This is a genomic window from Streptomyces aurantiaciflavus (genome assembly GCF_049808595.1).
Lineage (GTDB): Bacteria > Actinomycetota > Actinomycetes > Streptomycetales > Streptomycetaceae > Streptomyces.
Map to the genome: position 1 here is coordinate 1 of NZ_JBNCAQ010000046.1, position 43,779 is coordinate 43,779.

Consider the following 43,779-nt stretch of genomic DNA (forward strand, 5'->3'; position numbering starts at 1 on the left):
CCGACTGGGTCAGCGCCAGGGTCATGAGGGCGACGGGCACGGCCGCGAAACGGCACACGCGGCGCGCACGACCGGTGGCGGCGGTGGTGACCAGGGTGTGCGTGGTGCGCTCGGTGCGCGATGTCGTCGATGTCTTCGCCATGGTCAGCACTTCGATTCCGAGTCGGCGAGCTTGTGTGAGCTGATGTACGACCGGAAGAGCCTCGGAAGGGTGGTCTCCTCGCCGGGCAGCACGACGTAGGCCCGGAAGGCCGAGCCGCCGCTCCCGAAGGTCCCGGTGTAACCGGGATCGGGGTAGAAGCAGGCGACCTTGTCCGATCGGTTCGAGACGGAGACGACCAGGTTGTCCCAGGTGCTGGAGTAGTCCTTGTTGCCCAGCACGCCGTTGCCGAGGTCGTCGGTCTGCACGGTCACGCCGGCGGCCCCGCGCCCGCTGGGGCCCTTGAAGATACATACGCGCGTGGCCGTGCAGCGCTCGAAGCCGGTGCGACAACCCGACTTCGACTTGGCGAACTTGTGCGAGGCCGGGGTCACCGTCGAGAAGTCCGCCCCGGGCGTGGCGTCGTCGGGCTGTTCGGGCTTGACGGCCTGTATCCCGGCACCGCCGTAGTTGGGATCGTCGTACAGGCAGCCCCAGAGGCCGGTGCGATTACGGACGGACACGAAGGTCTTGCCCTGCAGATCGGGATCGGCGGCGTAGTCGAGCTCGGTGCCGGGCGAGAACGCGACCATGTCGCCGTTCCCGCCGGCCTGGGTGTACAGGCAGAACTTGTTCTCCGGACAGTCCGCGTACGCCGCCTGGGCCGACCCGGTCTGAAGCCACACGAGAGATGCGGCAAGGATCGCCACCGCCAGCCCCACCAGGGACAGGCGACCGAAACTTTGTTTGACCATGCTCATGATCGGGACTTTATAGGGCTCCCGAGGTGCTGATCAGCCGAAGCCGCCGTCAGCCCAGGGGGGTGGGCCGTCTGACGGTCCGGCGCCAACTCATAGGCCGGTCATAGGGGTTCGAGACAGATCAAAGACTCCTCGGCGCACCCCGATGTCCCGATGTGCGTGAGCCCGAGGACGCTTCTACGGTTGAAGGGCAAGCCGCCGACACGTGAGGTACTCCCGTGCTCCGCGGGTGGGGCGTGTCGGCTCCACGCAGCACAGCGAGGCGGTTCGGACATGCCCACCACGTCAGACGCTCCCGTTCTCGACACGCTCGCCGCCATGACAGTCGACTCGCTCGAGCGCTGCGGACTGGACGAGCGCACGCTCATCCTCACCCGTATCGCCGCGCTCGTGGCCATGGACGCACCGGCGATCTCCTACCTCGCCCACGTCGATCCCGCCCTCAAGGCCAGCCTGACGACGGAGCAGGTGCAGGACGTTCTCGTCGCGATCGCCCCCGTCGTCGGCACGGCACGCGTCATGGCTGCCGCCGGTCACATAGCCCAGGCACTCGGCTTCGCCGTCGCGCTGGCCGAGACCGAGGCCGAGGCCATCTCGAGGGCGGAAGCCCGCAGCCGGGACAAGTCCTGAGCGACGCACCGGAAGCCCGCAGCCGGGACAAGTCCTGAGCGACGCGCCGGGAGTCCGAAGGCGGCGGCCGGTCATCGCGGACCGGAGGCAGGCCGGCCCGCCGTTTCAGCTCGCCTTCCTCCGCGCTCCGTCGAGCCGCCGTACCTCTTCGTCCGTGAGGTGCAGCCCACCCGCAGCCACGTTCTCCACGAGGTGGTCGGGGTTGCCGGTGCCGGGGATGGCCAGGACGTGTGGGCCCTGGGACAGGGTCCAGGCGAGTCTGACCTGGGCGGGGCTCGCGTTGTGGGCGTGGGCCACGGCGAGGAGTTCGTCGTCGTGGGCGGTCGTCGCGCCGTGTGCGCCCGCCTCGCCGGCGATGGCGAAGAACGGCACGAAGGCGATGCCCTGTTCGCCGCACAGGCGCAGGAGTTCCTCGGTCGCGGGCGGGCGGTCGCCGAGGCCGTAGCGGTTCTGGACACTCACCACGGGGGCGACGTCCTGGGCCTCGGCCAGGTGGCGGGGCTCGACGTCGGAGAGGCCGAGGTGGCGGATCAGGCCGGCCTCGCGGAGGTCGGCGAGGGCGCCGAAGTGCTCGGCGATCGAGTCCTGGCGCATGCGGCGCAGGTAGACGAGGTCGAGGTGGTCGCGGCCGAGCTGGCGCAGGTTCTCCTCGACGTGGCCGCGCAGGTCCTCCGGCCGGGCCGAGGTGCCCCACTCCCCCGCGTAGTCGCGGAACGGGCCGACCTTGGTGGCGATGAGGAGGTCGTCCGGGTAGGGGGACAGCGCGCTGTTGATGAGTTCGTTGGCGGAGCGGAGGGAGGAGAAGTAGAAGGCGGCCGTGTCGATGTGGTTCACGCCGAGGTCGATCGCCTTGCGCAGGACGGTGATCGAGCGATCGCGGTCGCTCGGTGTCCCGAAGTGGAAGGCGGCGCTGCCCGTCAGCCGCATCGCGCCGAAGCCGATGCGGTGGACGGGCAGGTCTCCGACGGTCCAGGTGCCCGCGGCGTCCGCGGAGATCGTTTCGGAGGTCATCGACGGAGTCTCGCACACCGACGCGGCGTCAGCAGTAAAGACTTCCTCCGGGCGCCACACCGAGGATCTGCGTGAACTGCTGGTACTTGGTGACGCGGCTCTGCACCTGCGCGGGGTTCTTGCCGTCGCACTCCAGGGAGCCGTTGACGGAGCGGATCGTCTGACCGAAGCCCGCGCCGCTCACCATGGCGTGGTGCGGGGTCATGGTGCCGGGACCGGACTGGGTGTTCCAGTACCACAGGGCGGTCTTCCAGGCCACGGCGGCGTCGTTCTGCACCAGCCACGGATTGTTGAGCAGGTCGATGCCGAGCGCGTCGCCCGCGGCCTTGTAGTTGAAGTTCCAGCTGAGCTGGATGGGGCCGCGTCCGTAGTAGGCCGCCTGACCGGCCGGGCAGCCGTAGGGCCGGCTCCCGTCGCAGTAGTGCGGGTAGTTGGCGGTGTTCTGCTCGACGACGTGCACCAGTCCGCCGGTCTCGTGGCTGACGTTGGCGAGGAAGGCGGCCGCCTCCTGCTTCCTGGTCGTGTCACCGCCAGTGGTGGTGAAGCCGGGGTAGGCACTCAGCGCGGCGGTGAGGCCGCGGTAGGTGTAGAAGCCGTTCCGGTTCGGGAACATCTGGTTGAACTGGGCCTCGGTGACCACGAAGTCGCCGGCGGGCGTCCCGGGGCCGCTGTCGCACGCGTACGGCTCCCAGTACCAGGTGCTGATGGTCGGGTCGTAACCGGGGTTGTCGTGCTCGGCGATGTACGCCTTGCCGTCCGTGTAGCGGACGATGTCACCGGCGCGGTACGCCTTGCCGGCCACCCAGTTCGGGTAGCTCGAGCACGCGGCGGCGGACGCGTGCGTGGCCGGCAGCAGGACCGGCGCCGCGCCGGCGAGCACGAGGGCGGTCAGGACAGCGGAGATGCGGCGTCTCGACACGGGATCAACTCCTTCGCGGAGCACGGCCGCTCGCCGACGAGGGCAGGGCGGAGCAGAGCCCTGTGCGCACATGCCGCGAGCCGGTGGGACCGGCCACGGCGTGGAGGGCGGCCGTGGTGGGGGGTGTGGAGCACACTCAACCGCTTTGGTCTGTACCAGTCAAGGGTGTAGACCAGTCAACGGTCCGTGTCCGCAGTCGGCCTGATGGTGCGTCAGTCGGAGTTGGGGCCCCCGCGACGACTCGTCCGGCGGCTCGGCGAGCGAAGCGGTCGGTGCGGGAGGCGCTGAGTGGTCGGTCCCGGGGGGGCCGAGTGGTCGGTCCGGGAGGCGCTGAGTGGTCAGTCCGGGAGGCGCTGAGCGTGTGACCTGTCGAGGCTTCCTCGGCGTGTGGGGTCGCGTCCGCCGGGGTGCCGATCCGTGAGAATCATGCGCATGACCGCACCGGACCATCCGCTCGTCGCCCGCGCCCGCCTCCTGGCGGACGACCTTCTCGCTCCCCATGCCGAACAGGTCGACCAGGGAGAGGTCCCCGCGAGCCATCTCACCGAGATCAGACGCTCGGGGCTGCTGGGGCTGAACGCGCCGAAGGAGTACGGCGGGTCGGCGGCCCCTGCCTCGGTGGTGCGCGAGACGGCGGAGATCCTGGCCGGGGCCTGCTGCTCGACCTGGTTCGTGCAGACCCAGCACCACACGCCGGTGCTGACGCTGGCGAAGAACGAGAGCGCCGCACGCGACCGTCTGCTGGGCCCGCTGGCACGGGGTGAGCTGCTCTCCGGGGTGGCCTACGCCCACTTGCGGGCACACCCCCGCACCCCCGTCCGGGTCACCCCGGAACGGGGCGGCTGGCGCTTTCACGGAACGGTCCCCTGGTACACGGGGTGGGGCCTGAACGACGTCATGCTCCTCGCCGGGGTGACCGACACGGACGAGGCCCTCTTCGCCTTCACCGAGGCCCGGGAGCAGCCGGGCCTGCGCGCGTCGGAGCCGATGCGCCTGGCGGCCCTGACCGCGGCCCGCACGGTCACCCTGGAGCTGGACGGCCTGTGGCTCCCCGAGGAGGCGGTGGCCCTGCGGACACCGTACGAGCGGTGGGCGGCGACGGACCGCCCGAAGACGGTGGCCGCCGGTCCGGCGGTGTTCGGTGTCGCGGCGGCGGCGCTGGCCCTGCTGGACGACGAGACGGCGGCACCCCTGCGCACCCGACTGACCGAGGTCCGGCGCGCGGCCTATGCCCTGGCCGACCACCCGAAGCCGCACGAGCACCTGGAACAGAGACTGGCCCTCAGGACACAGGCGTACGAACTCCTCCGGGCGGCGACCACGGCGGCGGTGGTGGCGGGCGGCGGCCGCTCGATGCTGCTGACGAGCACGGCCCAACGCCTGGCGAGAGAGGCCCTTTTCCTCCTGGTCCAGGGCCAGACGCAGGAGTCACGCACGGCGCATCTCACAGCGCTGGCCGGGTGGACGTGAGCCCACCTTCTCAGCTCGCGAACGGCACCCGCACGGACGTCGGCCGGTCCCCCGCCGGATGCTTCCACAGCCCTGCTTCGGCCAGCCGCGGCAGCACTCCCTCTCCGAACCAGTACGCCTCCTCCAGATGGGGGTATCCGGACAGCACGAACTCCTCTATGCCCAGCGCCGCGTACTCCTTGATCCGTTCGGCCACCTCCTCATGGCTGCCCACCAGCGCCGTTCCCGCGCCTCCGCGCACGAGCCCGATTCCGGCCCAGAGGTTGGGATGTATCTCCAGCGCGTCCCGGCTTCCCCCGTGCAGGGCGAGCATCCGCTGCTGTCCCTCGGACTCACTGCGCGACAGACCGGCCTGCACGAACCTGACGGTCTGCGGGTCGAAGCCGTCCAGCAGCCGGTTCGCCTCCGCCCACGCTGCTGCGGAGGTGTCCCGGGCGATGACGTGCAGCCGGATGCCGAACCGCAGTGTCCGCCCCTTCTTCGCGGCGAGCCCTCTGATCCAGTCGATCTTCTCGGCGACCTGGGCGGGCGGCTCGCCCCAGGTGAGGTAGACGTCGACGTGCCGGGCGGCGACCTCGCCGGCAATCGGCGAGGACCCCCCGAAGTAGACCTCGGGGACGGGGTCCGGCACCCGCGCCAGCTGCGCGTCCTCGACCCGGAGGTGCTCGCCGGCGAGGTCGACGGTCCTGCCCTCCCACAGTCCCCGCACGATCTCCAGGAATTCACCGGTCCGGCGGTACCGGTCGTCCTTGTCGAGGAAGTCGCCGTACGCCCGCTGCTCGTGGCTCTCGCCGCCGGTGACGACGTTCAGCAGGAGCCGTCCCCCGGTCTGCCGCTGGAAGGTGGCGGCCATCTGCGCGGCGAGCGTCGGCGAGACGAAGCCGGGGCGGAAGGCGACCAGGAACTTCAGGCGCTCGGTGTTCTGGCTGACCATCGCGGTCGTCAGCCACGCGTCCTCGCACCAGGCGCCGGTCGGGGTGAGCGCGCCCACGAAGCCGAGATCCTCAGCGGCGCGGGCGATCTGGCTCAGGTACGCCACCGTGGGGGGCCGGTCCCGTCCCGAGGCGGTGGCGGGGGTGCCGTGGCCGCCGCCGACGACATGGCGGCTGTCGCCGTTGGTGGGCAGGAACCAGTGGAAGACGAGGGACACGTGCGGTCTCCGATCAGGAATGTCCGTCTGTCGGCGGGGTGTTCGGCTGCGGCGGGCCGGGGCGAGGAGGCCGGATGTCGTCGGCGCTCCACTGCGCGGTCACCGCCGCCTCAGCTCGCCGCGGCCAGGTACGGCGTACGCCCCAGGGCCGTGGAGAACTGGTCGAGGACCTGGGCGAGGGCCTCGGTGGCGGCCGGGGCGACCGTGATCGAGCCGTCCTCGTGGGAGGTGATGTCCTGGTCGAGGGTGAACCAGCCCTGCACGATGTGGGCCGCCCCCATGGAGGTGAGGACCGGCCGCAGCGCGTAGTCGATGGCGAGGACGTGGGCGACGGAACCGCCGGTGGCGAGCGGCAGCACGGTCTTCCCGGTGAGCGCGTACTGCGGCAGCAGGTCGAGGAGCGCCTTCAGGACACCGGAGTACGACGCCTTGTAGACGGGGGTGCCCACGACGACACCGTCGGCGCGCGCGAACAGTTCGGTGGCCTCGACGATCGCGGGGTGGCGGAAGTCCGCGCCGAGCAGGGCCTCGGCCGGGACGGTGCGCACGTCGAGCGGGATCACCTCGTGGCCCTGGGCGATCAGCCGCTGGTCGAGGTGGCGCAGCAGCCGGCCGGTGCGGGAGGAGGCGGAGGGGCTGCCGGATACGGACAGGACGGTGGCCATGGGTCCTCTTTGTTTCGGAAGGGGGACGCGGTGTGGTGAGGGGCGAATTCCACGGGCGCTGCCGGCATGCGGAACTCCGGGTGCGGAATTTCTTTCGGGCATGCCGAATTCAGGGCGTGTTAATGCGCGGCGCATTCAGGCGTGTGAGAGGGAAACAGAGCGCACGACCGCCCGGGCACGGGAGCGGTTGAGGTGCGGGAGAGAGAGTGCGGCGGATCGGGAAGGGATCAGGCCGCGGCGCAACAGGAGGCGCTGGAGACGCGCGCGAGGTCGACGTGGCGTCGCCGCGTGAGATCCAGTCGCGTGTTCATGCCGTCGATCGTGGCAGCCGCCGGTCGGGACAGTCAAGGAAAAACCGACCGGTCTCGTATCGCGGACCATTGGATTTCACGTAGGTGTGGCAGGTAAACGCTTGAACCGGCGGGGAATGCGGCCGCATTTTTCCGGCGCGCCGAGAGCGGAACGGCCGGAATGCAGCGCGGCGGTGACTGGTCGTGGAGGGACCCGGGGCGACGGTTCTGCCGGACATCGGCGTGGTAGGGGAACTCCTTGGAGCGGCGCGGCGCGCTCGCCTGCCGGTTGATCAGCGGGGCGACGACGCGGTGCTTCTGATGCCGCGTCGGCGCCGGGCGCGCTCCGTCCCGCGGGCCGCGCGGGATCCGCACGAGGTGTCCGTACGGACGGTGCGGGCGCCGGGCGGGGTCGGCCGCTGAGCGGGGACCGTCGGCCCCGGTGTGTCACTCGTCGTCGCCCGTCGGCACCACTACGAGGAACGCGTCGGACTTCAGATCCATGACCACGGTCGCGGGCTGGCCCTCGGCCCGCCGCCGCGCCGCGTACTCCTCCGCCGGCCACGATCCGCGCGGAGCTCCCGCAGGAAAGCGCTCCAACACCTTCGCGCCCATAGCCGCAGACACCTCCTGTTCGAGACGGACAGTTCCTTCCTTCGCTGTGCGTTTTCCCGGGATCCGCGCGAGCATGTTCACGTCCACCCGAGCGGTCCCACTCGGTGGTCGCCGCCGATCACGTCACCGGGAGTGGGCGTCATGAGCGTCTCGGTCGTCCTGTTCACGTCGGACCTGCGTCTGCACGACCATCCGCCGCTGCGGGCGGCACTCGACAGCGCTCACGAGGTGGTCCCGCTGTTCGTGCGTGACCGGGCGGTGGAGAGCGCCGGGTTCGCCGTCCCCAACCGGCTGGCGTTCCTCGCGGACTGTCTGCGGGACCTCGACGCCGGGCTGCGTGAGCGGGGCGGGCGGCTCGTCGTGCGCTCGGGTGACGTGGTCGAGGAGGTGGGCCGGGTGGCCCGCGAGGCGGATGCCGGCGAGGTGCACCTGGCGGCCGACGTGAGCGGATACGCGCAGCGCCGTGCGGAAGGGCTGCTGCGGGCCCTGGCGGCACAGGGCGTGCGCCTGCACGTCCACGAGGCGGTGACCGCCGCCGTCGCGCCGGGCACGGTGCGCCCGGCCGCCTCGGACCACTTCGCCGTCTTCACGCCGTACTTCCGCCACTGGTCGCGCCGGCGGCTGCGGGACGCCCTCGGCGCACCCCGCAGTGTGCGGGTCCCGGGCGGCGTCGCCTCGGCCGGACTCCCCTCGCACCGGGGCGTGTCGCCGGGGCTGGCGCCGGGCGGCGAGACGGAGGGCCGCAGACGGCTGACCGCCTGGCTGCGCGGTGGGATCGCCGGCTACGCGGACCGGCACGACGATCTGGCCGGCGACGCGACCTCCCGGCTCTCGCCGCACCTGCACTTCGGCACGCTCTCCCCCGTCGAACTCGTGAACCGGGCGCGCGCTGCGGGCGGCCCGGGCGCCGAGGCCTTCGTACGGCAGCTCGCCTGGCGCGACTTCCACCGCCAGGTGCTGGCGGCCCGCCCGGACGCCGCCGACGCCGACTACCGCACCCGGCACGACCGTTGGCGTACGGAGGACACGGCACGGGAGGAGGTGGAGGCGTGGCGGGAGGGCCGTACGGGCTACCCGGTGGTGGACGCGGCGATGCGGCAACTGCGCCACGAGGGCTGGATGCACAACCGGGGCCGGCTGCTGACCGCGAGCTTCCTCGCCAAGACGCTGTACGTCGACTGGCGGGTCGGCGCCCGGTACTTCCTGGAGCTGCTGGTCGATGGGGACGTGGCCAACAACCAGCTCAACTGGCAGTGGGTGGCGGGAACGGGCACCGACACCCGGCCGAACCGGGTCCTCAACCCGGTCGCCCAGGCGAAGCGGTACGACCCGGACGGCGCGTATGTGCGGCGCTGGGTGCCCGAACTGGCCGGGATCGAGGGCCCGTTGGTGCACGAGCCGTGGAAGTGGGAGGGCAGGGGCCGGGCGGCGATCGACTATCCGGAGCCGGTCGTCGACCTGTCGGAGGGGCTCGCCCGGTTCCGGCGGGCGCGCGGGCGCGTCTGATCGCCCCCGTCGTACACGGGCTGCAGCGTCGGCCGTTTCGCCGTCCGGCCGTCCCCCGAGGAGCGTCCGCGCAGGCGTCTGCCGAGCCAGGGTCCCAGGAAGGCGGCGGCCCAGCGGAGTTCGCCGAGGCCGGCACGCCATCCGGTCGCGGTGGGGTGGTCCGGGGCGGGCAGCGGACGGGTCCAGGAGTCGTCGCTGCCGGGCAGGTCGAGGGCGTGCGCGACGGCGGCGGCGATGCGTGCGTGGCCGAGCGGCGAGGCGTGCAGCCGGTCGGGGCTCCACAGGCGCGGGTCGGTGACCACGGCGTGCCCGGCGGTCTCGGCGACGACGACGCCGTGCCGGTCGGCCGCCGCACGGATGCGGGCGTTCAGGGCGACGACGCGGGGGGCGAGGGGCCGGGCGAGGGGGGTGAGGCGGCCGACGTCCGGAAAGGTCAGGGTGGCGACGCGGGCGCCCTGCGCGCTGAGCGCGGCGAACGCGGCCTCCAGGTGGCCGGCGACCTCGTCCGCGTCGAAGCGGGGACGCAGCAGGTCGTTGACCCCGGCGACCACGGTGGCCAGGTCGGGACGGAGCGCGAGCGCGGGCGCCAGTTGCTCGGCGCGCACCTGCCCGGCCAGCCGCCCGCGGACGGCCAGGTTGGCGTACCGCAGGCCGGAGTCGTGGCGGGCGAGGTGCTCGGCGAGGCGATCGGCCCAGCCGCGCAGGCCGATGGCGTCGTCGCCGTCCCCGAGCCCCTCGGTCTGGCTGTCGCCGAGGGCCACGTAGCGCTCGTAGCGGGTCTCCGTGCCGGGCATGAACAGCCCCCTCCTCCATCGGCTGCCGTCACCCTACTCGCTTTGTTGACTATTCAGATAGGCGCATAGCCGAAGAAGGTCTCCCCACGGCCGGAGGACGTCTCTCACCAGGTGCGGCCCGCGCTCAGCAGGAGGTCGCGGACCCGGGTGACGTCCGGATGGGTGACGACGCCGGGGCGTTGGACGAGGAAGCCCGTGTTGAGGGGCGGGTCGTCCGGTTCATGGAGGGGGACGAGGGCTCCCGAGGCGAGTTCGCCGAGGCAGAGGTAGCGGGGCAGCACGGTGAAGCCCGCGCCCGCGACCACCGCCGCAAGGACACCGCGCAGGTCGGGCACGGTCACCGCGGCGGGAGTCGACAGCCGCCGCCCGAAGACGTGCCGCCAGTAGCGACGGGCGATCGGCAGGTCCTCCGCGTACGTGATCAGCGGCACGGAGTGGAGCATCGCGGGCAGGTCGGCGGCCGCCCGGTCGCCGAGCCGTTCGGCCCACACCGGGGCGGCGACCAGGACGAACTCCTCGTCCGTCAGGGGCGTCGAGGTCAGGGCGCGGCCGCGCGGGCGGGTCGTGGCGATGACCAGGTCGTGCCGTCCGGCGCGCAGCTCCTCGAGCAGAGGTTCGGTCAGGCCGGTGGCCACCCGGAGCCGGACGCCCTCGGCCACCAGGGGCGCCAGGGCGGGCAGCACGCGGGTGCAGAGCAGCTCGGCGGGCCCGGCGAGGTGTACGGGGTCGGCGCGGCCGGACGCCGCCGGGTCCGGGCCGGCCACCGTGGCGAGCTCGTCGAGGGGTGCGGCGATGCGGGCGGCCAGTTCGTCGGCGACGGGGGTGGGGGCGACGCCGCGCGGGAGGCGCTCGAACAGCTCCCGTCCGGCCTGCCGCTCCAGCGTGCGCATCTGCGTCGTCACCGTCGGCTGCGACAGCCCGAGCAGTTGCGCCGCGCCGGTGAAGGAGCCCGAGCGGTACACCGCGAGGAACGTCCTCAGCAGGTTCAGGTCCAGGTGATGGGTGTGCTCCACCGGCATCAGTATTCCCGGCGTCCCATCAACATTCCAATGCCCGGCATTGGATTCCCCATTGGATACCTATGGCTGGGCACCCTAAGTTCGAGGGAGCAACACCGACACGCCGACGCCCGGCATGCGGAACGTCGGGCACGACACCTCAGGAGACCCACACCATGGCCAAGATCCTCTTTGTGATGACCGGCGCCGACCACTGGACGCTCAAGGACGGCACCCGCCACGCCACCGGCTTCTGGGCCGAGGAGGCCGTCGCCCCGTACGAGGCCTTCCGGGCGGCCGGTCACGAGATCGTCGTCGCGACACCGGGCGGTGTCGTCCCGCCGGTGGACAAGGGCAGCCTCGCCCCCGAGGCCAACGGCGGGCAGGAGGGCGCTGACCGGGTCGCCGCCGGGCTCGCGGCGATGACGGAGCTGGAGCGCCCGATCCGCCTGGAGGACGTGGACCTCGGCGACTACGCGGCCGTCTTCTACCCGGGCGGACACGGCCCGATGGAGGACCTGGCCGTCGACGCCGCCTCCGGCCGGCTCCTGACCGAGGCGCTCGGCTCCGGCAAGCCGCTCGGTGTCGTCTGCCACGGCCCCGCCGCCCTGCTCGCCGCGGTGCGGGAGGACGGCTCCAACGCCTTCGCGGGCTACCGGGTCGCCGCCTTCACCAACGCCGAGGAGCTCCAGGCCGGTCTCGGCGAGAAGGCCAGGTGGCTGCTGCAGGACCGGCTGACCGAGGCGGGGGTCGACGTCCGGGTCGGCGAACCCTGGGCTCCGCACGTGGTCGCGGACCGCAACCTGGTCACCGGCCAGAACCCGGCCTCATCCGCGCCGCTCGCCGCCGAACTGCTGAAGAAGCTCGGCTGACCCGGGGGCCGTCCACCCGGCGCTCCGTACTCGCAGGTATCCCGCCATCCCCTCTGACCTCTACACATAAAGGCCAAATAAGCGCAGAATGAACCTGCGCGGCGCTTACCGCACACCGCACCAGACGCGGTCGGCCAGCAAGTCAAAGGAGACGAGTCATGGCCAACGTCTCGCCCACCAGAGGCGACATGTCGACTCACCCCGATGTTTCCGAGATGGGGGCACGGTACGCCCGCATGCTCGGGGGTCGTGATGTGGCGCTCGTCGACGGACCGGTGTTCCTCCTCGGTCTGTACTGCGCCGTATCCCCGTGGATCCTCCACTACACCGCCAGCCAGCCCGCGCTCGTGACCCACAACCTGATCGTCGGTACAGCGATCGGCCTGCTGGCACTCGGGTTCACGGCGGCTCCGGCGCGCATGTACGGCCTCAGCTGGGCCATGTGCGCGCTGGGCATCTGGATGATCATCGCCCCGTGGGTCGTCGGTGACAACCCGGACGCCGGTGTCGTCGTGAACAACATCGTCATCGGCGCCCTGGCCTTGATCCTGGGGCTGATGTGCGCCGGTACGGCCGCGAGGAGCGTCCCGAAGTCCTGACCCTTTCAAGATCGGGAAGACGGCCCGGCCGGCCCGCACCACAGCGGACCGGCCGGGCCGCGTCGCGCCTCGGCCGTCGGCGTCGCCGCGGACGACCGCCCGCTCCCCCGCCGCGGACCGCCGCCCACTCCCCCGCCGTGGGCGAACTCGTCCTCGTGCCGCGCCGTCACCTGCCCTGATCCGCCCGGCCGTCGGCAGGGTCAGCGCCGACGAAAAGCGCTGGCTCGGCGCAGCCGTCGTCTGCCAGCCTGACCGCATGACTCACTCCGAGGCCCTGCTCATCGGCGGGCGCGCCGGCGTCGGCAAGACCACGGTGGGCTGGGAGGTCTCGGCCGTGCTGCGGGCGGCCGCCGTGCCGCACGCCGTCATCGACGGCGACTTCATGGGGCAGGTCCACCCCGCGCCGCAGGGCGACCCCAGCCGGGCCACGGTCGCGGAGCGCAACCTCACGGCCGTGTGGGGCAACTACGCCGACCTCGGCTACCGGCGTCTTGTCTACACCAACACCGTCTGCGTGCTCGACGAGTTGGGTGACTCCTTCCGCCGCGCTCTCGGCAACGACGTACGTCTCGTGCGGGTGTTGCTCACGGCCACCGACGCGACGGCGGAACGGCGGCTCACCGGGCGGGAGTTGGGGTCGGAGTTCGACAGCGAGCTGGCCAACGGCGTCCGCAAGGCGCGGATGCTCGACGAGCGGGCGCCCATGGACGCGGTACGCGTCGCGACCGACGGGCGTACGGTGCCCGACATCGCCGCTGAGGTGCTGGCCGCCACCGGATGGATCACCTCTCGGAACGCACCCGTCCCGCCCGGTCCGGGCTGACGGCACGGCATCAACCGGAACGGACTGTCCCGGCGTCCGGCGGGCAGATGCAGAGCATCGGGGGTCCCGGCGAAGAGGGGCGGAAGATGGAGATCGACGGCATCATCAGTGCCATTTTCATCGGCATCGTCATCGGTGTGCTCGGCCGGCTCGTCGTCCCCGGGCGCCAGCGCATCGGCGTCCTGTGGACGATCGCCGTAGGCATCGTGGCCGCACTGATCGGTTCGGCGCTCGCCGCGGGGATCGGCGTGGCCGACACCAAGGGCGTGGACTGGGTCGAGTGGCTGATCCAGATCGGCCTGGCCGCACTCGGTGTGGCCGCCCTGGACCGGGCCAAGGCGCGACGCTGACGTAACCGGGCAGCGGCCCTTACGGCACGTACACGTACGGCGTCGTCGTGCTCAGGGCCGCGAAGCCGAGCCGTTCCAGGATGGGGCGGCTCTGGTCGGAGGCGTCGACCTGGAGGTAGCGGTAGCCGCGGTCGGCGGCGGCACGGGCGCGGTGGGCGACCAGGGCGCGGTAGATGCCGCGGCCGCGCCAGCCCTCGACGGTGCCGCCGCCCCACAGCCCGGCGAACCGTGTCCCGGGCACCAGCTCCATCCGCGCCGAGCTCACCGGTTTGTCCCCGGCGAGCGCGACGACGGCGACGACCGTGTCCGGGTCGGCGGTGAGGCGGGCGAGCATGTGGTGACGCAGCCGGGCGGCGTCGGCGCCGAAGGCCTTCTCGTGCACGTCGGCCACCAGGTCGACGCCGGCCCGGTCGGTGACGGGGACGATACGCACACCGCCGGGGAGGTCGACGTCGAACAGCAGCTCACGGGTCTCGCCGATCATCAGCGTCTCCTCCGGCTCGGGCGTGAACCCGGCCGCCAGGAGCCGCTTGCCGAGATCGGCCGGACGGTCGTGCCCGTACAGTTTCCACTCGAACTCCCGGCCCAGCCCGGTGAAGTACGCGACCTGCTCGGCGATCTCCGTGTCGGCGTCCCCCGCGTCGAGCGAGGACCAGACGATGCCGTTCCAGCCTTGCGCGGAGGCGACCTGCCGGACCACGCTCCCGGTGCGTTCGACGCGGGCGTCGGGGCCGTCGGGGCGTGCGCCCTCGCGCATGTCCCGGTCGTACAGGGCGAGTACCGTGGCGTGATCCATGCGCCCACTCCAACATCCCGGCGGGCGCGTCTCAACGGAATTACGGACCAGGCGCTGCCTCGGACCGCCCGCTGATCGCCTCGTCCTGAGGCGGTCGCCCTCCCCCGGCGCCCCTCCCTGTCGTCCGGGGGACGGCACGGGGCCGACGAGGACCGCGGCCGGGTGACGTCGGGCGACCACACCCCCGCCGTCCCGGGCGGGAGTCGATCCGCCGACCGACGGACCGACTCCCGCCCGCGGAGCGGGCCGCGGCCACGGTGTGCGCGTCCGGCGAGCACTGCCCGAGGTGGGCGCCCGCCCATGCCCAGGGGCGCGGGCCGCCTCATGTACGTCGCCCCTACGCCGCCCGACTCCTCAGTGGCCGGGCGAGTCGGGCGTACCGGCTGCACCGGTGCACACGTCGCCCGTCCAGGAGATCGCGCCCGGGGTGACCGACGGAGGGGCGGGTCCCCGAACCGGCGGACGGGCTGCGGGGGCTCCATCGGCGGTTCCACCGCGCCCGGGGGCGGGCACGTCGAGTCGCCTGCGGCGCGGGCCGAAGGACGCCCCCTGCCGAAGGGACGGATCAGCGCCCCGCGACCGCCCGGAAGCGGCGGTAGAGAACCGCTCCGCCCAGGATCAGCGCCGCGCTGCCCGCGAGACCCGGCACGGTGGCGTCCGCTCCGGTGCGGGCCAGGGTGGAGTGGGCCTGGGGCGCCGGGACCGGGGCCTGAGGCGCCCGGGTGTGGGGCGCCGGCGCCTGCGGTGCGGGCACCTGGGGCGACGGGGCCGCAGGCTTCGGGTCCGGGTCCGGGTGGGACGCGGCGGGCGGGTCCTCCCTCGGCGGCTCGGGCCGGGGCTCGGCCGGGGGCGGGGGCTCCTCCTCGGGCATGTCCTCGTAACCGTTGTCGTACTCCGGGTCCGGGATGCCGACGATGTTGACGCTGTTGCCGGCGACGTTCACAGGGGCGTCGACCGGCGCCTCGACGAGGTTGCCGGTGATGTCTCCCGGCGAGTACCCCGTGATGCTGGACGCGTCCGCGTCACCGCCGGACACCTCGCTCTCGGGGTTCCAGCCGTATTCGCCGCAGGCGGCGCCCGCGGCGGGGCCCAGCGCACCCATCGCGTTCACGGTGTTCCCGCACACTTCCACCGGGAGATGAACCGGCGACTGGGCGCCGTTGCCGGAGATCATCCCGGGCGGGCCGGCCGCAGAGGCGCTCACCGCGGAGTCGGCGAACGCCGGCATCGTCACGGCCATCGCGCCCGAGGCGGCGGCGACGGCGATCACACCGTTTCGGGTAACCCGTCTCATGGGTCCCTGCCTTCCAGACATGGTCGCGGGCGCTCGCCCGCACCCCATAGAACGCGGACGAACCGTCCGAGTTATGCCTATTCGGCCTTTCACCCGATTGGGCGCCTCTCTGGTCGAACAGCTGGCGAAACGATCCATCGCTTCCGGGGCGGGCGCCCAGCGGGAGCTCCGGCCGTCGCCCCGGCCGCCCGGAGGCGGGCCCCGCGCGGCCCGCCTATCGTGGGCGGGGGCGCCGGATCCCGGTCCGCTCAGGGCGCCTCTGGAGGCACTGATGCTGGCCAAGCTGTCGAGGCGGCCCGCGTCGAGGCGCTGCGCGCTCGCCGCGGCCGCCGCGCTGACCCTGCTGGGCGCGGGACTGCCGACGGCCACCGCGGACACGGACGGTGACCGTGACCCCGGCCTGGCCCGGTTCTACGAGCAGAAGATCTCATGGAAGAAGTGCGAGGTCGACGGGTTCCCCGCCGACCTGGAGTGCGGCAAGGTGACCGTCCCCGTCGACTACGCCCGTCCCACGGCCGGCACCCTCGACCTGGCGCTCGCCCGCTACCGGGCCACGGGTGACAAACGCGGCTCGGTGCTGCTGAACTTCGGCGGTCCCGGCGGCCCGGGCGTCCCCGAGCTCGCCTACGGCGGCAAGGACTTCATGGAGCTGACCGACGGCTATGACGTGGTCACCTTCGACCCGCGGGGCGTCGGCCGGTCCTCGCCGGTCAGCTGCGGGGACAACGAGGACGGCTTCGCCGCCCTCGGCGACGACCCGGCCGACCTCGGGGACCCACGGGCCCTGCTGGACAAGCTGAAGAAGGCGGCCGCCGCGTGCGCCGAGCACTCCGGGCCCGTCCTGCCGCACATAGGCACGGTCGACGCGGCGCGCGACATGGATGTGATGCGCGAGGCGCTGGGCGACAAGAAGCTGAACTACCTGGGCTTCTCCTACGGCACGCGGCTCGGCGCTGTGTACGCCGCCCAGTTCCCCGACCGGGTGGGACGGCTGGCCCTGGACGGCGTCGACACGCTGACAGAGCCGCTCGCCGAGCAGGGCATCGCGGGCGCCCGGGGGCAGCAGGTGGCGCTGGACGACTTCGTGGACTGGTGTGCGCGGGACATCGCCTGTCCGTTCGGCCAGGATCCGCGCAGCGCCCGGGAGGGGGTCGTACGGCTCGTCCGTTCGCTGGACGAGGACCCCGTGCCGACGGATTTCGGCGACACGTTCACCGGGCAGGACCTGGTCGGCGCCATCGGACAGGGGCTGTACAGCAGGAAGCTGTGGCCTGCCCTGGAGCGGGCGCTCGCCCAGCTCGTCGAGGACGGGGACACCAACGGTGTCGTGGCGTTCGCGACCGGAGGCCTGGCGCCGCCGGTCCGCGGCCCGGGCGGGGACGAGCCCACCGCGGGTCTCGTGGACGAGGAGGACATCCCCCTCGACAACCTGCCGGCGGCACTGATGGCGATCAACTGCGCGGACGACCCCGACCGGCCCGGCGCCGAGCAGATCACGGCCGACCTGAAGCGGCTGCGCGCCGCCTACGACCGGGCCTCCCCGGTCTTCGGCGAGTACCGGCTCATCCAGGTCCTGCTGTGCTACGGCCGCCCCAAGGGCACCGACTACATCCGCGAGGAGGTGAAGGACCTCGACACGCCGAAGATGCTGCTGGTCGGCACCCGTGGCGACCCGGCGACGCCGTACCGCTGGACGCTGGAGACGGCGGAGCGGCTCGGGCCGTCGGCGGTGGTGCTCGACAACCGGAGCACGGGACACACCGGGTACGGCTCGTCGAAGTGCGTGCACCGCAAGGTCGACGACTTCCTGCTGTACGGCTCCCTGCCGCCGAGCGGCAGCTCCTGCGGGGCGGACGAGGACGACTGAGTGCGCCGGTGTCCGCCGTGGCCCGGCGGACCCGGGCGGCCTTCAGCCGGAGCTGGGACTCACGAAGGCGTCGATCGCGGCTGTCAGCTCGGCCGGCTTCTCCACGGGCAGTTCGTGGCCGGCGTCGAGGATGCGGACGGTGGCGTCCGGATAGGCCTTGGCCATGCGCAGCATCTGCTTCAGCGGCAGCTGGATGTCGTGGTAGCCGTGGATCATCAGAGTCGGGGTGTGGATCTCCCCCACCCGGTCCAGCACGTCGAAGGCGCGCATGGCGCCGTACAGCGTCATGACGACCTCGCGCGGGGTGTCCGCGGAGGACTTGACGTACGCGCGGATCTCGTCGCGCGGGTAGCCGGGGGCGAAGGCGCGCTGGATGTTGGTGGCGACGAACAGCTTGAACGGAACGAGTGTGGAGACGGCCATCAGCAGGCCTCTGCCGCGGTTGTAGGTCATGCGGCCGATGGAGTTCACCAGCACCATGCGCTCGACGCGCTCGGGGTGCGCGAGGGCGATGGTCTGGGAGATCATCCCGCCCATCGAGTGGCCGACCAGCACACAGCGCTCGATCTTGAGGTGGTCGAGGAGCGCGAGGACGTCCTTCGCCAGCTCGTCGATCGTCTTCACGCCCGCCCCGCCGCTCTCGCCGTGCCCGCGCAGGTCGAGCCGGACCACCCGCCGCCGCTCGGCGAAGTGCGCGACCTGGTGGTCCCAGCGGTGCCGGTTGGCGGTCCACCCGTGCACGAACACCAGGGGCACCCCGCCGCCGTCGCGCGGACCCTCGTCGTCGTACGTCAGTGCTGCGCCGTCGACTTCGAGCTGCGGCATGGGTGCCTCCTGCGAACACGTCCCGGTTACTGACGCGTACGGTAACCGGCGGGCGGGGTCCCCGTCACCGTCGTTCGCCGAGGAAATCGAGGATGTGCCCGAAGACGTCGAGGGCGGCGCCACGGCCCAGGAAGGTGTCGAGGTGGCCGTAGCCCGGGATCTCGGTGTACCGGACGTCGAGCTGGGGCTGCCGGTGGGCGAGGACCTCGTGGCAGAGCCTCTGCGAGTCGAGCCACAGGCCGTTCTCGCTGCCGGCGAGCAGCAGGACGGGCGTGTCGATGCGGGCGGCCGCGTCCAGGGCGTTGGCCGGCAGGGCCCGGTAGCGGTGGTCGGTGTCGTGCCAGCGGACGACGCTGCGCGCGAGCTCGATGCGGCGCAGGTGGGGCAGGATCCACAGCGGCGCCGGGCCGAGCAGCTCCGCGAGCCGGTCGTGGGTGGTCTCGGACAGGTTCTCGTGCACGAAGAGGGAGGCGCCCGTCCCCCAGGCCGAGTTGTGCAGGATCTGGCAGGTCGGGTCCGGGCAGCTCGCCCCGCGGGAGGCGAGGGCGAACAGGGGCGTGTACCTGGACCGGAGGCCGACCTTGCGGAAGTCGACCGGGATGTGGTCGATGCGGGTCTTGAGCAGCTCCGCCGCGACGGACATGCGCAGGGAGGTGCGGCCGGCCAGCTTCGGTGTGAGGAAGACGCCCTGGGAGACCACTCCGGCGAGACCGGGGACGAGTCCGGCGGCCATGCTGAGGGAGAGGGTGAGGGAGCCGATGCAGTGGGCGACCACGAACAGCGGGCGGTCACCGACGCGTTCGCGGATGTGGGTGACGGCCGCCGGGATGTCGTACAGGGCCACGTCGTCGTACGTGTACCGCGCGCCGGTCTCGTTGTACGGCAGCCGGCAGCTGCCCCGCCAGTCCAGCAGCCAGGGCTCGTAGCCGTCGTCGAGGAGGGCGTCGACGAGGTTGCGGGTCTCGGGGAGCAGGAACATGTCGGCGGACGCGGTGTGGCCGTGCAGCAGGAGGACGGCGGGGCGGCCGGTGTCGCCGGTGTCGACACGGGTGAGGCCGAGGCGGACGCCGTCGGCCGCGCGGAACGGGATCTCCTCCACGCGGGCCGGGTCGAGGCGGTGGCGCAGGGGGCGCAGGGCGGTGGTGGTCCTGACCTTGCGCAGCGGCCGCCGGGGAGCTGGGGTCGTCCTGAAGATCATCGGTGGTGCTCCGTGGGGTTCGGGGTGCGGCGCAGGTCGAGCAGGTCCGCGGCGGCGCGGGCGAAGGGGCCGAGGAGGCCGCGGCCCATCTCCAGGCCGAACCAGGCGAGCCAGGTCAGCTTGGCGGCGCGCTTCTCCTGGGCGGTGAGGTGCGGGGCGACCCGGATGCCGTCGATCTGGTCGCGGACGTAGGAGTCGGCGGGGACGACGACCTCCCCGGTCAGCGTCGCCGACTCGCCCTCGCGGCCGAGTTCGATCGAGAGCGCGCGGGTCTGACGCCACAGGTCGCGGCGGGCGCGGGCGTACTTGTGGCCCTCCAGCCACCAGAGTCCGCCGTCGGCGTCACGCAACCGGAGCCTGTACCGCAGGAGTTGGTGCTTGAGGCCGTGCTGCTGCGGGATGCCCTCCTCGGGGCGGACCCAGACGTCTCCGTGGACGACGGTGAGGGGTTCGGCGTGGAGCGCGGGGCAGGTGACCTCGCCGGTGACGTCCACCCGGCGTTCCTTCACCAGCTGGTACATGCTCGCGATGGAGAGGGTGAGGGCCGTCGAGCAGGGGCTGACGGTGCCGTCGCCGACCGTGCGCACACTGCCCTCGGTGGTCTCGGCGAACCACAGGTACGGCTGGTCCTCCTTCTGCGGCAGCCGGGCGAGTCCGTCGCCGGCGAGCCTCTCGAACGTCTTCAGCTGGGCCCGGGCGTCGTAGCGGGCCGCGGGTGGCAGGCCGAGGGCCTCGACGAGGGCGTCGGTGCGTTCGCCGCCGGCGGCCGGGCCCTTGAGGGTGGCCTCGCACAGCTTGAGGGCCGTGGGGCTCTGCAACACGCGGCTGAGGAAGGTGAGTTCGGGGACCGGCTCGGCCTCCAGGCGGGCCAGGGTGCCGATGCGCCACTCGTCCCAGTCCTGGACCCGCACGTGCATGCCGCCGAAGGCCATGTCGCGGACGACGTCGTCGAGGGTGTTCGGGACGCCGGTGAGGTTGTAGTCGAAGCCCCAGGCGTCGGGTTCGCAGACGACGGCCACGGCGACCCGGCTCACCCAGTCGACCGGGGCCGCGTTGAGGTAGCGGAACGCCGGGACGGTGCGGAAGCGGCCGAAGGCCGAGATCAGGCCGCTGCTGAGGTCCTGCGGGTTGTAGGCGCCGGTCCTGCTGTGGCCGCTGATGCCGCCGGGGCGCAGGGCGGAGACGATCAGGCCGTGGTCGCGGGCGCGGCGCAGAGCGACCTCGGCGGCCCACTTGGACTGGTCGTAGCCCGCGATCAGGCGGTCGACGTGGGCGAGCGGGTCGTCCTCGCCCATGGAGGTGATGCCGACCTCGTTGAAGACGGCGATCGAGGAGATGTGGTGCAGCGGCTTCGGCCGTCCGGTGGCGGCGAGTTCGGCGAGGGTGAGGGTGCCGAGGACGTTACTGGCCCGCAGCGACCGGTAGCCGCGCAGGAAGTCCACGGCCGCGGCCACGCCGACGATGCTGTCCACCTCGTGGGCGAGGGTGTGCCACACCTCCTCGGACAGACCCAGGCGGGGCCTGCGGACGTCGCCGGGATGGACGGTGACCCGGCGGCGGACCTCGGCGTTCCAGGGCAGCCGGTAGCTGCGCAACCGCTCGGCGAGCCGGGCGGTCGCGGTCTCCTCGTCGGCGCCGCGGACCAGGCAGTGGACATGGGCGTCGCTGTGCCTCAGCAGGTCGAGCAGCATGTGACTGCCGAGGAAGCCGGTCGCGCCCGTCAGCAGGATCCGGCGGGGCGGCAGCGGCTCGGGCGAGCGGACGAAGGGGAGACGGTCGGCGAGGGCGAGGTCGGCCAGGATCTGGTCGAGGTCCTCGCGGCGGGCGGTGGTGTGCGGGGAGTCCTCCGGGGCGGGGAGGGGGAGCGTCGCGCTCGGTCGGGGGGAGCGAGGGGCCGGGGACGTGAGGCCGGCCGGGGGCGTCGGTGCAGCGGACGCCGTGGTGCCTGTCGGGGCCGTGGTGACGGCGGTGACCGCGGTGACCGTGCTGGTGCCGACGCCCTTGGCGGCCCTGAGGTCCGCCTCGTGGCCGGCGGCCTCCAGCCAGCGCCGGGCCAGGCTGACCGGACGTGCGTCGGCGAACACGTCGTCGAGGTCCAGCTCCACGCCGAGGTCGCGCTCCAGCTCCGCCGCGAGTTCCACGGCGTGCACGGAGCTGCCGCCCGCGTCGAAGAAGTCGGCGCCCGGGTCGAGAGCCCCCTGGGGGAGGTAGCGGCCGGCCGCGGCGGCGATGGCGGCGGCCAAGCCGTCCACGTCCGGCACGACAGCCTCATGGGCGGGCTCCGAGGCCGGAACTCCGTAAGCGGCCTCCGAGGCGGGAACCGCGCGTGCGGGCTCCGAGGCCGGAACCGTGAGTGCGGCATTCGAGGCGGGAACAGCGCGCGCGGCTTCCGGGGCCGGAACTGCCTGCCCGGCCTCGGGGGCCGCAACTGCACGCGCGGCATCCGAGACCGGAACTGCCTGCGCGGCATCCGGGCCCGGAACTGCACGCGCGGGCTCCGAGGCCGGAACCGCGTGCGCGGGGTTCGGGTCCGGGCCCGCCGTCGGTGCCTCAGCCGGGCTCGTCGCCGTCGTGACCATGGCCAGCAGCTCGGTCACGCTGAGCCCGCTTCCGCCCCGCTCGATCGACTCGGCGGTCGCTCGCTGCCCGGCGTTCGCCGCCGCGTCCTCGTTCATGTCACGCATCAGAGCCCTTCACAGTGTGCACGGTCCTTTCCTTCACTGCGGCACGGCCGCCCGACGCCCTCACTGCGCCCAGGACCGGAACGCCCGCAGGTGCTCCGGTGTCGCCACGGTCTCCAGCCGTTCGTCGTCGGGGTCGCCCCCGCCGAGGGCGGCCACGATCCGGCGGGCCGGCGCGTTGCGCGGGGTGCGCTCGGCCGTCAGCCGCACCTTGGTGCAGCCCAGTTCGTCGGCCCGGTCGGCGAGGCGGCCCAACAGCCGTTCCTCGACGCCCCGGCCGAGGGCGCGGCAGCTCATCAGCCAGGCCAGGACGTCGAGTCGGTCGCCCTCGGCGCGGACGGCGAGCAGGCCGATCTGGCCGTAGTCGCCGAAGCGGTCCCGGGCGGCGGCGGTCCACACCTCGCCGCGCTGCCGCCACCGGTCGAGGTCACCGCCGTCGGCCGAGCGGGCGCGGAGGGTGAACTGGTTGGTGCGGCGGACGAGTTGCTCGGCCCGCTGGACGTCGTCCTCCCCCAGGGGCCGGATGTCGACCTCGAGTTCCAGCTGGGCGAGGAACTCCTCGAACCCGGCCTGATCGCGGACGGCGTCCCGCTCCCGCTCCTGGTCGTAGAAGCGGGCCCGCAGCGCGTCCTCGGCGGTCGCGGCGGCCGGGACCAGGGGCCACAACCGGTGCAGGAACTCCTCCAGTCCGGCCTCCGGCGGGCAGGTCACCGACAGGACCTGGGGCAGCGCGGAGCGCATCCTGCCGATCTCGGCCGGGTTGTCGTCCAGGAACAGGAAGCTGTCCACACCGAGGTCGAGGGTGCGGGCCGCCTCCGTCAGGCGGGTCGGCTTCGGCGCCCACGCGGCGGAGAGCACGCTGAAGTGCTCCGGCTTGAGCAGGCTGTCGGGCCGGTCGAGGACGGCACGGACGGTCTCCTCGTCGTTGTTGCTGACGAGCGCCAGCAGCACCCCGGCCGCGCGCCACTGCAACAACCGCCGTGCGAGCAGCGCGCGTGGCCCGGACAGGTCCACGGCCTCGGGACCGATCTCCCCCGCCACGCCGCTCCACAGCGTCTCGTCGCCGTCGACGGCGATCACCTTGGGCGCGGGCCGCAGCACCGCGCGGACGACGTCGGCGAGGGTCAGGGCCACCGCCGCCTGGAAGGGCGGTGTGAAGGGCAGGTGGGCCAGCCGTTCGGTGCGCTCGTCGAAGCGCTCCCCGACGGGGTGGTGGCGGGTCCAGTCGTCGGGGCCGAGCACCGCGACGCCCGGCAGGCCGGTCAGCTCCTCGGCGATCTCCCGCTCCCATCGGGTGAGGCGTTCATCGGTGTGGGCGGCGGGCAGGAAGCCGACGATCAGCGGCTTGCGGGTCCGTTCGGCCACGGCGCGCAGCGCGGCCGGGTACTGCGTGCGCAGCTCGGCGAGGAGTGCGTCGTCCACCGGGCCGAACCGCTCCAGGTCCCGCGCCCTCAGGAGCACGGCGCCGACCGCCGTCGCCGGGTCGGCGAAGACGCCGGCCGGGTCGCGCAGGGCGGCGAGCACCTGGTGGTACGGGGCCTCGGCGACCGTGGGGCCGCCGGCGTCCTTGAGGGCCGTCTCGCACATCAGTGGGAGGTGCCCGAGAGCGAAGGTGGCGGCGAGGGCTATGGAGCCCGGCGACGTGGCGGGCACCGGCGCCGTACGCACGGGAGCGGCGGCGTCCTCGGCCACCTCCCCCAGCAGCCGCACGAACTCCTCCCCGAGCCCGGCCGTGGCCGCCGCGTCCAGGATGTCCAGGTTGTGGTCGAGCCGGACGCGGCCCGCGTCCGGGGTCATGGTGATCATCAGGTCGAGGTCGGAGTACCCGGTGCCGGCCGGCAGGACGTCGAGCCGTTCGAGGCGGCCTCCGTAGCGGACGTAGTTGAAGTAGACCTCCACCAGCGGGGCGTTCGCCCGGTGCAGCCCCTGCCGGGCCAGTGTGGCCAGGACGTCGGAGAACATCGCGCCCTTCGCCAGCAGCCGTTCCATACGGCCGTCCGTGCGGCGCAGCACCTCCGCCACCGGTTCCGCCGCCCGCGCCTCGGCCGGGAAGGGCACCGGTACGCCGAAGAAGCCGACCGCGTCGAAGGCGTCGGCGTGGATGCGGGTGTCCACCGGCACGGCGAGCACGAAGCGTTCCTTCTCCCGCTTCCGCGCCAGCAGCACGGTCAGGGTGCCCAGGCAGAAGGCGGCGGGGGTGACGGCGAGCCTGCTCGCGGCCTCCGCCACACGGTCCATGAGCCCGTCGGGCAGGGAGACGGTGACGCTCCCGGCCCGGTACGACCGCTCGGCCGGGCGGGGACTCGACAGCGTCAGGTCGAGCCGCTCACTGCCCTCGAAGGCCGCACGCCACGCGTCGGTCGCCGTGCCCTCGCCGGTCTGCTGGGCCTCGATCAGGAGGTGGACGTCCCGGTTGCTGACGTCGCCGTCGAGCGGGGTGCCGGACAGTTCGGCGTCGATCTCACCGGCCACGAGCAGCAGGGACTGCAGGTCGCTGACCGCATGGTGGGCGCCGAAGACCAGGATCTGGCCCCACGGGTCCGGGGCGTCCAGCAGCTCGAACCGCCACAGGGGCGCGGTCCCGAGATCGAACGGCGGTTCCAGCAGCTCCCGGAGCCGCTCGGCCGCGTCCGGCTCCGCCGTCACGGGCGTCCAGCGCAGCAAGGGCTCCGGGAGCTCCCGGACCACCTTCAGCTCGCGCCCCTCCGCGCCGGTCACGACGGCCGTCCGCAGGGCGGCGTGGCGTGCGGCGAGCCGGGCCACGACACCGGTGAGCGTCTCACGATCCGTCGCAGTGGTGAGACGCACGGCGAGGCCGACGGCGTGGGCGGCCTGCGGCATGTCCGGGCGGGCACTGCGCAGCAGGCGCACGACGTCACGGGTGGCCGGGTGCGTCTCGGTCTCCGGCACGTCCGCGACCGGGTCGGCGGCGGGACCGGCGGGCGGCTGGTCCACCGCCCGCTCGGGCAGGGCGGCGGCCAGGGTCCGTGCCAGGCCGCGGATGTCGGCGGCGGCGAACATCTCGGCGGTGGGCAGTTCGACGCCCAGTTCTCGGGCGAAGGAGTTGCGCAGCCGCACCAGCATGAGGGAGTCCAGGCCCAGCTCCTTCAGCGCGGTGCTCGCGGTGGCGTCGACGATGCCGCCGGAGACCTCGCCGACACGGGCGCGGACGTAGGCGTCGAGCCAGGTGGCGCGGTCCTCGTCGGTGGTGGCGGCGAACACCTTCCGCACCAGTTCGTCCGCGTCACCGGTGCCGGTGGGCGCGGTGACGAGGTCGGCGAGGAGGGGGCGGGTGCGGACCGCGTCCGGGGCGAGGGCGAGCAGCTCCCGGTCCAGGGCCATCGGGGCGAGCTGGCGGCGGGAGCTGGCGAGGACCTGGTCGAACAGCTCGCCGCCCTCCTGCGGGGAGAAGGCGACCAGTCCGGAGCGGCCCGTCTCGGCGGTCCGGGTGCCGGACTCGGCGACCATGCCGACGCCGGACCAGGCGCCCCAGTCGAGGCTGAGCGCCCGTCGCCCGGTGCGGGAGAGGTGGTGGGCCCAGGCGTCGAGGAAGGCGTTGGCCGCCGAGTAGGGGCTCTGTCCGGGCGAGCCGAGCAGACCGGCCGCCGAGGCGAACAGGACCAGGTTCCCCGCTTCCGGGGCGAGTTCGGTGAGCAGGGCCGTGCCGAGCACCTTGGGCGCGAGGACCCGCAGGACACGCTCGTCGGTCAGGTTCGCCACGGTCGCGTCGTCGAGGACACCGGCCGCGTGCACGATCCCGGCGATGGGCCCGGTTTCCTGTCGTACGGCGTCCAGGGCGGCCGTGAGGCCGACGCGGTCGGCCACGTCGGCGCGGGCGAGGTGCACGGTGACCCCGCGCTCCTCCAGCCCCCGGATCCAGCGCTGGGCGTCCGGGGCCGGTGTGCCCCGGCTCAGCAGGGCCAGGCGGCGGGCGCCGCGCCGGACGAGCCGCTCGGCGACGACGCGGCCGAGACCGCCGAGTCCACCCGTGATCAGGTGGACGCCCTCGGGGGAGATGCCGTGGTCGCCGTCGGCGTCCGGGTGGGTGCGGGCCAGCCGCGGCACGAGACGGCCGGAGTCGCGCAGGGCGACGAGGCGTTCGTCGTCGGCGTGCCGCAGCTGCGTCCACAGGGCGTCGGCGCCGTCGCCGGGCGGCAGGTCGACGAGGGTGGTGGACAGCTCGGGGTACTCCTGGGCGACCGCGAGTCCGAAGCCCCAGGCGAGCGCCTGCTGTGGGTGCACGACCTGTTCGCTGTCCCCGGCGGCCTGGCTGCCGCGGGCGACGACGAACAGGCGCGGGGCACGGCCACGGGGGCGGTCGGCGAGGGCACGCACCAGGTGCAGGGTGCTGAGGCAGCAGAGCCGGGCCGCCTCCTCGGCCGTGCGCTCGTCGGCGACGGGCGGGGCGTCGAGCGCGGTGAGCTGGACGACCCGGGCGGGCAGGGCGTCCGGATACGCCTCGTCGAGCAGCCGGGCCAGGTGGCCGGGGTCGGCGGGGTCGAGGGCGTACCGCCCGGGGCCCTCGACGGCGAACTCCGCCGCGCTGCGCGCGACGACGTGCGGCACCTCCGAGGAGCGGAGGCGGGCGACGAGGTCGTCGGCGGTCCCGGTCCCGTCGGCGAGGATCAGCCAGCTTCCCTCGGCGGGCGGTTCCTGGGCGGCCGGGCGGGGCTGCCAGCGGGTCTCGAAGAGGGCGCCGTCCAGCGGGGAGAGCGCGGCGAGGCGGAACTCCTCGGCCTCCAGGACGAGTTGTTCGTCCTCGTCCCACAGCCGCAGGTCGAGGGTGGCGGTGTCCCCGGCGAGCGACCGCAGCTCACAGCTCGCCCAGACGGGCGCGGTGCGGCGTCCGGTGAAGCGGACGCGGCCGAACCCGGCGGGCACGAACGCCCGGCCCTCGGGCGCGGCGGCGGGCAGGGCGGCCGTGTGGAAGGCGGAGTCGAGGACAGCGGGGTGGAACAGGTGTCCGGCGGCGGGCCGCCGGGCGAGCCGGCCGAGGGCGGTGGTGTCGCCGCGGTGACCCGCCTCCAGATTGCGGAAGGCGGGGCCGTAGTCGATACCGAGCGCGCCCAACCGGGCGTAGACAGCCGCCAGTTCGACGGCCTCCGGGCAGTTCTCGCGTATGTCGTCCAGGTGGGGCTCGGAGACCGGGGGGCCGTCGACGGGGGCGCCGTCGGCGACGACTCGACCGCTGACGTGACGTTCCCAGCGCCGGCCGCCGGCGGTCGCCGAGGACACGGCGAACTCGCGGGAGCCGTCCTCCCCCGCGGGCCGCAGGACGAGCTGCAGCCGTACGGGCTCGTCCTCCTGGAGGCGCAGCGGCTGGACGAACCGCACGTCCTCCAGCCTCACTTCGCCGCCCTCACCCACAGTGGAGGCGGCTTCCAGAGCCATGCCGAGGAAGGCGGCACCGGGCAGCCAGACCTCTCCGGCGACCCGGTGGTCGGCGAGGTGGGCGAGACGGCTGTCGCGCAGGTCGAGGTCGCTCTGGAAGAGGTGGCGGTCGGGTTCGTCGCTGGCCTCGATGTGCGTGCCGAGCAGGGGAGAAACACCGGGCGCGGTGGCCGGGGCGGGAGCGAGCCAGTGGCGTTCGCGGGCGAAGGCGTAGGTGGGCAGGTCGAGGCGGCGGCCCTGCGGGAACAGTGCCGTCCAGTCGGGGGCGTGCCCCGCCGTGTACAGCTCGCCGACCCGGTGCAGCAGGATGGCCCGGCCGTCCTGCTGGCGACGCAGCGAGCCGACGCCGACGGCGTCGATGCCGGCCTCGGCGGCCACGGCCTCGATGGCGGCGGTGAGCGACGGGTGCGGGCTCAGCTCGACGAAGTAGCGGTAGCCGTCGTCCAGCATTCGGGTGACGGTGTCCGCGAAGCGGACGGGCTGCCGGAGGTTGGCGTACCAGTACGCGGCGTCCAGGCGGCCGCCGTCCACCGGCTCGGCCGCCACCGCCGAGTACAGGGGGATGTCCGTCCGCGTGCCCCGGACGCCGGAGAAGCGGTCGAGCAACTCGTCGCGCAGCGGTTCCATGAGCGGGCTGTGCGAGGCGAACGGCGTCGACAGCCGGCGGACGGTGACACCCCGCTCCTCCAGCCGGCGGCCCAGCTCCGCCAGGGCGCCGGCTTCGCCGGAGACGGCGGTGGAGCGGGCGCTGTTCACGGCTCCGACGAACAGCCGTCCCGCGTACGGGGCGAGCAGCTCCTCGACCTCGGTGTGCGGGAGGTCGACGGCGACCATGCCGCCGCGTCCGACGAGCGGGACGACCGCGTGGGCGCGCCCGGTCACCACGGTCACGGCGTCGTCGAGGGTGAGGGCGCCCGCGTGGTACGCGGCGGCGATCTCACCCAGGCTGTGTCCGGTCACGGCGTCCGGGGTGACGCCGAGTGCGCGCCAGGCGGCGGCCAGCGCCGCGTTGACCGCGAACAGCACCGGCTGGAGATACTCGGTGCGCTCCAGCGGAGAGAACTCCTCGGGAGCGCGCAGGACATTGAGCACGGACCAGCCGACGTGCCGCTGCACGGCCTCGTCGATCCGGGTCAGCTCCTCACGGAACGCCTCGGAGTCGGCGTACGACTGCAGCCCCATGCCGGGCCACTGGCCTCCGTGCCCGGCGAACACGAAGGCGACCTTCCCGCCCTGCTCCTCGCGGGGCGCGGTCAGCGGCGCCCGGCCGGACGCCAACGCGTCAAGAACGGCGCGCAGTTCGCCGTGGTCGCCGGCCACGACAGCGGCACGCCGCTCGAAGTGGCTGCGGTGGTGGGCAAGGGTGTACGCGACGTCCGGCAGGACGGTGTCCTCGGTGAGGTGTGCCAGGAGCCGCGCGGCCTGTCCGCGGACGGCGGCCTCACCGCGCCCGGACAGGACGAACAGCCGCTTGCCGTCGCCGTCCGGCCCTTCGGCCTCCGGCAGGGGCTCGCCGGCAGGCGCCTCCTCCACGATCACATGGGCGTTGGTGCCGCTGATCCCGAAGGCGCTCACCCCGGCGCGCCGGACTCGCTCCCGCGTCGCCGGCCAGGGCCGCGCCTCCTGGAGCAGCCGCAGCCCGCTGTCGTCCCAGTCGACATGCCGGCTGGGCGTGTCCGCGTGCAGGGTGGCCGGGAGGGTCTCGTGCCGGAGCGACTGCACCACCTTGATCAGCCCGGCGACGCCCGAAGCGGCCTGTGTGTGACCGATGTTGGACTTCAGGGATCCCAGGTACAGCGGCCGGTCCTGGGGGCGGGTGGCGCCGAAGACCTGGGAGAGGGCGTTCGCCTCGATGGGGTCGCCGAGGGTGGTGCCGGTGCCGTGCGCCTCGATGTGGTCGATGTCGGCGGGAGTGAGCCCGGACTGCTCCAGAGCGCGCCGGACGACCTGTTCCTGGGCGGGCCCGTTGGGGGCGGACAGGCCCTGACTGCGGCCGTCCTGGTTGACGGCGGTGCCGCGCAGCACCGCGAGCACCTCGTCGCCGTCGCGCCGGGCGTCGCTCAGCCGCTTCAGGACGAGCATGCCCGCGCCCTCGGACCAGATCGCCCCGTCGGCGTCGTCGGAGAAGGAGCGGCAGCGGCCGCCGGCGGACAGCCCGCGCAGTCGGCTGAACTCGACGAAGGTCTGCGGGGTCACCATCAGGGTGACCCCGCCGGCGAGCGCGAGGTCGCACTCGCCCGACCGCAGTGCCTGCGCCGCGAGGTGGGTGGCGACCAGGGAGGACGAGCAGGCCGTGTCGACGGTCAGCGCGGGCCCGTGCAGACCGAGGGCGTACGCGAGCCGGCCGGAGGCCACGCTCAGTGCGGAGCCGGTGCCGACGTAGCCGTCGAGCTGGTCGAGGCGGGTGCCGGCCAGGTAGTCGCTGCCGAACATGCCGACGTACACGCCGGTGGTGCTGCCGGCGAGGGCGGCGGGCACGATCCCGGCGTGCTCCAGCGCCTCCCACGCCGTCTCCAGCAGCAGCCGTTGCTGCGGGTCCATGGCGGCGGCCTCCTTCGGGGTGATGCCGAAGAAGCCCGCGTCGAAGGAGTCGATGTCGTCGAGGAATCCGCCGTCCCGGGCGTACGACTTGCCGGGGGCGTCCGGGTCGGGGTCGTAGAGGGACTCCACGTCCCAGCGCCCGGCCGGGAAGGGGCCGACGGCGTCCCGCCCGTCGGCGACCAGCCGCCACAGGTCGTCGGGGTCGTGCACGCCGCCGGGCAGACGGCAGGCCATCGCCACGACGGCGATCGGCTCGTCGGCCGGAGGCTCGGTGCGGGCCGGACGTGCGGCGGCCGCCGCCTTGGCGGTCGTCGCGCCGAGTGCGGTGTCGAGCAGGTGGCGGGCGAGCCGGGCCGGGGTGGGGTGGTCGAACAGCAGGGTGGCCGGGAGCTTGACGGCGAGGCGCGCGCCGATGCGGTTGCGCAGTTCGACCGCCGTCACCGAGTCCATGCCGAGTTCGCGCAGCGGCTGGTCGGGCCGGACGGACTCCGCCGAGCGCAGGCCGAGGGCGCGGGAGGCCTCCTCGCGGACGAGGGCGAGGACGCGGTCGGCGCGTTCGGCCTCGGGCAGCGCGGCCAGCCGGCCGGCCAGGCCGCCGTCCCGGCCGGTGGTGCGGGGTGCGGGCAGCAGTGAGCGCCACAGAGCGGCCCCGGCCACCGTCTCGCGCAGACGCGGCAGGTCGAGGGCACAGGCCACCAGGTGCGGTGTGCCGCGTCGCAGGGCGAGTTCCACCAGGTCGCGGCCCTGGTCGGGGGTGAGGGCGCGGTGACCGAGGCGGGCCATGCGCGCCAGGTCGGCGTGTTCGGCGGCGAGGCCTTCACCGGCCCAGGCGCCGAAGGAGACGGAGACCGCGGGCAGCCCCTGGGCGCGCCGGTGGTGAGCGAGCTGGTCGAGGAAGACGTTGGCGGCCGCGTAGTTGCCCTGGCCGGCGTTGCCGAGGACGCCGGCGGCCGAGGACACCAGCAGGAACATCTCCAGCGGCAGCCCGGCGGTGAGCCGGTGCAGATGCGTGGCGCCGTCGACCTTGGGCCGCAGCACCCGCGCGAGCCGCTCGGGTGTCAGCTCGGCGATCACTCCGTCGTCCAGGACGCCCGCGCAGTGGACCACTCCCCGCAGGGGCGTCTTCACGCGGGCGAGGGCATCGGCCAGGGCGTCGGCGTCCGCGACATCGCAGGCGGCCACCTCGGCCTCGGCACCGAGGGCGGCCAGTTCGGCGACGGTGTCGGCGGCACGGGGATCGTCGGATCCCTGACGGGACGTCAGCACGAGGCGCGGCACGCCGCGTTCGGCGAGCAGGCGCGCGATGTGCCGGCCGACGGCACCGAGGCCGCCGGTGATCAGGACGGTGCCGTCGCTGGGCACCGTCCCGCTGTCCGTGGCGCGGGCGCGGATCAGCCGGGGCGCCAGCAACTCCCCCGATCGGTGGGCGAGTTCGGGTTCGCCGGCCTGGGCGACGGCGGCCCGGAGCGCGTCCGCGCAGTCGGGGCCGTCGATGTCCAGCAGGGTCAGCCCGAGGTCCGGGTGCTCGGCGCGCGCACTGCGGGCCAGCCCCCACAGCACGGACTGCGCGAGATGCGCAACGGCGTCGCCCTCACCGGCGGCGACCGCGCCCCGCGTCACCCAGACGGTCCGCGCGGGCGCCCGCCCCGGCGCGAGCGCGACGAGCGCCTGCAACTCGGCGAGTGCCGTCGCGGCCAACTCCTGTGCTGCCGCGGCGGGTTCAGCGTCGGACGCGGGCCGCGGCCAGAACCGTACGACGACATCGGCGTCTGTGTCGCTCACCCGGATCCCGGCCGCCTCCAGCCGGCGCGCTTCGGCCGGATCGCCGACGACGGCCCACTCCCCCTCCTGAGCGTCGGCCCCAAGGTCCACGGCCGTCCACGCCACCTCGTACAGATGCCGTGCGTTCTCCGAGCCGCCGCTCAGGTCGGCCGGCGTCGCCGTCCGCAGCCGTACGTCCTCCAGGCGGCCCGCGAAGAAGCCGTCGGAGTCCCACAGGGTGACGTCGAGGGTGACGTCGGCGGCCGTCGCGCCCGTCCGCCGCACGGAGGCGGTCAGGTCCGCGGCTCCGCCGGGCGGCAGGGTGCAGCGGCCCACGGCGACGGGCAGCAGGACCCGGTCGTCGGCGGCGTCGAGCGCGGCGGCGACGTGCAGGGCGGCGTCCAGCAGCGCCGGGTGGACCGGGTAGGGGTCGGCCACGTCACGGGCGGTTGGCGGCAGGGACAGGCGGGCGAGCAGCTCCCCGTCACCGGTGAGCACCGCATCCCGTACGCCCTGGAAGGCGGGGCCGTAGCCGAGGCCGGTCCTGCTCAGCCGCTCGTACGTCTCCGGGGTCCACGCCGGCGCGGCGCCCTCGGGCCGGACCGGGGGCCGCTCCCCCGCCGCCACGGCCGGCTCGGACCCCGACGCGGTGGCGTGCAGCGTCCAGCCCGCCGCCTCCTGACCGCGTGGACGGCTGTGCACGGTCACCTCCGGCGCGGGACCGTCGGCGACCACCTCGACCGACACCTCGACGGTGCCGGAGGCGGGCAGGACGAGGGGGGCGAGGAGGAGCAGGCCGGTGACGTCGGCGGGCTCGTCGGGGCGGGCGGCGGCGAGAGCGGCCCGGCACAGTTCGAGCAGGGTGGTGCCGGAGACGACGGTGCGGCCGAACACGGCGTGGTCGGGCAGCCAGTCGGCGGTGGCCGGGGACCATTCGTTGCGGAAGGTCCAGCGGGTCTCGTCCGCCGACCGGAGCTGGATGCCGAGCAAGGGGTGCGCGGCGCGGTCGAGGAGTCCGGCGCCGCCGGTGGCGCCCTCGGGCTCGATCCAGTACCGCTGCGTGTCCCAGGCGTACGTGGGCAGTGCGGCCGGGGCCGTGAGGGGAACGACGCGTCGCCAGTCGACGGACCGTCCGTGGACGTGGAGTTCGGCCGCCGCCCGGTCCAGGCAGGCGGGCCCGTCGGTGTCCCGGCGCAGCGAGCCGACGGCGACGAGCTCGTGCCCGGCCTCCTCGCCGATCGTGCGCACGGCGGTCAGCAGGGAGGGATGCGGGCTCAGCTCGACGAAGCACCGGTACCCGTCGGCCGCCATGCGCTCCACGGTCGGCGCGAAGCGGACGGCCTCGCGCAGGTTGGTGTACCAGTAGTCGGCCTCCAGTTCCTCGGTGACGGGCTCGCCGGTGACCGTGGAGTACCAGGCCACGGAGGCCGGGTACGTGGTCACCCCGTCGAGTTCGTCGAGGATCTCCGTGCGGACCGCTTCGACCTGGGCGCTGTGGGAGGCGTAGTCGACGTCGAGCCGGCGGACGAACACCTGCTCACGGTCGAGGGCGTCGAGGAGTGCCTGGAGCGGCTCCACCTCGCCGGCGATCACCGTGGAGCGCCCGCTGTTGACGGCGGCGACGGACACCCGGCCGTCCAGGCCGGCGAGACGGGTCTCGACCTCGGTGTGGGGCAGGGCGACCACGGCCATGGTGCCGGTGCCGGACAGCGCGGTCAGGGCCTGGCTGCGCAGGGCGACGACGGCGGCCGCGTCGTTGAGGCTGAGGGCCCCGGCGACGCAGGCCGCGGCGACCTCGCCCTGGCTGTGTCCGATCACCGCGTCCGGGCGGATCCCACGGGCCCGCCACACGGCGGCCAGGGACACCATCACGGCGAAGAGGACCGGCTGGACGACGTCGACGCGGTCCAGGGAGGGCGCGCCCGCGTCGCCGCGCAGCACGGCGGCGACGGACCACTCGGTGAAGGGGCGCAGGGCGCCGTCGCAGCGGTCGAGTTCGTCCGCGAACACGGGGTCGTGCGCGAGCAGGTCACGGGCCATGCCGGGCCACTGGGCCCCCTGGCCGGGGAAGACGAAGGCCACCTTGCCGGGCGGGAAGGCGTGCTGGGGGCCCGTGGTCCGGTCGGGGTCGGGGTGTCCGTCGGCCAACGCGCCCAGTGCGGCGAGGAGTTCGTCGCGGTCGGCCGCCTGGACGACGGCCCGGTGCTCGAAGTGGGTGCGGTGGTGGGTGAGGGTCGCGGCGACGGCGGGAAGGGGCGACTCGGGTCGCTCACGCAGGGCCGCGGCGAGGCGCTCGGCCTGTCCCTTCAGGGCGGGCAGGCTGCGGGCGGAGAGCGGGAACAGGGTCGGCCCTGTGCGGCCGGCCCCGGACGTCCCGTCCGCCCGACGCACCCCGTCCGCCCGGCCGGCCCCCTCCCGCTGAGGCACTCCCTCCCGCTGAGGCACTCCCTCCCGCTGAGGCACTCCCTCCTGCTGAGGCACTCCCTCGTGAGGCCCCTCGTCCCGGGTCGCCCCTTCCCGTCGGGGAGCCTCCTCCAGCACCACGTGCGCGTTCGTCCCGCTGATCCCGAAGGCGCTCACGCCCGCCCGCCGCACCCGGTCCGCGCGGCGCGGCCAGGCCACCGCGCCGGTGGTCACGCGCAGCCCGCTGCCGTCCCAGGCGATGTGCTCGGTGGGCGTCTCGGCGTGCAGGGACTCCGGAATCCGCTCGTGCCCGAGGGCCAGCACCGTCTTGATGACGCCGCCGATGCCCGCCGCGGCCTGGGTGTGCCCAATGTTCGACTTGAGGGAGCCGACGCCGAGGGGCCGGTCGGCGGGCCGCCCCGGCCCGAAGACGGCGGCGAGCGCGTTGCCCTCGATGGGGTCGCCGAGCCGGGTACCGGTGCCGTGGGCCTCGACGTAGTCGATGTCCTGCGGGCGCAGTCCGGCGGCGTCCAGGGCGGCCCGCAGCACCCGTTCCTGCGCGAGCCCGTTGGGCGCGCTCAGCCCCTGGCTGCGGCCGTCCTGGTTGAGGGCCGAGCCCTTGACGACGGCGAGGACCCGGTCGCCGTCCCGCTGGGCGTCGGCGAGCCGCTTGAGCAGCACCAGCCCGCAGCCCTCCGCCCACACCACACCGTCCGCGTCGGCGGAGAACGGGCTGCACCGCCCGGACGGCGACAGCCCGCGCAGCCGGCTGAACTCGACGTGCCCGCGCGGCGTCACCAGCAGCGTCGCACCGCCCGCCAGGGCGAGGTCGCACTCCCCGGCCGCGAGCGCCCTCGCCGCGAGGTGCAGCGCGACCAGCGAGGAGGAACACGCCGTGTCGACGGTGACCGCGGGTCCCTGGAGGCCGAGCGTGTAGGCGATGCGCCCGGAGGCCACGCTGGCGGCCGAGCCGGTGCCGACGTGTCCGTCGAGCTGCCCGAGGGAGGCCGCGCCGAGGTATCCGCTGTCGTAGAGGCCGATGTAGACGCCTGTGGAGCTGCCGTTCAGCGTGTCGGGGACGATGCCGGCGCGTTCGAGGGTCTCCCACGTGGTCTGCAGCAGGAGCCGCTGCTGCGGGTCCATGGCGGCGGCCTCGCGCGGGGAGATGCCGAAGAACGGCGCGTCGAAGCGGTCGATGCCGTCGAGGAAGCCGCCGCTCAGCGTGTAGGCCTTGCCGGTGGCCTCCGGGTCGGGATCGAGGAGGCCTCGTGTGTCCCAACGTCCCGCCGGGACCTCGGATATGACGTCCTGTCCGGCGTCGAGGAGCCGCCACAGGGCCTCGGGGTCCTCGGCTCCGCCGGGAAAGCGGCAGGCCATGGAGACGATGGCGATGTCGTCGTGCTCGACGCGCCCCGGCTGCTCGGACGCCTGGTCGGCCTGAGGTTTCTCGAAGAGCGCGTCGGCGAGCGCCGCGATCGTGGGGTGGTTGAAGACGAGGGACGGCTCCAGGGTGCGGCCGGTCCGCTCGGAGAGGTCGGCGCCGAGAGCGACCAACTGGCGGGATCCCAGGCCGAATTCGGCGAGCGGGCGGTGCGGGTCGACGGTCAGCGGGTCGAGTCCGGCCGCCGCGGCCACGGCCGTCGCCAGCCAGGCGCGCACGCCCTCGGCGGTCGTCACGGACGGCTCGGGGTTGTGGTGCTGAGACGCGTTCGCAGGCATCGGAAGAGGAGTCCTCGTGAACTGGGTGCGCGGCGGGTTCGGTACGCCGGGAGAGGCGCGAGCCGGAGCGAAGGGACGGATTCGGCGGTCGGGGGTGAGCGGCTCCGTCGGCCGAACGGTGGGCCGACGGGGGCCGTCGTCATCCGTCGGCGGGTGCGCCGAGCACGGAGAGCGTGCCGTCGAGGTAGGCCGTGCGGGAGGCGCGGCGCTGGATCTTGCCGCTGGAGGTCTTGGGGATCGTGCCGGGGTGGACCAGGACGACGTCGTGCACGGGCAGTCCGTGGGCGTCGCCGATCGCGGCCCGGATCAGATCGGTGATCTTCTCGGCCTCGCCGGCCGCGTCGGAGGCCACCTCGGCGACGAGGACGGGCAGTTCTCCCTCGACGCCGTGGTCCACGGAGAAGGCGGCGGTGCAGCCGGGCCGCAGCGCGGGGTGGGACATCTCGGCGGAGAGTTCCAGGTCCTGCGGGTAGTAGTTGCGACCGTCGACGACCATCAGGTCCTTCAGCCGGCCGGTGACGAACAGCTCGCCGTCCCGCAGGAATCCGAGGTCGCCGGTGCGCAGGAAGCGGCCCTCGCGGCCGGGCAGGGTCGCGCGGAACGACTCGCGGGTGGCGAGGGCGTTGCGCCAGTAGCCCTTCGCGACGCTCGCGCCCCGCACCCAGATCTCGCCGACCTCGCCCTCGGGCAGTTCCTGCTGCCGCTCGGGGTCGGCGACGACGACGGTCAACCCCTCGCCGGGCTTCCCGCAGCCCACGGCGGCGGCGTCGGTCGTACCGCCGTCCGCGTCCAGCAGGACGGGAGGCCGCCCCACCGTGCCGCCGGTGACCATGACGGTGGCCTCGGCCAGCCCGTAGCAGGGGTAGAAGGCCTCGCGGCGGAACCCGGCCGGGGCGAAGGTTTCGGTGAACCGCCGCAGGGTGGCGGCGCGCACCGGTTCGGCGCCGTTGAAGGCGACCTTCCACGAGCTCAGGTCGAGGTCGTCGACGAGTTCGGGGGTGGCGTGCTTCAGGCAGAGCTCGTAGGCGAAGTTGGGGCCGCCGCTGGTGTGCGGGCGGTAGTGGCTGACGGCCCGCAGCCAGCGGTCGGGGCGCTGCAGGAAGTGCAGCGGGGAGAACAGGGTGGTGGTCAGGCCGAGGTAGACCGTGTTCAGGACCGGGCCGATGAGTCCCATGTCGTGGTAGACGGGCAGCCAGCTGACGATCAGTTCGCGGCCGTACTCCTCGACGACCTCGGGGGTGTGGCCCATGCGTTCGGTGATGACCCGCTCGTTGTCCAGCAGGTTGCCGTGGGTGACGATCACTCCGCGAGGGGCGGAGGTGGAGCCGGAGGTGTACTGGAGGAAGGCGACGGAGTCGGCGGTGAGGTCGGGCTCGCGCCAGGCCGCGGCCGCCTCCTCGGTCATGTCCTCGGTGGCCACGCAGGTGATCTCGGCGAGTTCGGGCAGGTGCTCGGCCATGGCGCCGAGGGCGGCGATGACCTCGCGGCCGCCCAGGATCACCTTGGCGTCCGCGTCGGCGATCAGGCGTTTCATCCGGGTGAGGGCGCGGTGGTTCTGCGCGCGGCCCTGCGGGGGCACGCCCGGTACGGCGACGACTCCGGCGGCGAGGCAGCCGAGGTAGCCGCAGACGAACTCCAGGCCGGGCGGGTAGAGCAGCATCGCGCGGGAGCCGGCGAGGCCGCGTTCCTGGAGCCAGGCGGCGACGGCCCGGGAACGGGTGGCCAGGCGGGCGTAGGAGATCTCCTGGATCTCTCCGTCCAGGTCCCCCGTGACGAGGTAGCGGTAGGCGGTCCGGTCGGGCTGGTGCGTGGCGTGCGTGGTCAGCAGATCGACCAGGGAACGAGCCATGTTGACGAGTCTCACCTGTCTGTCAGCGCGCGGGGGAACTGGAGTTCGAGATGCGACATCCGCGTCCGCGCGGACTCCGGGACCGCTCCGGCGCCGTCGCCGGATCACCCGCCTCGTCCGTCCACCGGGGAACCGCTCACCGGTCCGCTTACCGGGTCCCCGTCCCCCCACTCAGTTTGCTACCGGCGAGTAACACCCTAGCAAAGGCCCGCTCGCGCGACGGGTCGAACCCATGTAAACCCTGCGTGTCGAACGGAGTTGACGCGTTCGAACAGCAGACGCGCACAGTCGGAACCCTACAAGATCCTCCGCGGCGGGCACACCACATCGCATCCGCCGTCCCGCCCGCGCACCGGCCCCGCGCGACCTCCTTGCCCCAAATGCCCCCTACGCGAATCGGACCTATCGTGCTGCTATGGAGCACGCACTCAGCCCCGCGACCCTCTCCGAACTGCGCCGCCCGCGCCCCTATCCCGCGGTGTCCGTGCTGACCCCGACACACCGCCGGGACCCGTTGAACGCCCAGGACCGGGTCCGGCTGCGCAATGTCGTCGCCGAGGCGAAGAAGCAGCTGGAGTCCGACCCGGCGGTCACCCGTGAGCGACGCGTCGACGTCGCCGAGCAGCTCGACCGGGCCTTGGCCGAGGTCGATCTGGCGCATGCCGAGGACGGCCTGGTGATCTTCGCCGCGCCGGGCGAGCACCAGGTGTGGTCCCTGGCCCGTCCCGTGCCCGAGCGGGTCGTCCTCTCCGACACCTTCCTCACCCGCAACCTGGTCTCCGCACAGGCGGCCGAGCGGCCGTTCTGGGTGCTGTCGGTCTCCGCCGACCGCGTCACGCTGTGGAGCGGCGGCGTCGACCGGGTCACCGAGGACCACTCCGGCGGCTTCCCGCTGACCAGGCATCGCCCGAACTTCGACGCCGAGCGCCAGGAGCAGATCGGCGACATCCCGAGCACCTTCCGCGACGAGGACACCCGCCATTTCCTGCGGGACGCGGACGCGGCGATGAGCCGTCTGCTGCGCGAGGACCCGCGGCCGCTGTACCTCACCGGCGAGCAGGCGGCGCTGTCGGCCCTCGACGAGATCGGCACCGTGACCAGGGACGCGGTGCACGTCCCGCACGGCGGACTGTCGCACGGGACCCCGGACGCGGTGTGGCAGGCCGTGCGGCCCCTGGTTGCCGCCGAGGCCCGCAAGAGCGTGAACACGGTCAGCCAGGAGCTGGTGTCGGCCCTCGGCCGCAAGCAGTTCGCGGCCGGCGTCGACGAGGTCTGGCAGAGCGCGCGGGAGGGCAGGGTGCGGTTGCTCGCCGTCGAGGAGAACTACCGCGTCACCGTGCGTGACGACGGCGCCCATCTGGTCCCGGCCGAGAGCAGCGACCTCGACGCCCGCGACGACATCGTGGACGAGATCGTCGAGCAGTGCCTGGAGACGGGCGCCGAGGTCCGCTTCGTCCCCGACGGCACCCTGGGCGACGCGGCCGGCATCGCGGGAGTGCTCCGCTACTAGTGCCGCGGCAGGCGACGTTCGCCCCGTCGCGACGCCCGGCACGCCCTCTCGCCGCACCGGCCGAAAGCCCGAGTACATCCAGTACGAGGGCTTCCGGCCGGCACACCGAGAGCACGCTCCCCCACCCTCGAACCGGCTTCGCGGCTCGGGCGGGAGGTACCCCCACGACGCCGCCCCCCAACGGGCAAACGTTGCCTGCCGCGGCACTGGCAAGCCGGTCCACCGGACGGGCCCGGTCCTCCCCGGGCGGCGTACGCTACGGCGTGATCGTCGGCCGGAGGGAGAGCGCACGTGGGTGAGCTGCTGGGCGTGGCGGTACTGGGCGCCGGACACATGGGCGCCGACCACATACGGCGCCTTGACCGCGTGGTGAGCGGGGCCCGGGTCGCCGCCGTGGCCGATCCCGACACCGCCCGCGCGAAGGAGGCCGCCGCCGGGATCGAGGGGGTCTCGGTGCACCGCGAGGCGCAGTCCGCGCTGGACGCCCCCGGCGTCGACGCCGTGCTGATCGCCTCACCCGGTCCCGCCCACGAGGAGGCCCTGCTCGCGGCCTTCGCCCGCGGGCTGCCGGTGCTGTGCGAGAAGCCCATGGTGCCGGAGTCCGCCGGCGCGCTGCGTGTCCTGGAGGCGGAGGCGCGGCTGGGCCGGCGTCTGGCCCAGGTCGGCTTCATGCGGCGCTACGACGCCGAGTACCGCAGGCTCAAGGCGCTGCTGGACGACGGGCGCCTCGGCCGGCCGCTGATGCTGCACTGCACCCACCGCAACGTCTCCTCGCCGCCCGGCTTCACCAGCGGCATGCTGATCGACAGCTCGGTGTCGCACGAGATCGACGCGGCCCGCTGGCTGCTGGGCCAGGAACTGACGGCCGTGACCGTGCTGCGGCCGCGTTCCTCGTCCGGCGCCCCGGAGGGCCTGCTCGACCCGCAGTTCGTGCTCTTCGAGACGGATGGGGGCGCCCTGGTCGACGTGGAGGTCTTCGTCAACTGCGGCTTCGGCTACCAGGTGCGCTGCGAGGCCGTGTGCGAGGCGGGCAGCGCCCGGATCGGCGACGACCACGGGCTGCTCACGACCGCGCGGGGCACCGCCGGCACGGATGTGCCCCAGGACTACCTGGTCCGCTTCGTCGACGCCTACGACCGCGAGGTGCAGGCCTGGGTCGACGCCACCCGGCAGGGCCGGGTCACGGGCCCGTCCGTCTGGGACGGCTACGCGGCCTCCGTCGTCGCCGAGGCCGGGGTCCGGGCGCTGGAGAACGGCACGCGCGTGGCCGTGGACCTCGCCCCGCGCCCGGACCCGTACCGCTGACGCCGAAGGCCCTCAGACATTGCCGAGCAGGGCGTTCAGCCCCTGGTCGACCGCGGCACCGACGTCCTCGCGGCCCGCGGCGACCACGGCGTAGCTGCGCAGCAGGAAACGCCGCAGGGCCGCCGTGTCGAACTGGAGCAGGGCCAGCCCCAGCGGGGAGTGGAGCTCCAGCACCGTACGGGACCGGCCGCACGGCCAGATCTGGACGTCACCGCTGCCGGCCGGACCGCGCAGCCCCTCCTCCAGCAGCGCACGGCCGAAGGTCCAGGTGACCGGATCGCCCTGCAGACAGGCCTCGGAGGGGAAGTCGAGGTGCACGGCGAGGGGGTCGGCGGAGGTGTAGCGCAGCGTGGCGGGGACGGGGAGCTCCCGCTCCTCGGCGGTGATGAGCTGGGCACGGGCGGTCTGTCGGACGGTGACGTGGGCGAGGTCCATGGTCGGTCTCCGCGGCGGTGAGAGGTCGGCCGTTTCGGCGTGATGCTTGTAGGACCTCGCAGGGGCCGTTCGCATTACGCAAAAGCGGCGGCGAATTGATGTGACCTGCGTCACGAGTGCACGGTCCGGCCTCTCACGGCCCGACATCATGGAACACACGACCGTCGAACACCCGGATGATCCCCCTCGGGCGACCCGCCGATTCCTCCAAGTCGCGTACGGCGCCTACGACTTGACCCCTCCACCGCCTACACGTTTCACACGACTCAACGCCCTCACGAAGACTGTGGCATATGCCAAACGCATCACCGTATCGTGTGTTGCCAAATCCCTTACACGGAGTCGCGGGCTGTGCAACAGTCGTAACGGCCCTTCCGTCAGCCTTTGGTCGTCCCCGTCCCCCGCATCGGAGTGCGTCATGCCACCCCACCTCTCTGCGGACCGCCCAGCCGCCCAGCCGCCAGGACACGGCTCGGTCGACGCGCTGATCACGCAGACGCGACGGCTCAAGGGCGAGGTGGACGCCGTACGACGGGACGCGCAGGACGACGGGACGGACCCCCAGGGACGCTGGCAGCGCGCGCTCTACGATCTGGCGCTGCACCAACTCAACGACCTCGACGCCCACTTGGCGCAACTGCGGGACGGACCGCCTCAAGCCGAAGCCGCACCCGCGCCGACCGCTTCCCGGCGCGGCGCGCTGCTCAGCCGGGTCGGCAGCGCGGAGTGGAACCTGCTCACCGACGAGGCCGTCTGGTCCGGCGAGCTGTACCAGCTCCTCGGCCGCGACCCGGCCACTCCCCCGCTCACCCTCGACGAACTGCCCTCCCTCGTCCTCGAGGAGGACCGGCCGAAGCTGACGGCGATGGTCACCGACTGCCTCGTCGACGCCCGGCCCATCGACGGCGAGTTCCGCATCGTGCTGCCGGACGGCGAGGTCCGGACCGTGCACATGATGGGCGAGCCCGTGCTCGACGCCGACGGCAGCACCGCCTCGATGTGGGCCGTGCTGCGGGACGTCAGCGAACTGCACCGCAGCCGGCGGGCGGTGAGCGAGACCCGTGACTCGCTGCAGCGCCACCGGCACGCGGCACAGACCGAGCGCCGGCTCGCGGTCGAGCTGCAGGAAGCCGTGCTGCCGCCCTGGCGCGGCTCCCTGCGGCTCGCGCACCAGGGTCCCCGCTCACTCGATCTCGCCGCGCACTACCTGCCCGCCACCACGACCTCACTCATCGGCGGCGACTGGTACGACGCGCTCGAACTCGCCGACGGCGAAACGCTGTTGAGCGTCGGCGACCTCACCGGCCACGGCCCGGCCGTCACCTCCACCATGGCGATGATGCTGGGCGCCCTGCGCGGCATGGCGATGGCGGGCGCCCAGCCGGCCCAACTGATGAGCTGGCTCAACCAGTTACTGGACGCGGGCGCCCAGCCGACCCTCGCCGGAGCCGTCTGCTGCCGCTACCGTCCCGGCACCCGCACCCTGACGTGGGCGCAGGCCGGACACCCCGCCCCGCTGCTCTTCCGCGACGGGACGGGGCGCCGGCTCAGCGCACCGGACGGCGTCCTCCTCGGCGCCACCTCGGGCGCCGCCTACGGACAGGCCGAGGAGACCCTCGAAGAAGGCGACCTGCTCCTGCTGCACACCGACGGGCTGGTGCCGCGGAACAGCAGCGAACCGGCCGACGTGAGCCCCCTGCTGGACCTGGCCCCGCGCTTCGACGCGGCGCGCACCGCACAGGACTGCGTGCGGACGGTCGTGGAGGAGTTCGGTGCACGCGGGCGCGAGGACGACGCCTGTGTGCTCGTCGCGCGGGTGACGCCGTAAAAGACCGGGACCGTGGCAACCGGCCCCGCCAACCGACTCATGCCTGGGCGGTGTTGCCGCCCCTTCCCCCTTTCGCCTTCGGCAGCGCCTGCCGGATCTCCTCGCGCAGCTCGCTGATCCTCGGGTAGTTGGCGTACTCCGCGGTGAGCCGGTACATCTGGCGCAGCCGGTCCCAGGTGCGGCGGGAGGAGTTCGAGCCCATCGACATCAGGGCCAGCCGGGCGTACCGGTCCGCCTGTTCGGGGTCGTGGGCGATGAAGCAGGCCGACGCCATGGACAGATGGTCGAAGATCTTCGACCGCTCCCGTCCGTCGACACGCAGCGCCAGCGCCTTCTCCGCGTAGTACTGGGCGTGCACGGCCGCCCCGGGCTCGAACTCGGCCAGGGTGCGGTAGGCCAGGGCCTGCATGCCGTACAGGTCCTCGTCCTTGAAGGTCTGCATCCAGGACGGCGGTTCCACATCGGCCTTGTTCGAGACGAACAGGTCCTCCGCCTGACCGAGGGTGCGGCGCATGGCCTGGCCCTTGCCCATCGACGCCTGCGCCCAGGCCTCGATGGTGTGGAACATCGCCCGCGTCCGCGGCAGCACCTCGTCGCCGGAGCCGGACTGGGCGAGCTTCATCAGGTCGAGGGCGTCGTCGGGCCGGCCGAGGTGCACCATCTGGCGGGCCGCCCGGGAGAGCGCCTCGCCGGCCCGCGGCCGGGGGCCGCCCGCCCCCCCCCCCCCGGGGGGGGCGGGGGGGGCCGCGGGGGGGGGGGGGGGCCGCGCCCCCGCGGGCGCCCC

28 protein-coding genes and 1 pseudogene are annotated in these 43,779 nt (G+C 73.5%); 11 read left to right on the top strand and 18 right to left on the bottom strand.

Translation table 11 applies throughout. The features are described from left to right. Positions 1-144: 144 nt before the first annotated feature. Positions 145-900, bottom strand: a complete 756-nt coding sequence (locus ACPT94_RS37240) for a peptidase inhibitor family I36 protein (RefSeq protein WP_360339313.1) — start codon at positions 898-900, stop codon at positions 145-147. Between the two features lie 273 nt (positions 901-1,173). On the opposite strand from ACPT94_RS37240, the gene ACPT94_RS37245 reads away from it, so the two are divergent. Continuing rightward, the gene (locus ACPT94_RS37245) at positions 1,174-1,530 is read left to right on the top strand and encodes a carboxymuconolactone decarboxylase family protein (protein WP_360339316.1); all 357 of its coding nucleotides are present in this window, start codon (positions 1,174-1,176) and stop codon (positions 1,528-1,530) included. 105 nt (positions 1,531-1,635) lie between these two features. Here the strand turns inward: ACPT94_RS37245 and ACPT94_RS37250 are convergent, their stop codons facing one another. Together ACPT94_RS37250 and ACPT94_RS37255 are read right to left on the bottom strand one after the other, a co-directional pair. Further along, positions 1,636-2,541: an aldo/keto reductase gene (locus ACPT94_RS37250; RefSeq protein WP_360339319.1), complete on the bottom strand. Its 906-nt coding sequence runs from the start codon at positions 2,539-2,541 to the stop codon at positions 1,636-1,638. A gap of 28 nt (positions 2,542-2,569) precedes the next feature. Further along, a complete protein-coding gene (locus ACPT94_RS37255; protein ID WP_360339322.1) occupies positions 2,570-3,460 on the bottom strand; it encodes a glycoside hydrolase family 19 protein in 891 nt (296 codons plus the stop codon). Between the two features lie 432 nt (positions 3,461-3,892). Here ACPT94_RS37255 and ACPT94_RS37260 point away from each other — a divergent pair, with 432 nt between their 5' ends. Further along, positions 3,893-4,930: an acyl-CoA dehydrogenase family protein gene (locus ACPT94_RS37260; RefSeq protein WP_425247197.1), complete on the top strand. Its 1,038-nt coding sequence runs from the start codon at positions 3,893-3,895 to the stop codon at positions 4,928-4,930. A gap of 10 nt (positions 4,931-4,940) precedes the next feature. Here the strand turns inward: ACPT94_RS37260 and ACPT94_RS37265 are convergent, their stop codons facing one another. The 4 genes from ACPT94_RS37265 to ACPT94_RS37280 all read right to left on the bottom strand — a co-directional run bounded on the left by ACPT94_RS37265 (position 4,941) and on the right by ACPT94_RS37280 (position 7,650). Next, positions 4,941-6,080: an LLM class flavin-dependent oxidoreductase gene (locus ACPT94_RS37265; protein ID WP_425247198.1), complete on the bottom strand. Its 1,140-nt coding sequence runs from the start codon at positions 6,078-6,080 to the stop codon at positions 4,941-4,943. Between the two features lie 110 nt (positions 6,081-6,190). Continuing rightward, the gene (ssuE, locus tag ACPT94_RS37270) at positions 6,191-6,745 is read right to left on the bottom strand and encodes an NADPH-dependent FMN reductase (protein ID WP_360339331.1); all 555 of its coding nucleotides are present in this window, start codon (positions 6,743-6,745) and stop codon (positions 6,191-6,193) included. 227 nt (positions 6,746-6,972) lie between these two features. Further along, positions 6,973-7,056, bottom strand: coding sequence for a putative leader peptide (locus ACPT94_RS37275; protein ID WP_360339492.1), 84 nt, complete (start codon positions 7,054-7,056; stop codon positions 6,973-6,975). 426 nt (positions 7,057-7,482) lie between these two features. Then, the gene (locus tag ACPT94_RS37280) at positions 7,483-7,650 is read right to left on the bottom strand and encodes a hypothetical protein (RefSeq protein WP_489686596.1); all 168 of its coding nucleotides are present in this window, start codon (positions 7,648-7,650) and stop codon (positions 7,483-7,485) included. A gap of 141 nt (positions 7,651-7,791) precedes the next feature. Between ACPT94_RS37280 and ACPT94_RS37285 the strand changes: the two genes are divergently transcribed. Next, on the top strand, positions 7,792-9,156 hold the full coding sequence (locus ACPT94_RS37285; RefSeq protein WP_360339334.1) for a cryptochrome/photolyase family protein: 1,365 nt from the start codon (positions 7,792-7,794) through the stop codon (positions 9,154-9,156). On the opposite strand, the gene ACPT94_RS37290 is transcribed toward ACPT94_RS37285, so the two are convergent. Then, complete coding sequence (locus tag ACPT94_RS37290; RefSeq protein WP_360339337.1) at positions 9,087-9,950, bottom strand: SGNH/GDSL hydrolase family protein; 864 nt, start codon at positions 9,948-9,950, stop codon at positions 9,087-9,089. The genes ACPT94_RS37285 and ACPT94_RS37290 overlap by 70 nt on opposite strands. Before the next feature lie 104 nt (positions 9,951-10,054). Beyond that, complete coding sequence (locus ACPT94_RS37295; protein WP_425247199.1) at positions 10,055-10,969, bottom strand: LysR family transcriptional regulator; 915 nt, start codon at positions 10,967-10,969, stop codon at positions 10,055-10,057. A gap of 155 nt (positions 10,970-11,124) precedes the next feature. Here ACPT94_RS37295 and ACPT94_RS37300 point away from each other — a divergent pair, with 155 nt between their 5' ends. The 4 genes from ACPT94_RS37300 (at position 11,125) to ACPT94_RS37315 (ending at position 13,592) form a co-directional block, all read left to right on the top strand. After that, positions 11,125-11,820: a type 1 glutamine amidotransferase domain-containing protein gene (locus ACPT94_RS37300; protein WP_360339343.1), complete on the top strand. Its 696-nt coding sequence runs from the start codon at positions 11,125-11,127 to the stop codon at positions 11,818-11,820. Positions 11,821-11,978: 158 nt separating this feature from the next. Next, a complete protein-coding gene (locus tag ACPT94_RS37305) occupies positions 11,979-12,419 on the top strand; it encodes an SPW repeat protein (protein WP_360339346.1) in 441 nt (146 codons plus the stop codon). Positions 12,420-12,675: 256 nt separating this feature from the next. Then, positions 12,676-13,242, top strand: coding sequence for a nucleoside/nucleotide kinase family protein (locus tag ACPT94_RS37310; protein ID WP_360339349.1), 567 nt, complete (start codon positions 12,676-12,678; stop codon positions 13,240-13,242). 86 nt (positions 13,243-13,328) lie between these two features. Beyond that, on the top strand, positions 13,329-13,592 hold the full coding sequence (locus ACPT94_RS37315; RefSeq protein ID WP_360339352.1) for a GlsB/YeaQ/YmgE family stress response membrane protein: 264 nt from the start codon (positions 13,329-13,331) through the stop codon (positions 13,590-13,592). 19 nt (positions 13,593-13,611) lie between these two features. Here the strand turns inward: ACPT94_RS37315 and ACPT94_RS37320 are convergent, their stop codons facing one another. Together ACPT94_RS37320 and ACPT94_RS37325 are read right to left on the bottom strand one after the other, a co-directional pair. After that, a complete protein-coding gene (locus ACPT94_RS37320; RefSeq protein ID WP_360339355.1) occupies positions 13,612-14,388 on the bottom strand; it encodes a GNAT family N-acetyltransferase in 777 nt (258 codons plus the stop codon). A 565-nt stretch (positions 14,389-14,953) separates the two neighbouring features. Beyond that, positions 14,954-15,682 carry a chaplin family protein gene (locus ACPT94_RS37325; protein WP_360339358.1) on the bottom strand — a complete coding sequence of 243 codons (729 nt, stop codon included), beginning with the start codon at positions 15,680-15,682 and terminating at the stop codon, positions 14,954-14,956. Positions 15,683-15,953: 271 nt separating this feature from the next. Here ACPT94_RS37325 and ACPT94_RS37330 point away from each other — a divergent pair, with 271 nt between their 5' ends. After that, positions 15,954-17,549: an alpha/beta hydrolase gene (locus ACPT94_RS37330; RefSeq protein ID WP_360339361.1), complete on the top strand. Its 1,596-nt coding sequence runs from the start codon at positions 15,954-15,956 to the stop codon at positions 17,547-17,549. Between the two features lie 42 nt (positions 17,550-17,591). Here ACPT94_RS37330 and ACPT94_RS37335 read toward each other — a convergent pair whose 3' ends face one another. The 5 genes from ACPT94_RS37335 to ACPT94_RS37355 all read right to left on the bottom strand — a co-directional run bounded on the left by ACPT94_RS37335 (position 17,592) and on the right by ACPT94_RS37355 (position 37,917). Continuing rightward, complete coding sequence (locus tag ACPT94_RS37335) at positions 17,592-18,374, bottom strand: alpha/beta fold hydrolase (RefSeq protein WP_425247200.1); 783 nt, start codon at positions 18,372-18,374, stop codon at positions 17,592-17,594. Positions 18,375-18,438: 64 nt separating this feature from the next. Beyond that, positions 18,439-19,572, bottom strand: coding sequence for an alpha/beta hydrolase (locus ACPT94_RS37340; protein ID WP_425247201.1), 1,134 nt, complete (start codon positions 19,570-19,572; stop codon positions 18,439-18,441). Further along, a complete protein-coding gene (locus ACPT94_RS37345) occupies positions 19,569-22,256 on the bottom strand; it encodes a thioester reductase domain-containing protein (RefSeq protein ID WP_425247202.1) in 2,688 nt (895 codons plus the stop codon). Before ACPT94_RS37345 ends, ACPT94_RS37340 begins: the two co-directional genes overlap by 4 nt. Before the next feature lie 60 nt (positions 22,257-22,316). Continuing rightward, positions 22,317-36,068, bottom strand: coding sequence for an SDR family NAD(P)-dependent oxidoreductase (locus ACPT94_RS37350; RefSeq protein WP_425247203.1), 13,752 nt, complete (start codon positions 36,066-36,068; stop codon positions 22,317-22,319). Between the two features lie 139 nt (positions 36,069-36,207). Next, positions 36,208-37,917, bottom strand: coding sequence for a fatty acyl-AMP ligase (locus ACPT94_RS37355; protein ID WP_360339376.1), 1,710 nt, complete (start codon positions 37,915-37,917; stop codon positions 36,208-36,210). A gap of 415 nt (positions 37,918-38,332) precedes the next feature. On the opposite strand from ACPT94_RS37355, the gene ACPT94_RS37360 reads away from it, so the two are divergent. Further along, entirely contained in the window at positions 38,333-39,427 is a 1,095-nt protein-coding gene (locus ACPT94_RS37360) for a baeRF3 domain-containing protein (protein ID WP_360339379.1), read from the top strand. A gap of 291 nt (positions 39,428-39,718) precedes the next feature. Continuing rightward, the gene (locus ACPT94_RS37365; protein WP_360339382.1) at positions 39,719-40,732 is read left to right on the top strand and encodes a Gfo/Idh/MocA family protein; all 1,014 of its coding nucleotides are present in this window, start codon (positions 39,719-39,721) and stop codon (positions 40,730-40,732) included. A gap of 12 nt (positions 40,733-40,744) precedes the next feature. Here the strand turns inward: ACPT94_RS37365 and ACPT94_RS37370 are convergent, their stop codons facing one another. After that, positions 40,745-41,167: an SsgA family sporulation/cell division regulator gene (locus ACPT94_RS37370; protein ID WP_360339385.1), complete on the bottom strand. Its 423-nt coding sequence runs from the start codon at positions 41,165-41,167 to the stop codon at positions 40,745-40,747. Positions 41,168-41,585: 418 nt separating this feature from the next. Between ACPT94_RS37370 and ACPT94_RS37375 the strand changes: the two genes are divergently transcribed. After that, the gene (locus ACPT94_RS37375) at positions 41,586-42,995 is read left to right on the top strand and encodes a PP2C family protein-serine/threonine phosphatase (RefSeq protein WP_360339388.1); all 1,410 of its coding nucleotides are present in this window, start codon (positions 41,586-41,588) and stop codon (positions 42,993-42,995) included. Positions 42,996-43,032: 37 nt separating this feature from the next. Here ACPT94_RS37375 and ACPT94_RS37380 read toward each other — a convergent pair. Beyond that, positions 43,033-43,698, bottom strand: a pseudogene (locus tag ACPT94_RS37380) (NsdA family TPR-like regulatory protein); the annotation flags it as partial. Positions 43,699-43,779 lie beyond the last annotated feature (81 nt).

What these genes read in the sequence shown, in the direction of transcription:
- ACPT94_RS37240 (WP_360339313.1), bottom strand. Translation starts at nt 900, where the DNA reads ATGAGCATGGTCAAACAAAGTTTCGGTCGCCTGTCCCTGGTGGGGCTG.
- ACPT94_RS37245 (WP_360339316.1), top strand. Translation starts at nt 1,174, where the DNA reads ATGCCCACCACGTCAGACGCTCCCGTTCTCGACACGCTCGCCGCCATG.
- ACPT94_RS37250 (WP_360339319.1), bottom strand. Translation starts at nt 2,541, where the DNA reads ATGACCTCCGAAACGATCTCCGCGGACGCCGCGGGCACCTGGACCGTC.
- ACPT94_RS37260 (WP_425247197.1), top strand. Translation starts at nt 3,893, where the DNA reads ATGACCGCACCGGACCATCCGCTCGTCGCCCGCGCCCGCCTCCTGGCG.
- ssuE (WP_360339331.1), bottom strand. Translation starts at nt 6,745, where the DNA reads ATGGCCACCGTCCTGTCCGTATCCGGCAGCCCCTCCGCCTCCTCCCGC.
- ACPT94_RS37275 (WP_360339492.1), bottom strand. Translation starts at nt 7,056, where the DNA reads ATGAACACGCGACTGGATCTCACGCGGCGACGCCACGTCGACCTCGCG.
- ACPT94_RS37280 (WP_489686596.1), bottom strand. Translation starts at nt 7,650, where the DNA reads ATGGGCGCGAAGGTGTTGGAGCGCTTTCCTGCGGGAGCTCCGCGCGGA.
- ACPT94_RS37285 (WP_360339334.1), top strand. Translation starts at nt 7,792, where the DNA reads ATGAGCGTCTCGGTCGTCCTGTTCACGTCGGACCTGCGTCTGCACGAC.
- ACPT94_RS37290 (WP_360339337.1), bottom strand. Translation starts at nt 9,950, where the DNA reads ATGCCCGGCACGGAGACCCGCTACGAGCGCTACGTGGCCCTCGGCGAC.
- ACPT94_RS37295 (WP_425247199.1), bottom strand. Translation starts at nt 10,969, where the DNA reads ATGCCGGTGGAGCACACCCATCACCTGGACCTGAACCTGCTGAGGACG.
- ACPT94_RS37300 (WP_360339343.1), top strand. Translation starts at nt 11,125, where the DNA reads ATGGCCAAGATCCTCTTTGTGATGACCGGCGCCGACCACTGGACGCTC.
- ACPT94_RS37305 (WP_360339346.1), top strand. Translation starts at nt 11,979, where the DNA reads ATGGCCAACGTCTCGCCCACCAGAGGCGACATGTCGACTCACCCCGAT.
- ACPT94_RS37310 (WP_360339349.1), top strand. Translation starts at nt 12,676, where the DNA reads ATGACTCACTCCGAGGCCCTGCTCATCGGCGGGCGCGCCGGCGTCGGC.
- ACPT94_RS37315 (WP_360339352.1), top strand. Translation starts at nt 13,329, where the DNA reads ATGGAGATCGACGGCATCATCAGTGCCATTTTCATCGGCATCGTCATC.
- ACPT94_RS37320 (WP_360339355.1), bottom strand. Translation starts at nt 14,388, where the DNA reads ATGGATCACGCCACGGTACTCGCCCTGTACGACCGGGACATGCGCGAG.
- ACPT94_RS37325 (WP_360339358.1), bottom strand. Translation starts at nt 15,682, where the DNA reads ATGAGACGGGTTACCCGAAACGGTGTGATCGCCGTCGCCGCCGCCTCG.
- ACPT94_RS37330 (WP_360339361.1), top strand. Translation starts at nt 15,954, where the DNA reads ATGCTGGCCAAGCTGTCGAGGCGGCCCGCGTCGAGGCGCTGCGCGCTC.
- ACPT94_RS37335 (WP_425247200.1), bottom strand. Translation starts at nt 18,374, where the DNA reads ATGCCGCAGCTCGAAGTCGACGGCGCAGCACTGACGTACGACGACGAG.
- ACPT94_RS37340 (WP_425247201.1), bottom strand. Translation starts at nt 19,572, where the DNA reads ATGATCTTCAGGACGACCCCAGCTCCCCGGCGGCCGCTGCGCAAGGTC.
- ACPT94_RS37345 (WP_425247202.1), bottom strand. Translation starts at nt 22,256, where the DNA reads ATGCGTGACATGAACGAGGACGCGGCGGCGAACGCCGGGCAGCGAGCG.
- ACPT94_RS37350 (WP_425247203.1), bottom strand. Translation starts at nt 36,068, where the DNA reads ATGCCTGCGAACGCGTCTCAGCACCACAACCCCGAGCCGTCCGTGACG.
- ACPT94_RS37355 (WP_360339376.1), bottom strand. Translation starts at nt 37,917, where the DNA reads ATGGCTCGTTCCCTGGTCGATCTGCTGACCACGCACGCCACGCACCAG.
- ACPT94_RS37360 (WP_360339379.1), top strand. Translation starts at nt 38,333, where the DNA reads ATGGAGCACGCACTCAGCCCCGCGACCCTCTCCGAACTGCGCCGCCCG.
- ACPT94_RS37370 (WP_360339385.1), bottom strand. Translation starts at nt 41,167, where the DNA reads ATGGACCTCGCCCACGTCACCGTCCGACAGACCGCCCGTGCCCAGCTC.
- ACPT94_RS37375 (WP_360339388.1), top strand. Translation starts at nt 41,586, where the DNA reads ATGCCACCCCACCTCTCTGCGGACCGCCCAGCCGCCCAGCCGCCAGGA.